General features: G+C 66.2%; 48 protein-coding genes and 3 riboswitches (1 of these 51 running past the window's edge). Of the genes, 32 read left to right on the top strand and 16 right to left on the bottom strand.

Annotated features, from left to right (window positions below):
• From eccE to BST27_RS07220, 13 genes are all read left to right on the top strand, one after another.
• On the top strand, positions 1-994 hold the 3' portion of the coding sequence (eccE, locus tag BST27_RS07285) for a type VII secretion protein EccE (protein WP_069418422.1). The gene continues 218 nt to the left of window position 1, outside the view; 994 of the gene's 1,212 nt are visible here — the last part of the coding sequence; its start codon lies off the left edge, out of view; the stop codon is at positions 992-994.
• Positions 991-2,823 (top strand): type VII secretion AAA-ATPase EccA, encoded by a 1,833-nt coding sequence (gene eccA, locus BST27_RS07280; protein WP_069418421.1) that lies wholly within the window; start codon positions 991-993, stop codon positions 2,821-2,823. The genes eccE and eccA overlap by 4 nt, the downstream gene beginning before the upstream one ends.
• Positions 2,824-3,557: 734 nt before the next feature.
• Entirely contained in the window at positions 3,558-4,832 is a 1,275-nt protein-coding gene (locus tag BST27_RS07275) for a PPE family protein (RefSeq protein ID WP_069418468.1), read from the top strand.
• A 108-nt stretch (positions 4,833-4,940) separates the two neighbouring features.
• Positions 4,941-6,146 (top strand): PPE family protein, encoded by a 1,206-nt coding sequence (locus BST27_RS07270; protein ID WP_069418420.1) that lies wholly within the window; start codon positions 4,941-4,943, stop codon positions 6,144-6,146.
• Positions 6,147-6,269: 123 nt separating this feature from the next.
• Positions 6,270-6,440: riboswitch (M-box (ykoK) riboswitch) on the top strand.
• A 306-nt stretch (positions 6,441-6,746) separates the two neighbouring features.
• Positions 6,747-7,046 (top strand): PE family protein, encoded by a 300-nt coding sequence (locus BST27_RS07260; protein WP_069418419.1) that lies wholly within the window; start codon positions 6,747-6,749, stop codon positions 7,044-7,046.
• 16 nt (positions 7,047-7,062) lie between these two features.
• Positions 7,063-8,268 carry a PPE family protein gene (locus BST27_RS07255; RefSeq protein ID WP_069418467.1) on the top strand — a complete coding sequence of 402 codons (1,206 nt, stop codon included), beginning with the start codon at positions 7,063-7,065 and terminating at the stop codon, positions 8,266-8,268.
• 694 nt (positions 8,269-8,962) lie between these two features.
• Positions 8,963-10,267, top strand: coding sequence for a PPE family protein (locus BST27_RS07250; RefSeq protein WP_069418418.1), 1,305 nt, complete (start codon positions 8,963-8,965; stop codon positions 10,265-10,267).
• Positions 10,268-10,313: 46 nt separating this feature from the next.
• Positions 10,314-11,717 (top strand): PPE family protein, encoded by a 1,404-nt coding sequence (locus BST27_RS07245; RefSeq protein ID WP_069418417.1) that lies wholly within the window; start codon positions 10,314-10,316, stop codon positions 11,715-11,717.
• Between the two features lie 83 nt (positions 11,718-11,800).
• A complete protein-coding gene (locus BST27_RS07240; RefSeq protein WP_069418416.1) occupies positions 11,801-12,124 on the top strand; it encodes a DUF732 domain-containing protein in 324 nt (107 codons plus the stop codon).
• 458 nt (positions 12,125-12,582) lie between these two features.
• Entirely contained in the window at positions 12,583-13,833 is a 1,251-nt protein-coding gene (locus BST27_RS07235) for a PPE family protein (RefSeq protein WP_069418466.1), read from the top strand.
• Positions 13,834-13,874: 41 nt separating this feature from the next.
• Entirely contained in the window at positions 13,875-15,302 is a 1,428-nt protein-coding gene (locus BST27_RS07230) for a PPE family protein (RefSeq protein ID WP_069418415.1), read from the top strand.
• The gene (locus BST27_RS07225) at positions 15,299-15,622 is read left to right on the top strand and encodes a DUF732 domain-containing protein (protein ID WP_069418414.1); all 324 of its coding nucleotides are present in this window, start codon (positions 15,299-15,301) and stop codon (positions 15,620-15,622) included. The genes BST27_RS07230 and BST27_RS07225 overlap by 4 nt, the downstream gene beginning before the upstream one ends.
• 89 nt (positions 15,623-15,711) lie before the next feature.
• On the top strand, positions 15,712-16,422 hold the full coding sequence (locus BST27_RS07220) for an MgtC/SapB family protein (protein ID WP_069418413.1): 711 nt from the start codon (positions 15,712-15,714) through the stop codon (positions 16,420-16,422).
• Between the two features lie 12 nt (positions 16,423-16,434).
• Here the strand turns inward: BST27_RS07220 and BST27_RS07215 are convergent, their stop codons facing one another.
• Both BST27_RS07215 and BST27_RS07210 read right to left on the bottom strand, forming a co-directional pair.
• Positions 16,435-17,613, bottom strand: coding sequence for an NAD(P)/FAD-dependent oxidoreductase (locus BST27_RS07215; RefSeq protein ID WP_069418412.1), 1,179 nt, complete (start codon positions 17,611-17,613; stop codon positions 16,435-16,437).
• The gene (locus BST27_RS07210; protein ID WP_079219868.1) at positions 17,610-18,518 is read right to left on the bottom strand and encodes an alpha/beta hydrolase fold domain-containing protein; all 909 of its coding nucleotides are present in this window, start codon (positions 18,516-18,518) and stop codon (positions 17,610-17,612) included. Before BST27_RS07210 ends, BST27_RS07215 begins: the two co-directional genes overlap by 4 nt.
• Before the next feature lie 84 nt (positions 18,519-18,602).
• Here BST27_RS07210 and BST27_RS07205 point away from each other — a divergent pair, with 84 nt between their 5' ends.
• Both BST27_RS07205 and BST27_RS07200 read left to right on the top strand, forming a co-directional pair.
• Complete coding sequence (locus BST27_RS07205) at positions 18,603-19,550, top strand: sterol desaturase family protein (protein WP_232007228.1); 948 nt, start codon at positions 18,603-18,605, stop codon at positions 19,548-19,550.
• Positions 19,551-19,625: 75 nt separating this feature from the next.
• Positions 19,626-20,294 (top strand): Rv1815 family serine proteinase, encoded by a 669-nt coding sequence (locus BST27_RS07200; protein WP_069418410.1) that lies wholly within the window; start codon positions 19,626-19,628, stop codon positions 20,292-20,294.
• Between the two features lie 6 nt (positions 20,295-20,300).
• Here BST27_RS07200 and BST27_RS07195 read toward each other — a convergent pair whose 3' ends face one another.
• A complete protein-coding gene (locus BST27_RS07195) occupies positions 20,301-20,771 on the bottom strand; it encodes a PNPOx family protein (RefSeq protein WP_069418409.1) in 471 nt (156 codons plus the stop codon).
• A 116-nt stretch (positions 20,772-20,887) separates the two neighbouring features.
• Here BST27_RS07195 and BST27_RS07190 point away from each other — a divergent pair, with 116 nt between their 5' ends.
• The 3 genes from BST27_RS07190 (at position 20,888) to BST27_RS07180 (ending at position 23,678) form a co-directional block, all read left to right on the top strand.
• Positions 20,888-21,574: a TetR/AcrR family transcriptional regulator gene (locus BST27_RS07190; protein ID WP_069418408.1), complete on the top strand. Its 687-nt coding sequence runs from the start codon at positions 20,888-20,890 to the stop codon at positions 21,572-21,574.
• Positions 21,575-21,681: 107 nt separating this feature from the next.
• A complete protein-coding gene (locus BST27_RS07185) occupies positions 21,682-22,182 on the top strand; it encodes a VOC family protein (RefSeq protein ID WP_069418407.1) in 501 nt (166 codons plus the stop codon).
• The gene (locus BST27_RS07180; protein ID WP_069418406.1) at positions 22,179-23,678 is read left to right on the top strand and encodes an FAD-binding protein; all 1,500 of its coding nucleotides are present in this window, start codon (positions 22,179-22,181) and stop codon (positions 23,676-23,678) included. Before BST27_RS07185 ends, BST27_RS07180 begins: the two co-directional genes overlap by 4 nt.
• Here BST27_RS07180 and BST27_RS07175 read toward each other — a convergent pair.
• Entirely contained in the window at positions 23,675-25,600 is a 1,926-nt protein-coding gene (locus BST27_RS07175; RefSeq protein WP_170062279.1) for an ABC transporter ATP-binding protein/permease, read from the bottom strand. The two genes, BST27_RS07180 and BST27_RS07175, sit on opposite strands and share 4 nt — an antisense overlap.
• 188 nt (positions 25,601-25,788) lie before the next feature.
• On the opposite strand from BST27_RS07175, the gene BST27_RS07170 reads away from it, so the two are divergent.
• The 12 genes from BST27_RS07170 (at position 25,789) to gcvP (ending at position 39,315) form a co-directional block, all read left to right on the top strand.
• Positions 25,789-27,426, top strand: coding sequence for an acetolactate synthase (locus BST27_RS07170; RefSeq protein ID WP_069418405.1), 1,638 nt, complete (start codon positions 25,789-25,791; stop codon positions 27,424-27,426).
• Positions 27,427-27,538: 112 nt separating this feature from the next.
• Positions 27,539-29,887: an accessory Sec system translocase SecA2 gene (gene secA2 / locus BST27_RS07165; RefSeq protein WP_069418404.1), complete on the top strand. Its 2,349-nt coding sequence runs from the start codon at positions 27,539-27,541 to the stop codon at positions 29,885-29,887.
• Positions 29,888-29,939: 52 nt separating this feature from the next.
• Positions 29,940-30,575: a CDP-alcohol phosphatidyltransferase family protein gene (locus BST27_RS07160; protein WP_069418403.1), complete on the top strand. Its 636-nt coding sequence runs from the start codon at positions 29,940-29,942 to the stop codon at positions 30,573-30,575.
• Positions 30,568-31,491 carry a DUF881 domain-containing protein gene (locus BST27_RS07155; protein WP_069418402.1) on the top strand — a complete coding sequence of 308 codons (924 nt, stop codon included), beginning with the start codon at positions 30,568-30,570 and terminating at the stop codon, positions 31,489-31,491. The genes BST27_RS07160 and BST27_RS07155 overlap by 8 nt, the downstream gene beginning before the upstream one ends.
• Positions 31,492-31,525: 34 nt before the next feature.
• Positions 31,526-31,858, top strand: coding sequence for a small basic family protein (locus tag BST27_RS07150; protein WP_069418401.1), 333 nt, complete (start codon positions 31,526-31,528; stop codon positions 31,856-31,858).
• Positions 31,859-32,002: 144 nt separating this feature from the next.
• Positions 32,003-32,812: a DUF881 domain-containing protein gene (locus BST27_RS07145; protein WP_079220078.1), complete on the top strand. Its 810-nt coding sequence runs from the start codon at positions 32,003-32,005 to the stop codon at positions 32,810-32,812.
• A gap of 22 nt (positions 32,813-32,834) precedes the next feature.
• Positions 32,835-33,239 (top strand): glycine cleavage system protein GcvH, encoded by a 405-nt coding sequence (gene gcvH / locus BST27_RS07140; RefSeq protein WP_069418399.1) that lies wholly within the window; start codon positions 32,835-32,837, stop codon positions 33,237-33,239.
• A gap of 212 nt (positions 33,240-33,451) precedes the next feature.
• Positions 33,452-33,919, top strand: coding sequence for a glycogen accumulation regulator GarA (garA, locus tag BST27_RS07135; RefSeq protein WP_069418398.1), 468 nt, complete (start codon positions 33,452-33,454; stop codon positions 33,917-33,919).
• On the top strand, positions 33,916-34,653 hold the full coding sequence (gene ftsR / locus BST27_RS07130; RefSeq protein WP_069418397.1) for a transcriptional regulator FtsR: 738 nt from the start codon (positions 33,916-33,918) through the stop codon (positions 34,651-34,653). The genes garA and ftsR overlap by 4 nt, the downstream gene beginning before the upstream one ends.
• 117 nt (positions 34,654-34,770) lie before the next feature.
• Positions 34,771-35,265, top strand: coding sequence for a bifunctional nuclease family protein (locus BST27_RS07125; RefSeq protein ID WP_069418396.1), 495 nt, complete (start codon positions 34,771-34,773; stop codon positions 35,263-35,265).
• A 284-nt stretch (positions 35,266-35,549) separates the two neighbouring features.
• Positions 35,550-36,185, top strand: coding sequence for a MerR family transcriptional regulator (locus BST27_RS07120; RefSeq protein ID WP_069418395.1), 636 nt, complete (start codon positions 35,550-35,552; stop codon positions 36,183-36,185).
• Positions 36,186-36,240: 55 nt separating this feature from the next.
• A riboswitch (glycine riboswitch) is annotated at positions 36,241-36,338 on the top strand.
• 2 nt (positions 36,339-36,340) lie between these two features.
• Positions 36,341-36,461: riboswitch (glycine riboswitch) on the top strand.
• Positions 36,462-36,495: 34 nt separating this feature from the next.
• Positions 36,496-39,315, top strand: a complete 2,820-nt coding sequence (gcvP, locus tag BST27_RS07115; protein WP_069418394.1) for an aminomethyl-transferring glycine dehydrogenase — start codon at positions 36,496-36,498, stop codon at positions 39,313-39,315.
• Between the two features lie 26 nt (positions 39,316-39,341).
• Here gcvP and BST27_RS07110 read toward each other — a convergent pair whose 3' ends face one another.
• The 9 genes from BST27_RS07110 to BST27_RS07070 form a co-directional block, all read right to left on the bottom strand.
• The gene (locus BST27_RS07110) at positions 39,342-41,183 is read right to left on the bottom strand and encodes a CocE/NonD family hydrolase (RefSeq protein WP_069418393.1); all 1,842 of its coding nucleotides are present in this window, start codon (positions 41,181-41,183) and stop codon (positions 39,342-39,344) included.
• 13 nt (positions 41,184-41,196) lie between these two features.
• Positions 41,197-43,335, bottom strand: a complete 2,139-nt coding sequence (locus BST27_RS07105) for a substrate-binding domain-containing protein (RefSeq protein WP_069418392.1) — start codon at positions 43,333-43,335, stop codon at positions 41,197-41,199.
• A 59-nt stretch (positions 43,336-43,394) separates the two neighbouring features.
• A complete protein-coding gene (locus BST27_RS07100) occupies positions 43,395-45,605 on the bottom strand; it encodes a malate synthase G (protein WP_069418391.1) in 2,211 nt (736 codons plus the stop codon).
• 240 nt (positions 45,606-45,845) lie between these two features.
• Positions 45,846-46,979, bottom strand: coding sequence for a hemolysin family protein (locus BST27_RS07095; protein WP_069418390.1), 1,134 nt, complete (start codon positions 46,977-46,979; stop codon positions 45,846-45,848).
• Positions 46,979-48,355 carry a hemolysin family protein gene (locus tag BST27_RS07090; RefSeq protein WP_069418389.1) on the bottom strand — a complete coding sequence of 459 codons (1,377 nt, stop codon included), beginning with the start codon at positions 48,353-48,355 and terminating at the stop codon, positions 46,979-46,981. The genes BST27_RS07095 and BST27_RS07090 overlap by 1 nt, the downstream gene beginning before the upstream one ends.
• 190 nt (positions 48,356-48,545) lie before the next feature.
• On the bottom strand, positions 48,546-49,982 hold the full coding sequence (locus tag BST27_RS07085) for a GuaB1 family IMP dehydrogenase-related protein (RefSeq protein ID WP_069418388.1): 1,437 nt from the start codon (positions 49,980-49,982) through the stop codon (positions 48,546-48,548).
• 63 nt (positions 49,983-50,045) lie between these two features.
• Positions 50,046-51,497, bottom strand: a complete 1,452-nt coding sequence (gene gndA, locus BST27_RS07080; protein ID WP_069418387.1) for an NADP-dependent phosphogluconate dehydrogenase — start codon at positions 51,495-51,497, stop codon at positions 50,046-50,048.
• Positions 51,498-51,619: 122 nt separating this feature from the next.
• Positions 51,620-52,570, bottom strand: coding sequence for a M56 family metallopeptidase (locus BST27_RS07075; RefSeq protein WP_069418386.1), 951 nt, complete (start codon positions 52,568-52,570; stop codon positions 51,620-51,622).
• A gap of 15 nt (positions 52,571-52,585) precedes the next feature.
• The gene (locus tag BST27_RS07070) at positions 52,586-53,002 is read right to left on the bottom strand and encodes a BlaI/MecI/CopY family transcriptional regulator (RefSeq protein WP_069418385.1); all 417 of its coding nucleotides are present in this window, start codon (positions 53,000-53,002) and stop codon (positions 52,586-52,588) included.
• 351 nt (positions 53,003-53,353) lie between these two features.
• Between BST27_RS07070 and BST27_RS07065 the strand changes: the two genes are divergently transcribed.
• Complete coding sequence (locus BST27_RS07065) at positions 53,354-53,785, top strand: PaaI family thioesterase (protein WP_069418384.1); 432 nt, start codon at positions 53,354-53,356, stop codon at positions 53,783-53,785.
• Here BST27_RS07065 and BST27_RS07060 read toward each other — a convergent pair.
• The 3 genes from BST27_RS07060 to BST27_RS07050 form a co-directional block, all read right to left on the bottom strand.
• A complete protein-coding gene (locus BST27_RS07060; RefSeq protein WP_069418383.1) occupies positions 53,782-55,173 on the bottom strand; it encodes an NAD(P)/FAD-dependent oxidoreductase in 1,392 nt (463 codons plus the stop codon). The genes BST27_RS07065 and BST27_RS07060 overlap by 4 nt on opposite strands.
• A gap of 141 nt (positions 55,174-55,314) precedes the next feature.
• Positions 55,315-56,238, bottom strand: a complete 924-nt coding sequence (locus BST27_RS07055; RefSeq protein ID WP_069418382.1) for an LLM class F420-dependent oxidoreductase — start codon at positions 56,236-56,238, stop codon at positions 55,315-55,317.
• A 54-nt stretch (positions 56,239-56,292) separates the two neighbouring features.
• Positions 56,293-56,970, bottom strand: coding sequence for an SDR family oxidoreductase (locus BST27_RS07050; RefSeq protein ID WP_069418464.1), 678 nt, complete (start codon positions 56,968-56,970; stop codon positions 56,293-56,295).
• 307 nt (positions 56,971-57,277) lie between these two features.
• On the opposite strand from BST27_RS07050, the gene BST27_RS07045 reads away from it, so the two are divergent.
• Positions 57,278-57,671, top strand: a 394-nt coding sequence (locus BST27_RS07045; protein ID WP_139805048.1) for a PE family protein, incomplete at its 3' end; no start/stop codon positions are given.

Raw genomic sequence — 57,671 nt, 5'->3', positions numbered from 1 at the left:
CTCCTGGCTGTGGGATTGGTCCGCTGACCCGGGCACTGCCCTGGGCGCAGGGTGCACACCGGCGGTCGACCACAAGCGCAAGTTCGGACGCGACAGCATCGGGGTGCGCGAATACCGCGGCCAGCTGGTTTCGGTCATCGAGGTGGACGGTGGCGAGGGCGACCCGACGGGCAGACATCGTCATTGGACCCCGGCGACGGCCGGAGTGCCGCTGACCGCCGTGGCGGATGGCCTTCGCCAATTCGACATCCACCTCGACGGCATCGACATCGTGTCCGTCCAGCTGCACGGCGGCGTCGATGCGGCCAAAGCCTCAGCCTCGCTCGGTGAGTGGGGACCGGAGGAGTGGGACCGGGTGGGCGGCCAAGGCGTCGCCAACCGGCGCCGCACCTGGTTGGTGTTGCGAATGAACCCGCAGCGCAACGTGGAGGCGGTGGTCTGCCGCGATTCGTTGGCGGCGACGCTGGTGGCAGCGACCGAGCGGTTGGTCCAAGACCTCGACGGGCAAAGTTGCGCGGCGCGGGCGTTGACCGCCGACGAGTTGGGCGAAGTCGACAGCGCCGTATTGGCGGACTTGGAACCGACCTGGAGCCGTCCGGGCTGGCGCCACCTCAAGCACTTCAACGGCTTCGCCACGAGTTTCTGGGTGTCGCCGGCCGACATCGGTCCTGAGCTGCTGAATCAGGTGTGGCTTGCCGAGCATCCAGAGGTTGGCGCTACGGTGCTTACCGTGAGATTGACGACGCGTTCAGGACGGCCACAGGTGTCTGCATGGGTTCGTTATCACAGCGATGCCCGTTTGCCCAGAGAAATTACGTCTGGGCTGAACCGGCTCACGGGTCGCCAGCTGGCCGCGGTCCGCGCCAGCCTGCCCGCTCCTTCGACGCGGCCGCAGCTGGTCCTGCCCAGCCGTGACCTTCGCGACCACGATGAGCTCGTGTTGCCCGTGGGCAGCGAGCCGGAGCACGCAACGAGTTCAGCAACAACCCAATGACGCGCGCGCAGTCTGCTGCCGAAGACGCCCGCAACGCGATGGTCGCCGGTCTGCTGGCTTCCGGCATTTCGGTCAATGGGCTGCAACCCAGCCATAACCCGCAGGTTGCCGCGCAAATGTTCGCGACGGCGACAACGCGCGATCCGGGGATGTGCGATGCCTGGTTGGCTCGGATACTGGCGGGCGATCAGAGCATCGAGGTGCTTGCCGGTGCATGGGCCGCGGTCCGCACGTTCGGTTGGGAAACCCGCCGGCTCGGCGTAACCGATCTGCAGTTCCGTCCCGAGGTTTCCGACGGGTTGTTTCTTCGCCTGGCCGTTACCAGTGTTGATTCGCTCGCTTGCGCCTATGCAGCGGTCTTGGCCGAAGCCAAGCGCTACGCGGAAGCGGCCGAATTGCTGGACAAGACCGACCCGCGGCATCCTTTCGACGCGGAGCTGGTCCGGTATGTCCGTGGGGTCCTGTACTTCCGCACCAAGCGCTGGCCAGATGTGCTGAACCAATTCCCTGAGGCGACCACCTGGCGTCACCCCGAGCTCAAGGCCGCCGGAGCGGCCATGGCGACCACGGCACTGGCCTCCCTCGGGGTCTTCGAGGAGGCCTACCGGCGCGGGCAGGAGGCGATCGAGGGGGACCGGGTACCCGGTGCAGCGAATATCGCCCTGTACACGCAGGGCATGTGCCTGCGGCACGTCGGGCGCGAAGAGGAAGCGGTCGAATTGCTGCGCCGCGTCTATTCGCGCGATGCGAAGTTCACCCCGGCGCGAGAAGCCCTCGACAACCCGAACTTCCGGCTGGTGGTCACCGACCCGGAGACCATTGAGGCGCGGACAGACCCGTGGGATCCGGACAGTGCGCCTACCCGCGCGCAGACCGAAGCGGCCCGCCACGCCGAGATGGCGGCCAAGTACCTGGCCGAGGGCGATGCCGAGCTCAACGCGATGCTCGGCATGGAGCGCGCCAAGAAAGAAATCAAGCTCATCAAAGCGACGACCAAGGTGAACTTGGCCCGAGCCAAGATGGGCCTGCCGGTTCCGGTGACGTCGCGCCACACCCTGCTGCTGGGACCGCCTGGGACAGGAAAGACGTCGGTCGCACGGGCCTTCACCAAGCAGCTGTGCGGACTCACCGTCCTGCGTAAGCCGCAGGTGGTCGAGACCAGCCGCACCAAGCTGCTGGGCCGGTACATGGCCGATGCGGAGAAGAACACCGAGGAGATGCTCGAGGGCGCACTCGGCGGTGCGGTCTTCTTCGACGAGATGCACACCCTGCACGAGAAGGGTTACTCCCAAGGTGACCCGTACGGCAACGCGATCATCAATACGCTGCTGCTGTACATGGAGAACCATCGTGACGAGCTCGTCGTGTTCGGCGCGGGCTACGCCAAAGCGATGGAAAAAATGCTCGAAGTGAATCAGGGTCTGCGACGGCGCTTCTCGACCGTGATCGAGTTTTTCAGTTACACCCCCGATGAGCTGATCGCGCTGACGTTGTTGATGAGTCAGGAAAACGAGGACATCCTCACCGAGGAAACCGCGCAAATATTGTTGCCGTCCTACACGAAGTTCTACAACGACGAGACCTACTCCGAGGACGGGGACCTGATCCGCGGTATCGACGTGCTCGGTAATGCCGGGTTCGTGCGCAACGTGGTGGAGAAGGCCCGCGACCACCGCAGCTTCCGCCTCGACGACGACATCCTCGACGAAGTGCTGGCGAGTGACACCGTCGAGTTCACCGAGGCCCAACTTCGTCGGTTCAAGGAGTTGACCAGCGAAGATCTCGCCGAGGGTCTGCGCGCCGCCGTTGCGGACGTGAAGGCAACGTAAGCGCCATCCAGCTAATCTCAACGGGTGACCCGTCGACTTGGCTGGCAACTTTTTTGATCCACCTGCGGCCACCTGTGTTCGCTGAGGTCGGATCGCCCGTTATGCCCGCCTCGAGTGTTCGTGCACCGGACGGGAACGAAACGCTAAGAACCCTCCGGTGAGCCCGTGACGTGCGCTTACCCGTCGAAAGCTGCGCTGCGATGGGTGGCCGCCGACACAAGTTCGCCACTGGGCCCGACACGCTGGAGAGGCGGGTTACGGCTAACTAGCCTTCCTGCTCGGTCTTTGGCGGATACGCTGTTTGCAGTCGATTTTCGGAGCTGCGGGTAACAGCGCCTGGCAAAGTTGGCTGGGTCATTGCGACCCGCTTTGCGCAAACCGCGGCGTGCCCATGTGCCCGGACCGTGACGGGAGGTGGGACTCGGACCAACTCAGCCAACGAACCACCATGCACAATCGATGACCGTTTATTTCCGGCCCGGTCACGGCGCTCTCCCGCCGTCTGAACCGGTCGATGCGAGTACCCGATGAGCGCTGCGCCATCAAGCGCGGAAGCTGGCGGCAGTATCCCCGAGACCATCACAGCGGCCAGGCGGCGGCGGAGTCCCTGGCGGGGTTGGACCAATCCGTAAGGAAGTCCAATGTCTTCAGATTCTTTGCCTTTCTTTGCCACCGGGGTATTGGCCTCCGGCGGAACACAATTCGCGATTGCAGCCGGATAGGGGGTGGTGACCATGGACTACGGTGCCCTGCCCCCCGAGATCAATTCACTGCGCATGTATGCCGGACCCGGCTCCTCTTCGATGCTGGCGGCCGTGACCGCCTGGGACGGGCTCGCCGCGGAGTTGCGGTCGACCGCAGCCCTGTACGACACCGTTATCTCGATCTTGACCGGCGACGAATGGTTGGGGCCCGCGTCGGCATCGATGTTGGCTGCGGTCACGCCGTACCTGACGTGGATGAACCTCACCGGGATGCAGGCTGAGCAGACGGCCCGGCAAGTGGCGGCCGCAGCGGCAGCGTTCGAGGCCGCACACGCGGCTACCGTGCCACCGCCGGTGATCGCCGCCAACCGCGCCCAGCTGCAGGTGTTGGTCGCCACCAACATGTTCGGCCAGAACACCCCGGCGATCGCGGCCACCGAGGCCGCTTATGGCGAGATGTGGGCGCAAGACGCCGCGGCCATGTACGGCTATGCCCTCAGCTCCGCCGCTGCCGCAACGCTGGCACCGTTCACCCAACCGGCGCCGACTACGAATCTGGCCGGGCAGTCCGAACAGGCCGAAGCCGTCACGCAAGCTGCCGCCAGCGCCGCGGCCACCCTCACCCAGACCGAGTTGCCGCAGCTGATGTCATCAGTGCCGAGTTCGCTGCAAGGGCTCGCCTCGCCGGCGGCGGCTTCGGACATCCTCGCAAACCTGGACCCGGGGGGGTTGCTCGCCGGCATCCTGAACTTCCTCGACGGCAACGATGGAAACCCGTACGGCGTCTTCCTGAACTCCACGTTGGTCAACGGGTTCGTTTCCGCTGGCTACGTCAGTCCCGCCGTCATCGGTCCGGCCGTCTGGGCGGCGATGGCCGACATCAACGCGGTCGCGCTCGGCGCACAGCAGGGCGCCGGCCTTCCGCCGATGGGTTCCGGATCCGGCAATCCGAGCTGGATTCCGGGCTCGCCGGCCAACCCCGCCAGCCCCGAGAGCCTGCCGCCGCTGGGCGAGTTCACCGCCGCCCGCGGGGTGTCTGCCGGTCTGAACCAGGCGGCGGTGGTCGGGCGTTTGTCGGTGCCGCAGACCTGGACCGCTGCCACCGCGGTGGCGAATTACGCCGGAACGGCGGCACCAGGCGGCGGTTGGACCAGCACCGCCGTCGTCCCGGAGGCTGCCGCTGCGGGGATGCCGGGCGTACCGGGCATGCCGGGCGCAGGCATTTTCGGTAACGGCTACGCGAACAACGCGCCGCGTTATGGATTTCGCCCGACCATCATGGGACGCCCGCCGGCCGCTGGCTGACAGGGGATATTCCCGCGACATTGGCTGACGCTGCGTTGCTGAAGCGCGGCCGGCGAAGCCAGTAGCCCGACGTGTTCGGTCGAAGGTCGATTAGAGGAGGTGCAGGCAATGGATTTCGGGGCGCTCCCGCCTGAAATCAACTCCCTGCGCATGTATTCGGGCCCAGGGTCGGCGCCGATGCTGGCGGCGATGACGGCCTGGGATGAAGTTGCTGCCGAAATGCACTTGGCCGCAACGGCATACGACTCGATTATTTCGACCTTGATCAGCGACGGGTGGCTGGGGTCGGCATCGACCGCGATGGCGGCCTCCGTGGCCCCGTACGTGACCTGGATGAGCCTCACCAGCATGCAGGCCGCCCAGACCGCACATCAGGCCGCCGCGTCCGCTGCGGCGTTCGAGGCCGCCTTCGCCATGACGGTGCCGCCTGCGGTAATTGCGGCCAACCGCGCGCGCTTGATGGTGCTGGTGGCAACCAACTTCTTCGGCATCAACACCCCGGCCATCGCGGCCACCGAAGCCGAATACCTCGAAATGTGGGCTCAGGATGCGACGGCAATGTACGCGTATGCGGCCGTTGCCGCGGAGGCCGCATCCCTCATGCCGTTCACTGAACCCGCACAGACCACCAACCCGTCCGGGCAGAGCGGCCAAGCCGCAGCGGTCACCCAGGCGGTCAACACGGCGGCGGGCAACGTCACCCAAACACAGCTGCCGCACTTGATGTCCGCGGTGCCCGCCGCCCTGCAAGAACTGGCGTCACCGGCCGAGGCATTCCCCGGCGAAGGACTGCTGGTCGAGATCCTGGATTTCCTGGACGGCAGCTTCGGAAACGCCTACGGGGTCTTTCTCAACTCCAATCTTGTGAACGGTTTCACTTCGGCGGGCTACGTGGCTCCGGCCCTGATCTCACCCGCCGTCACCGATGCAATCGCCGACATCGCCGGCATCGCCCAGGACGCACAGGTGGTCAACGACATACCCGTCCTCGGCCCGGACCGTGGTGATGTTGCCTGGACCCCGGCAATAGTCGCGCGCTCGGGACTCGGGGGAGTCGCCGGCTCCATGAACCAGGCCACGTTAGTGGGACGGTTGTCCGTTCCGCCCAGTTGGGCCGCAGCCGTCGACGTCGTCAAGCCTGGTGCGAGCGCACTTCCGGCCGCCGGCATTGCCGATGCCGCCGCCGAGGCGGGCGCCGGGGTTCCTGGCGTTCCCGGTATGCCGGGGCCCGGGATGTATGCCCGCCACTACGGCAACGGACCGAAATACGGATTCCAGCCCAGGATCATGGGCCGCCCACCGGCCGCCGGCTGAGCAGCCACGAGTCCCGAAATGCAACGTGGCAAAGGGGTTTTCGTGTCTGCTCGCCGAGACTGGGGTGGGACACGGGGGTAGGGAAGTTGACGCCGGTCGTAACGAGTGCCACTATGGCCTTTGCATGCACCTCGCTAGGTGAGGCGTCTGCACGGACATAGGCCACTGACCTCGAACGTCGAAAGACGCCCAGGGTCAGGACAGCTCTTCCCGGCTTAAGGGTTGAGCCCAAGTGGCTTCCGGCAAGGCCGGATACGCCGTGTGGTGCCAAAGCTCTGACGAGAGGGGTGCCGCACCCGGTGTTTCCGCCGGGTCCTCATCCCTTGTGCTGCGTGTACTGTGGCATCCCCGTGTGCCCTGGCCCTGAGGAGGTGAGAGCGAGATGAGTACCGACGATAGTCCATATCCCAAATCGACGATCATTTCGTTCCGATCCGACCTCGGCGCCGTCTTCGCAATCTAAAGCGGCTTAACGCGATTCGCCGATCCCCGCGCGCTCGCTGTCGTGCGGCCGCGTAGTTCGCATGCGCGAAAACGCCTCAGATCCAGCGATATTGGCCCGAGCTCGGTCTTCCATGCAATACACCAGGGGGAAGTCCGATGTCGTACGTAACCACTCATCCAGAAGCCTTGGCGCTGGCCGCCGGTCAGCTGCACAGCGTCGGGTCGGCCATGGCCGCGCAGGACGCTGCGGCCGCTCCGATGACGACGAGCCTCGCCCCAGCTGCCACTGATCCGGTATCCACCTTGACCGCAGCACAATTCAGTGCCCACGCCGCGTTGTACCAGGCGGTGAGCGCCCAAGCGGCGGCAATCCACGAAATGTTCGTCGCGACACTCGACGCGGCCGCTGGCTCGTATGCGGCCACCGAAGCCGCCAACGCCATCACGACCAGGTAAGCAAGGGGGACCAATGATGATCGCCACATTGGACTTTGCCGCACTGCCGCCCGAAATCAACTCCGCGCGCATGTATTCCGGAGCCGGATCGGCGCCGATGTTGGCCGCAGCCTCGGCCTGGAAGGGTCTGGCCGCCGAATTGCGCTCCACCGCATTGTCTTACGAATCAGTGCTGTCAGGGCTCGCCAACGAAGAATGGCACGGCCCGGCGGCTGCATCGATGGCTTCCGCAGCGGCGCCCTACGTCGCCTGGATGAACGCGACGGCCGCCCAGGCCGAACAGACCGCGATGCAGGCTGAGGCCGCCGCGGGCGCCTTCGAGGCCGCGTTCGCGGCGACCGTTCCGCCAGCCCTGATCGCGGCCAATCGCGCCCAGCTGGCGGCGCTGATCGCCACCAACATCCTGGGTCAAAACACCCCGGCCATCGCCGCGACGGAGGCCGAGTACTGCGAGATGTGGGCGCAGGACGCCGCGGCCATGTACGGGTACGCCGGTTCTTCAGCCGCGGCCGCCGAGCTGAGCCCGTTCGTCCAGCCACATGACATGACGACCGCCAGCGGTTTGGCGACCCAGGCGGCCGCGGTCAGCCAGGCTACCGGCAGTTCGGCCGCCAGCCAGCAGGGCACCCTGGCGGAGTTGATGGCTGCGGTTCCCGGCGCTCTGCAGGGACTCGCGGGATCCGGCAGCGCGACCTCGTTGCCGGACATTGCGAATCTGCTGCTCACGGGATCGGGTCCGTCGTGGTTGTCCGGCTTCTGGGCTCAGTGGGGGCCCAACGCCAATGTCTGGAACACCATCACGTCAACCGGGGCTCTGACCCCCGGCGCCACGGTCGGGACCCTGTCGAGTTTGTTCGGGACGTCCGCGATCGGTGGCGTGGCGGAGGCCGCGGAAGCGGCGACTCTTCCCGGCGGTCTCGGTACCGCCGCGGCCAGCCAGCTGGGACCCGCGGGCGGCCTCGGGTCCGTCGTCGCTGGGGCGGGGAACGCTGGCAGCGTCGGCAAGTTGGCCGTGCCGCCGAGTTGGACGGCTGCGGCGCCGCTGGCCAGCCCTCATGCCGCGGTGCTGGGCGGCACGCCGATGGTTGCGCCGCCCCCGGTGGGTACACCCGGCATGCCGGGAGTGCCGCTGGGCAATGTCGCCGGCGAACCCTACGGCCGCGCGGTCCCGCAGTACGGGTTCCGCCCCCTCGTCGTCGCACGACCGCCCGCCGCGGGGTAGCGCGGGGCTGATGGCCCGCCCCAGGAATCTCTTTCAGCAAGCTCCCAGTTACTGAGCAGGCGCACGACAGCGGATTCGGCCGACGGTCTTCTAACGTTTTACTTACGTTGTCGCTGACGTTAGGAGATTCCCGCGATGAGGGTCAGCCACCAAGACGGCGAGGCCGGTTCCCTCGACGCCCGTGTGCTGCCGCTCGTGCCACGGCTTTCGTTCGCCGACTCCTCGTGAGTTGCGCGCAGGCGTCACCGGGCACACCCGTGACCTGATTTTGGTATTCAGTCCGCAATTGGCTCTATCTAAATTATCGATGGCCGAAGCTTCGAATTGCTGTTTCGATTTGCAACCGAGGCCGTTCATTCGATGACTAATGAAATTTTAAACAGGTTCTGACCACTATGTTTGATTTTGATAGATGTTAGCTGTCAGCAGATCTCACCGGCATCGCAGAAGCGCAGACATTTCTTGTTTACATCGGCATTACTTAACGGGAACTCCCGCAAAATAATCGTCCCGGAACCTAATAGAAGATCAGACAGGGGGGTCTGAAACAGGCAAACAGCCCGGGGTCATCGAGCCGGCGCATTACCCCGATACATCTCAATACCAGATGCATCGAGAAGTTCCATTCCAGCTTGTCGTCGAGGGTTCGCAGCGACCCGCCACGACGACCATCGACGGATCAAGAGGTACACAGATGGATTACGGAGCGCTGCCGCCCGAAATCAATTCCGGGCGCATGTATACGGGTCCGGGCGCGGGGCCGATGCTTGCGGCCGCGGCGGCTTGGGACGAGTTGGGCGCCGAATTGCATTCCACCGCAGTGGCTTACGCCTCAGTCATCGAGAGCCTAACGGCCGGAACCTGGTTGGGCCCGACGTCGATCAGCATGGCGGCCGCCGCGGGGCCCTTCGTGTCGTGGCTCTCGGCCACCGCTGCCCGCGCCGATCAGGCTGCGGCACAGGCGAATACGGCTGCGGCAGCGTACGAGGCCGCCTTTATGGCGACCGTTCCTCCGCCTGTCATCGAAGCCAATCGCGCCCTGCTGCTCACGCTGATCGCCACCAACATTTTCGGCCAGAACACCCCCGCGATCGCGGCGACCGAGGCCCAGTACATGGAGATGTGGGCACAGGACGCCACGGCGATGTACGCGTACGCGGGCTCGTCGGCCGCCGCGTCGCAGCTGACGCGGTTTTCCGAGCCGCCGCAGACCACCAACGCGGCGGGCCAAGCGGCTCAGGCCGCGGCGGTATCGCAGGCTTCGGGCGCCGCCGGCTCCGACGTAACCACGCAGCTGTCCCAGTTCATCAATTCGTTGCCCACCGCCTTACAGGGGCTGGCCAGCACCATCGGGTCATCGCCGACGGCGGGATCGACCTCGTTCCTTCCCGGACTTGCCCTGCCGCAACTCGCAAATGCGACACTGCCGCCGGGCATCGCGGGCGACCTGGCGAATTTCAACACGATCTTCTCGACCCTGACCGGGCCGTTCTCCCTGCAGGGCTTCTCGTCCATCCCTGGCGGCCCCTTCCTGTCGTTCGGGCAGGTATACAGCTACGCGCAGAACGGGCAGGCGCTGCAGTCCTTTTTCACTCCTGCGGCGCCCATCAAAGGGACGCTGGCGCCGATCGCCGAGGGGATCGCGGCCAATCTGTCTTCTGCGAGTTCGGCTGGCGGAATCTCGGGGGCCATGGGCCACGCGGTACAGGTGGGCAGCATGTCGGTGCCCCAGGGCTGGACCACCGCGGCCCCGGCCCTGCGGTCGGTCGCCTCGACACTGTCGGCAAATCTGGCGGCGGCAGCTCCGGCGGCCTCCACCACAGGAGAGGCCGGCGTTTTCAGCGAGATGGCGATGTCAGCCCTGGCGGGACGTGCGCTCGGTGCCACCGCGGTGGGCTCCGGAAGCAGCGGTGCGGCCATGAAGGTGCTGGGCGGAGTCGTCGCGGAAGCCGACCCGGCCGCAGCCATGATCTTCGTCCTGCCGCCGATGGAGGACTGACCGTGCCGACCATTCAGACGCGCACTCCGGCAGGGGGTAGATAAGGATGTTTTACGCAGCGTTTCCGCCCGAGATCAACTCGGGCCGCATGTACACCGGCCCGGGAGCGGGGCCGATGCTGGCCGCCGCGGCCGCATGGGACGCACTGGCGGCCGAGTTGCAGGCCACCGCCGCGTCCTATTCCTCGGTGATCACCGGCCTGACCAGTGGGCCGTGGGTAGGCCCGTCGTCAATGGCCATGGCGGCCGCGGCAATGCCGTACGTGACCTGGATGAGCGGCACGGCGGCACAGGCAGCACAGGCTGCCGGCCAGGCCAATGCGGCTGTGGCAGCGTACGAGACGGCCTTCAGCGCCCACGTCCCGCCGCCTGAGATCGCGGCCAACCGCAGCCAGTTGGCTGTGCTGGTGGCAACCAACCTCTTCGGGCAGAACACCGCGGCCATTGCCGCAACCGAGGCCCAGTACAGCGAAATGTGGGCACAAGACGCTGTCGCGATGGACGACTACGCCGCCTCGTCGGCGGCCGCGAGTGAGATCACGCCGTTCACCGAACCGCCCGAAATCGTCAACGCGGGCGGACTTGCCAGCCAAGCCCTCGCCGCGGGTCAGTCGGCCGGCAGCGCGGCGGGCAACGTTGCCCAGTCGCTCCTCTCGGCGAGCAACCCGGTTTCGCAGTTGCTGCAAACGCTCGCCAACCTCAGCACCGACTACACCGCCACCATCAACGGCCTGCTCAACGGCCTCTTCGGCTCCGCCGGGGCGTCGACCTTCACGACCTTGTACAACGCGGTGAAGGTGCCTCTCGGCTTTACCACCCAGTTCAACGACATCGGGTTGCTGATCAACTTCCCGGCATCCCAGTTCCTGAAGTTCGCTTCGAAGTCCGCGGTATTGGGCGAGCTGCCCAAGGACGCGCTGGAGGGCGGGCTAGTGCCGCATTGGGGCCGCGGTTGGCTTACCAGTGCGTTGTCACCAAGTCCCGCAGCTCATTTCGGTCGTGGCACCTTGGTGGGATCCTTGACAGTGCCGCCGAGCTGGACCGCGAACACTCCGGCCATCCGGACGGTCGCCGCTGCATTGTCGGCTGCTGGGCCGGAGGCCATCCCCGCGGCCGAACTGGGCCAGGGCAGCCTGCTGAGTTCGATGTCCTTGGCGGGCATGGCCGGAAGTGCCTTCGGTGCCGGGGCGCCCGGTGCGCTGGCCGGCAGCGGCGCCCGGAAAAGTCTCGCGCCGGTCAAAGACCTCAAAGACCTCAAATCGCCGGAAATGCTCAAGCGCATGGTCGCTCAGATATCGGAGCGGCCCGACAGCGTCCAGCACCACACCGTGGACCCGGAGGGCCTGGACAGCCTCCTCGAACAACTGGCGAAGAAGCCCGGAATTCACGCCGTGCACCTAGGCAAGAGCGGTAAGTCCAGTGTTGTTCCGCCGGACGCGCAATTGGGTTGAGCGGTGACTGGTACCGAATGTTGGTTCGATACAACACCTTTGACCTGTCAACGACGTTGCCATTGAGAACGAGAGGTGAATCAATGAAAGGGTTGATAGCACTCATCGGCATCTGTGCCGCGATCGGCCTCGCAGCGCCGGCATATGCGGATCCTGATGATGGCTCGGGCGGCGACGACGGGGCCTTCCTCGCCGCACTGCAGCACGCCGATATCGGCTACCGCAACCCGGCGCAGGCCATCGGGTCGGCGAAAGCGGTGTGCACCTGCTTGAACGGCGGCGAATCCGGGTTGGAGTTGGTCCACGACGTGCAGACTCACAACCCGGCCTTCACTATGGACGCCGCGGCCCAGTTCGCCGTCATTTCGTCGAAATACTACTGCCCGCAACATCTTTCGAAGAACTGACGCCAGCGCCCACGCTGGCACGACGGCTCGGTCTTTCGAAGGCTGCCCGTTAAACCTCGAGGCGCGCCCGGCGACATAATCGAATTCCCAACCTCCGCCACATATATGTGTCGCCGGTGACCGCACTCACTGATGAGGTTTTGGCAATTTGCTGCGTGTGTTCCCGTGAGGCATTACCTCGCGTGCCCCCTCGTGCTCTAGCAGCTCCCGTGTGACGCCGCTGGGTCACCACTCGATGAGCCACAATACGAGCAATTCCGACCCACCATTTCTGCCCGGCAGTCCGGCGAGTATTCGCAGAGCCGGAAAGCGCGGAACCGGTTGCGCAGAATACGTGGAGCGATGCGGAGAACCATTGGCAGACCTCGTGAGTTTTATATGAGGTCGGTCAGATCTGCGGCTAGATGGGTAAACGCCTCGCTACCATGGCTGGCACCAAGGGGACCGGAGGGTATCGGATGGACTTCGGGGCGTTACCGCCCGAAATAAATTCTGGGCGGATGTATACGGGGGCGGGATCCGGCCCGATGTTGGCGGCAGCAGCCGCCTGGGACGCGTTGGCCGCTGAACTGCACTCGAACGCGGCGTCGTATGGCGCGACGATTCAGGGCGTTACCGTCGGCACGTGGCACGGCCCAGCGGCGACCGCGATGGCGACCGCTGCCGCGCCGTATGTGGCGTGGATGACCGAGACCGCGGCTAGGGCGGAGCAGGCCGCCACCCAGGCCAAACTCGCCGCCGCCGCGTACGAGACCGCATTCGCGGCGACGGTTCCGCCGCCGGCTGTTGCGGCCAACCGCGCCCTGCTCATGGCGCTCATTGCCACCAATATTTTCGGCCAGAACACCGCGGCGATCGCGGCCACCGAAGCGGAGTACGCGGAAATGTGGGCCCAAGACGCCGCGGCGATGTACGCCTACGCCGGCTCGTCCGCGGCGGCGACGGAGCTGACGCCGTTTGCAGAGCCCCCGGAGACCACGGACCCGAGCGGGGTGGCCAGGCAGTCCGCCACGGTCACCGAGGCCGTCGGCGCCTCGGAGATCCAGTCGCAGCTCAGCCAGATGATGACCGCCATCCCTAATGCGCTGGCAAATGTGGGGCCCGCGGCGGCGGCACCGGCGGCGACGACGCCGGTCGGCGATGTTATCGAGGCCCTCAACCCATATATCGTCGGCATTCGGCCCTTGTTCGCGGCCATCACCGGCGCCTACAGCCCCATCGTCCCGTTCGTTCTTGCCGGCGGCTGGTGGCTGTTCGCCCTACAGATCCTCGGCCTGTCACAGAACGCGCCGGGGGTGGCTACCTTGCTCAGCACCGGCGGAAAGCCCGTCGCCGGTCTGGCGCCGCTGCGCGGGGGTTACGTGGCATCGCTGACGCCCGGGGGCGTCGGTGCCGCCGGGGCCATGGGGAATTCCACGCTGGTCGGATCGTTGTCAGTGCCACAGGGCTGGGTGCAGGCCGCTCCGGTGCTAAGGACGATGACGTCCGTGCTGCCGGGCGCGACCCCGGAGGCACTCGCGGCCATGCCCGCGGCAGCCGAGGGCGGCCTGTTCGGCGAAATGGCCATGGCGAGCCTCGCGGGACAAACGCTGGCCGGGGCCAGCGTGCGCACGGTCAGCAACGGGACGGCAGGCGGCGTCGGGGGAGGCGCGGCGGCGGCTGGCGAGGAGGCCGCGACGGCAACCATCATCGTGATACCGGCGGACTGACCGGTGGCCTATATAGCAAAAGCGGCAGGAAGGCCGAAATTATGATTTTTGCTTTGCGGCCCCCGGAGATCACCTCTGGGCTGATGTACATGGGGCCCGGCGCGGGGCCGATGATCGCGGCGGCGACGGCTTGGGACGCCCTGGCCGCCGAACTGCAATCGACCGCCGCCTCGTACGGGCTGATCGTCGACGGATTGGCCAATGAAGAGTGGATAGGCCCTTCGTCGGCGGCGATGGCGGCCTCCGTAGCACCGTACGTGACCTGGATGTCCGCGACAGCGGCGCAGGCTAAGGCGGCAGCAGAGCAGGCTCAGGCCGCGGTGAGCGCCTACGAGGCCGCCTTCGCCGCGGTGGTGCCGCCGCAGGCAATCGCGATCAATCGCAGTCAATTGGCGTCGCTGGTGGCGACGAACCTGTTCGGCCAGAACACCGCCGCGATCGCCGCCCTTGAGGCGCAGTACGGCGAAATGTGGGCCCAGGACACTTCGGCGATGATCACTTACGCCGGTTCGTCGGGCGCCGCGGCCAGGCTGACGCCGTACACGGACCCGCCGCAGATCACGAACGAGGCCGGAGTTGCCGCCCAGCAGGCCGCGATCGGGCAGGCCAGTGGCCTGGCCGCCGGTACCGCGGCCGGGACTGCGGCCGCGGCTGCCGCGGCCGCACCGACGGCGGCACCGGTGTTCCCATTCGACATTGTGTTGCAGGTGTTCCAGGCGCTCGGCAGTGGCGGCACCGCCTACATGCAAGCCATGGGCCAGCTGCTCAATGCACTGACCGGGACGCCGTTGGCGGGTACGACGTGGGAGAACGCTTTCGGGATCCTCGCCGACATCGGCCGGTTCAGCACCGTGGCGAACGACGCCATGAGCGGGCCCAACCTCGGCATGACCGAATTCAAGATGTTCTGGAAGCCGCCGCTCGAGGACATCCCGAAGTCGGCGCTGGGCGCAGGGCTGGGGATGGCGTCGTCGGGGCACGGCCTGACCGGCGCGACACCGGCGGCATCGGCGAGCGTGGGTGCGGCCAACGTGGTCGGGAAGTTGTCCGTGCCGCCTAGCTGGGCAACGGCCACGCCCGCGATCAGGATGGCCTCCACCGCGCTACCTGCCACCAGTCTGGCCGCGGCGCCCTCGGCGGGCGTCCCCGCCGACCTGGTCAACCAGATGGCGCTGGGCAGCATGACTGGCGGCGCCCTGGGTGGAGCCGGCGCGCAAATACTCAGCGGCAGCGGTGCCCGCGCCCGGGCCAACGGCGGGAAAGGCCCCGTCGAACCGGTCAAGCTGGACGAAGTCATCGCAAAGCTGCAGAAGGAACCCGACTCGGTCAAACACTGGAACGTCGACAAGGCGGGTCTGGACGCACTGCTCGAAAAATTGTCCAAGGAGCCGGGTATTCACGCCGTGCACGTATCCAACAAGGACAAGCCCAAGGTGACCTTGCCCGATGCGCAGTTGGGCGGGAAATGAGACTGCCGCTTGCCCTTGCTGCCGTCGCCGCGATGATCGGCTTTGCGGCGCCGGTGCACGCCCACACCGACCAGGACGCGGTGTTCCTCAACGCGCTCGCCAACGCGGGAATTGCGGTTCCCGACCCGGCGGCAGCCATCGCCTCCGCTCAAGCGGTCTGCGGGTTGATGCGCAACGGTGAAACCGGCTTGCAGGTGCTTACCGACGTGAAGAAGCAGAATCCCGCCCTGACGCTTGACGGCGCGGCGCTGTTCACCGCCATCGCGTCGAACAGCTACTGTCCCGAGCACCTGGGCCACTCTGAGGGCGGTTATTTCTAGCGGATCTCGGTTGCCTACGCGCTATCCGGTGTTAATCCTGATCTGATTGGCTGACGTGTTGGTTTTGCGATGGGGAGAAGGGCGGGCCGATGTCTACGCTCAGTGTTGCCGATTTCGCGCTCCGACTGGGCGTCGGCGTGGGCTGCGGCGCGCTCATCGGCATCGAGCGGCAATGGCGCGCCCGGATGGCCGGGCTCCGCACCAACGCCCTGGTCGCCGCCGGCGCGACGTTGTTCGTGCTCTACGCGGTGTCCACCGAGGACAGTAGCCCAACCAGGGTCGCGTCGTATGTGGTGTCCGGGGTCGGCTTCCTAGGTGGCGGGGTAATCCTGCGGGAGGGCGCGAACGTCCGGGGCCTCAACACCGCCGCCACTCTGTGGTGTTCGGCGGCGGTAGGTGTGTTGGCGGCATCGGGGCATTTGGTGTTCACCGCGATCGGCACCGTCGTCGTCGTGATCATCCACCTGTTCGGGCGACCGTTGGGCCGGCTCATCGATCGCGATAACAGCGCCGACGAAGACGAAGGGTTGCAGCCCTATCGCGTTCAGGTGGTGTGCCGCCGAAAGTCGGCGAAATATGCACGGGCGCAAGTCGTTCAGCACACCAGCAACAACGACATCATCCTGCGTGGCATACATACCAGTCGAGATGACGAGGGTGACGAGGTCACGTTGACCGCGCACCTGCTCATGGACGGCCACACACCGGCCAAACTGGAGCGGCTGGTCGCCGAATTATCCTTGCAGCCCGGGATTTTCGCGGTCCACTGGTACGCGGGTGAACAGGCGCAAGTGGAGTGACGGCAGTCGGGCTCAAGGCCGGTCTTGCAGGTCGGGGGCGGCCGCGGCCAGTAGATCCGCGCGGTCTTTGGTCAGCGGCGGGTAGATCCGCGCAGTGTTGATGGCCCGCTTGGTGGCCTTCGCCGCCGCGCCACGCGACACGACCGTTCGGTCCCACCCTTCGGTGTACACCGCACCGGCTGGCCCCAGATCGAGAACCGTTACATACCAAGGGATCCGAAGCGACAGCAGCGGCTTGCCGAACAGGTCGCTGATGACGTTGTAGCCGGCGTAGCGACCCATCGGCCTGCCGTGCTGACACGACATCACCGAAAGGTGTTCGTCGTCCATGCGGGCGGCTGCCACGTCCCCGGCCGCGAACATCGCGGGCACACCGACAACGCGCAACTCGTCGTCGACCGCAACCCGGCCCAATCGGTCGCGGGCCACCGGCAGTTGCCCGGTCAAGGGGCTGGCCCGCATGCCCGCACACCACACCACGGTGGCCGCCTCGAGTTGGTCGCCCGACGACAGCGTCACGACCTCGCGTCCCACCTCGGTAACACTCACACCGGTCCTGACTTCAACACCGTTGCCGGACAACGCTTCTTCGATGACGGGCCGGGCTGACGGGCCCATGTCCGAGCCCACGAAGGGATGGTGGTCGACCAGCACCACTCGTGGAGAGAGCCCCAACCCACGCAATCGATCCGGCAGCTCGCAGGCCGTCTCGATTCCGGTCAGACCCGCGCCCACCACCACCACGGTGGCCACCGACGCCCCCTGGGCCAAACCCTGCAGATGCTGGAGCAATCGCTCGGCACCCTCGTAGGTGTCGACGTCGAAGCCGAACTCCCGCAGGCCAGGCAGGTCGGGTTTGACCACTCGGCTGCCCGAGGCGAGCACAAGCCGGTCGTAGCCATATGTCGCACCGCTGCGGGTGGCAACGCGTCGACCATCAGGGTCGATGGCAGTCACCTCCGCGGTCACGTGTTGCACGCCGACGGGGTCGAGCAAGTCGGACAGCGGGATGCGGCATGCGCTCAAGTCGGCTTCGTAGTTGCGAACGCGGATGTCGTGGAACGGATTCGGGCTCAGCACCGTGATATCGACCGTCCCCGCCGGCACCGCCAGCTCGTCGAGCCGTCGCGCAGCGCCGAGAGCCGCCCACAGTCCCGCGAAACCGGAACCGATGACCAGCACCTGGGTCAACGCAAGACCTCGCGAATCTGCGTGAGGGCCACACCGGCGCTGCGCGTAGGCAGGTACATCCACACATGCAAGGCGCCTTCCCGCTCGTACCAGCCGACGTCGAGTCCCTCGGCCAGCGCCCTCTTGCGGAACGCACGGGTGTCGGGGTTGAGCACGTCATGGGTGCCGGTGAATATCGTCAGTCGTGGCAGACCTTCGAGCGGTCCCATGCTCGGGCTGACCAACGGGGTGTCAAGGGGGTCGCCGCCCGCGTAGCGCAAGCCTGCCGCCCGCAGGTCGTCGAGGTTGAGGAATGGATCGATCTTGGCGACGGCGGGCACGCCCGGATCGGGCAGGCCGACGTGCATCCAGGGCGAGAGCAGCACAGCGTCGGTCGGTTGCGGCAGGCCAGCGTCTCGCAGCGCGTGGCAAAGCGCAAAGGCCATCCCACCCCCAGCCGAGTCACCGATGACGGCGATGGACTCCGGGTCGTGCGCGTCGAGCAGCTCTCGGTACACCTGCAGCAGGAACGGGAACACTTCGCGATACGTGTGTTCGGGGGCGATGGGATAAATCGGCACGGTCATCGTGCGGCCGGTGATGATGGCCAGCTTGGCGATGGCCGGCCAATGGAAGTGCGGCATCAGATCCAGCACATAGGCCCCGCCGTGCAAATAGAGCAGGTGTCCGTTGGGCCGGTCGCCGTTGAGCAGACGGGGCCGCACCTGATAAACCGGACGGCCGTTGACGTCGGCACGGGTTACCTCGATCTTCTTCCGGACCCGCGCTGACGGCTGTCCCGAATAGGGCAATCGCGGTTGTGCGGCCCACAGGTCCAGCTTGGCGGCCGGGAACAGCCGCTTGCGCATACCGGTCGAGCGCAGGAGTTTATGGCTGACACCGAGGCGGAACATTCTGCGGTCCATAGCGCTCCTCAGTGTGTACTCCCTGGACCCCTGAATGCGACCGACGGTCACTGCACGGGGACGGCGAGTCGTAATCTGTCTGGTGTGGATGTCGTATACCCAGGCTTCTTAGCCATCCTGCCCGGGCCCATGCGGGACCCGGTGTTCTTCGCCATCCCGTTTTTCCTGCTGCTGCTCACCCTCGAATGGGTAGCGGCACGCAAGCTCGAAAGCATCGAAGAAACAGAGACCGGCAAATCCCGCCCAGCCTCTGGGGCGCACTTTGCCCGTGACTCCGTCACGAGCGTCTCGATGGGGCTCGTTTCGATTTTCACCACCGCTTTCTGGAAGACGTTGGCCCTGCTCGGCTACGCCGCGTTGTATGTCTATGTCGCACCATGGCATCTCTCGGCCGGCCAGTGGTACACGTGGGTCATCGCGATCTTGGGTGTCGACTTGATCTATTACGCCTACCACCGTGGTGCCCACCGCATTCGGTTGCTGTGGGCCACCCACCAGGCGCACCACTCGAGCCAGTACTACAACCTCGCCACCGCACTCCGGCAGAAGTGGAATGACAGCGTCAAGATCCTGATGTGGCTTCCGCTGCCGCTCTTGGGCATACCGCCGTGGCTGGTTTTCTTCAGCTGGTCGCTGAACCTGATCTATCAGTTCTGGATCCACACTGAGCGGATCGACAAGCTGCCGCGCTGGTTCGAATTCGTTTTCAACACGCCGTCCCACCACCGGGTCCACCACGGGATGGACAAGATTTACCTGGACAAGAACTACGGCGGCATCGTGATCATCTGGGACAGGTTGTTCGGCAGCTTCCAGCCGGAGGTGTTCCGGCCGCACTACGGACTGACCAAGCAGGTCGACACCTACAACATCTGGAAGCTGCAGACGTACGAATACGTGGCGATTGCACGCGACTTCCGGCGTGCGAAGCGGTTGCGGGATCGGCTGGGCTACGTCTTTGGGCCGCCGGGCTGGCAACCGCGCGTCACCGCCGCATCCGACCAGACGACGCCTCTGGTCACGTCGGGGTAACGTCAAGCGTTCTCGGCGCGAAAAACCAAGACGTGTGGTCGGCGCCGAACCGGCCTCGACGGATCGGAGTTCAGAGTGCGCCGCTTGGCATTGCGCGCAGGTGCCGCCGCGATTGGCACCGCGGCACTGTTAGCCGGAGTTTCCCCGACGATCGCCCGTGCCGATGCCACGCTGGTGTTCCCGGGTATGGAGATCCACCAGGACACCCACGTCTGCACGTTGGCCTACGTGGACCCCGGGCTGCGGATGGCGTTCACCGCGGGGCATTGTCGGGGCAACGGACCCGTCACCGACCGGGACGGGAACGTCATAGGGCGCCTGGCGGCTTTCCGGGATAGCACGCCCAGCGGCTCGACCGTGGCGACCGACGAAGCCATCGACGACTACGAGGCGATCGCGTTGGCGGACAACGTGGCCGTGAACAACGTCCTGCCGGGTGGCCGCCCATTGGTATCGAGGCCGGGCTTGGCGCCGGCGCCCGGTCAGCCGGTTTGCCATTTCGGCATCAGCACCGGCGAAACCTGCGGAACGGTTGTGAGCGCCAACAACGGGTGGTTCACCATGACCGGCGGCGTGGCGAGTCAGAAGGGCGACTCCGGCGGGCCGGTGTACCTCGCGGGCGGAGGTCCGGCGGAGCTGGTCGGGATCTTCAACAGCGTCTGGGGTGACCTGCCCGCAGCGGTGTCGTGGCAGGCCGCTTCCGAGCAGATGCGCGAGGATCTCGGAGTTTCCGTCCGGGGCTAGCCGGGGCTAGCCCACCAGCGCAAAAACCGGGATCAGCGGCGCTGCGGCGCGCAACTCGTCATCGGTGGACTCCGGTGTCAAACCCAGGACGTAGCCCTTGACCTGCCAATACCACCTGGCCAGATAGCGCCTCAGCAGTTCGGGTTTGTCGTCGTCGGCGACCTCGCGGACGGCAGTGGGCACGGCGGGCGCAGCGGACACGCCGCTTCGGAATGCGGGCCGGCGTGGGCCCAACTCGACGACACCGGCGGCCCTGACGTTACGGGCCCACTGAGTTTCACCCCGCGGCGAGACGACGTAGTCCACGCCGTCGACGGTCAACAGGTTGATCACCACCGCGCGCATCTTGCCCGTCTTGCGGCCCCGCACCCGCAGCGCCCGCGTGCCCGCCACGCTGATCCCGCGTTCGGCCAGGTAGCGGATAACCGAGTTTGCTGCCCGTGCCATCCCGTTCGGCTTTTCGTAGCGCGCGGCCATCGGCGTCCTCATCTCGGTATCGGTTTAGAGAGCACTGCTCTCATTTCTACAAACACGGTCCCACGGAGATGGCCGATAGTCAAGAGCACCGTTCTCGGTTGTGCCAGACTTCCGGGATGGGCAAGCGCCAGGACTCGCGGGAGCACGTCGAGGCGAGAATCATCGAACTCGGTCGACAGCAGCTGGTCGAGCACGGCGCGGCCGGGCTGTCGTTGCGGGCGATCGCCCGCGATCTGGGCATGGTGTCATCGGCGGTGTACCGCTACGTGTCCAGTAGGGACGAGTTGCTGACCTTGCTGCTGGTGGACGCCTACTCGGAGTTGGCCGATGCAGTGGACCGCGCCCGCGACGCCACGGCCGTGGGCTGGTGGGGCGACGACGTCCTCGCGATCGCACACGCGGTCCGCCAATGGGCGGTCGCGCACCCGGCCCGGTGGGCTCTGCTGTACGGCAGCCCGGTGCCCGGATATCACGCTCCGCCGGAGCGCACCGTCGGCGTCGGCACTCGCGTCGTGGCAGCGCTTCTCGACGCGGTCGCGGCCGGGATTACCACCGGAGAGATCATGTTGACCGATGACATTGCGCCGCAACCGATGTCGTCGGACTTCGAACGGATTCGCAAAGAGTTCGGATTTCCCGGCGACGACCGGGTGATGGCCAAGTGCTTCACGCTCTGGGCGGGTGTGCTGGGCGCGGTCAGCCTGGAGGTGTTCGGGCAATACGGCGCCGACACCCTCACCAACCCAGCCGCCGTGTTCGATACCCAAGTTCGGTTCCTGGTCGACATGCTCGGGGAGCGCTGACGCTTCCGGCGCCGTCGCAGAGCAAATTAGAACGTGTTCAGCTTGGGATTTCGCGGTGCCGACGGTCCCTGGCGGCAAAGTTCCACGCTCGGCTATTCTGCGAGACGATGAACCTCCCCGTTCAGTCGCCAACCCAGATCGCCTGGGTGACGACCGACATCGACGCCACCGAAAAGGCACTTACCGCCCTGCTAGGGGTCCGGAAATGGGTGCGGATACCCGATGTGCACTTCGCTCCAGACACCTGTAGCTACCACGGCCAGCCGGCAGATTTCTTTGCCCACATCTCGCTGAGCTACCTCGGGGACACGCAGCTGGAGCTCATCGAGCCGGTCCGCGGCGAGAATATCTATAGTGACTTTCTGCGCCACCACGGGACCGGTCTGCACCACATCTGCGTGGAGGCGGACAGCCTCGACGGCTTCGCCGCCGCCCTGGCCGACGCGGCCGAGCGCGGCACCCCCGTCGTCCAGCAGGGCGTGATGCCGGGCGGGATGCACTTCGGCTACGTCGCCGCCCCAGAGGCGGGGGTGCCGTATCTCGAATTCGCATACGTGTCACCACAAATGCGGACCTTCTACGACTACATCAAACAGGAGCAGCGGTGAGCACCGAGATCCCAGCCACAGTCCATGCAGACACGGTGACGTCCTGGTCGGACGAGGTGGATGTGCTGGTGGTGGGATTCGGCATCGGCGGCGGCTGCGCCGCGGTCAGCGCCGCCGCGGCCGGCGCGCGGGTGCTGGTCCTCGAGCGCGCCGGTGCGGCGGGTGGCACGACTTCGCTTGCCGGAGGGCACTTTTACCTGGGTGGCGGAACCGCGGTCCAGCAGGCGACCGGTCATGACGACACGCCGGAAGAGATGTACAAGTACCTCGTCGCGGTTTCCCGACAACCGGACCACGCCAAGATCCGCGCCTACTGTGAGGGCAGCGTCGAGCATTTCAATTGGCTTGAGGGGCTGGGCTTTCAGTTCGAGCGCAGCTTCTACCCGGGCAAAGTGGTCGTCCCGCCTGGCACCGAGGGGTTGAGCTACACCGGCAACGAAAAGGTGTGGCCTTTCTGCGAGGAGGCAAAGCCGGCTCCCCGAGGGCATTCGGTTCCGGTGCCTGGCGAGTTGGGCGGAGCGGCGATGGTTATCGACCTGCTGGTCAAGCGCGCCGACGAACTCGGCGTCGAGATCCGCTACGAGACCGGGGTGACCAACCTCGTCCTGGACGACGCCGGAGCGGTCGTCGGCGCGTCGTGGAAGCACTTCTCCGAGACCGGCGCGGTCAAGGCGAAGTCGGTCGTGATTGCCGCCGGGGGGTTCGCGATGAACCCCGACATGGTCGCCGAGCACACCCCCGCGTTGGGTCAACCGCGACGCACCAAACACCACGGCCTGGTGGCGCCCTACATCCTGGGGAACCCCAACGACGACGGGCTGGGCATCCGGCTGGGGATCTCGGCGGGCGGCGCCACCGAGAACATGGACGAGTTGTTCATCACGGCGGCGGCCTATCCACCAGAAATCCTGCTGACCGGGGTGATCGTCAACAAGGAGGGCAAGCGCTTCGTCGCCGAAGACTCCTACCATTCGCGCACTTCGGCTTTCGTGTTGGAGCAGCCGGACCAAACGGCCTACCTGATCGTCGACGAAGCGCACATGCAGATGCCGGAGATGCCACTGATCCGCTTCCTCGACGGCTACGAGACGATCGCGGAATTGGAAGCCGCACTGGGCATTCCGGCCGGAAACGTCGCGACGACCTTGGACCGCTACAACGAGTTCGCCACCAAAGGCGAGGACCCCGACTTTCACAAACAGCCGGAATACGTTGCACCACAAGGCAAAAGCCCTTGGGCGGTGTTCGATCTGTCGTTGGGGCGGGCAATGTACTCCGGATTCACCCTTGGTGGCCTGAGGGTGTCGCTGGATGGCGAAGTGCTGCGCGAGGACGGGTCGACGGTGCCGGGCCTGTACGCCGCGGGCGCATGCGCTTCCAACCTCGCTCAGGACGGCAAGGGCTACGCCAGCGGCACGCAGTTGGGGGAGGGGTCGTTCTTCGGCCGCCGCGCCGGATCGCACGCGGCGGCCAAGGCTGCGGCCAACGCGACCTAGACCTGCGCGGGTTCTTTCTCGAGCCTGCCCAGCCGCCACTCGCCGTCTCCGAGCAGGTGGAGTTCGTGAGTGTGGTGCTGCTCGACGGTGCTGCGGTGGCTCACACTGACCAGGATGGTGTCCGGCAGCTCCGTGCGGACGAGTGAATAAAGCATGAACTCGAGACCCTCGTCGAGCGCGGAGGTCGACTCGTCGAAGAAGATGACCTTGGGGCGCGTTAAGAGTATGCGCGCGAACGCGATCCGCTGTTGCTCGCCGGGGGAGAGGACCTTCGCCCAGTCGAGCACATCGTCCAACCGGTCGACCAGATGGGGGAGCGCGACCTTTCGCAGTGTGCTTCTCAAGGTGTCGTCGTCGATCGTGTTTTCTTTCGCCGGGTACGACACCACCGCACGCAGATCGCCGAGCGGCACATACGGCATCTGGGAGAGGAACATCGTCTCGTTGGGGCCGCACGGGCGGGTCAGCGTCCCGGAGCAGAACGGCCACAGCTCGGCCAGGCTGCGCAGCAGGGTGGTCTTGCCGCTACCGGACGGGCCGGTGACCACCAGGGTGTCACCGACCTCGAGGCGCATGTCCAGCGGTCTGATGAGCTGCCGTCCGTCCGGGGTGCGGACCTCGACATCGTCGAGCACGACAGCTCCATCGATACCCGGGTTCGTGGTGACTTCGGGCAGCGCTCTGCCTTCTTCGTTGGCGACGACGAGGCCGTGCAGACGGATGATTGCGGCCCGGTAGCCGGCGAACGAGTCGTAGGCGTTCCGGAAGAACGACAGCCCGGCCTGGATACTGCCGAACGCCGACGCGGACTGCGACATGGCGCCAAGTTTGATCTCGCCGGCCAGAAACCGCGGGAACTGGAGGATGAACGGCACCACCGTGATGATCTGGCTCACCGAGACGTTCCAGCCGTAGAACCCGATCATCCGGTTGATGTAGCGCTTGTAGTTGGAAACGACCGGCTCGAACAGCCGCCGCAACCCGGTGCGCTCAGCCAGTTCGCCGCGGTAGAACGCGACGGCCTCTGAGGCATCACGCAGCCGCACCAGCGCATACCGGAATGCGGCGTTGAATTTTTCGTTGTTGAAGGCCAGCCAGATGATTGGTCGGCCGATCCAGAACGCAAAAATGGTGGCGAGCAGCACGTAGGTCAACAAGATCCAGAACATTGCCCGCGGTAGTGAGAGGCCGATGACGGGCAGGGTGAGCGTGCCGGATAGGCCCCACAGAATCCCGGTAAACGAAATCATCGAGGTGATGGCTTCGATCCCGCCGAACAGCAGTGTGGTCTTGGTGTAGTTGCCCGGGGTATTCGGCAATGGACCGACGCCGGTGGTGAAGATGTCGACGTCGGTCTGGATGCGCTGGTCAGGGTTGTCGATCGTGTCGTCGATGAAGCGGGCCCGGTAGTAAGCCTTGCCGTCGAGCCAGTCGTCGGTGAGCCGATCGGTCAACCAGGCGCGCCACCTCAGCATGAACCGCTGCATCAGGAACAGATCGAGCATGATGCGTGCGACGTGGATGGCGGCCAGGATGCTGAAAATGCCGATGGAGAACCAGAAGCCGGTTTTCCCGGAATTTCGGACGGCCTCGTCGTGGTTGCCCAGGCCCGCTGCAACCGCTTGAAAGCTGTTCATCATGTCGCGGCCCTGGTAGGAGAGCAGCACATCGATGCGAACTCCCGCGACCACCGACAGCAGCAGCACCCCGAGCCAGATCCAGACCGGAATGCTCTCGCGGCCCAGGAAGTAGCCACTGGTAACACGCCAGAACTGTTTGCCCCAAGTGGTGAATCGGTGGATCAGCACCAGGATGGCCATGGTGCTCACCGCCGCGATAGCCCACGCCTGAGCGAGCCACTCCAGCGAATTCCAGAGTTCGCTGCCCCAGTCCCGCGTGGAGATGAACATGTCCGGATTCATTCCGGCAAGGTACCCCGCGCATCGGCCGCAAGCGTGGCTAAGGGTCCAACTCTGTGTCGCGAGCAACCGCGGATAGCTCAGCTGATCGGGTTAACCCTCTGCAGCGCAACGCAATTCGCTGAAGGGCGCGGTGGGGTCAGCGGCTCGGCGGTGCGGCGGGCAACGGCGGTGTGATTAAGCTGCCCACCATGAGCATCGACGCTCCGACGACCATCCACGCCGGCCGGCTCATCGCCCGTCGGCTCAAGGCGAGCGGCATCGACACGGTTTTCACGCTTTCGGGCGGGCATTTGTTCTCCCTGTACGACGGCTGCCGGGAGGAAAACATCAGGCTGATCGACACCCGTCACGAACAGACCGCGGCCTTCGCCGCCGAGGGCTGGTCGAAGGTGACCAGGGTACCGGGGGTGGCCGCCCTGACCGCGGGACCGGGCGTCACCAACGGGATGAGCGCGATGGCCGCGGCGCAACAGAACCAGTCGCCGCTGGTGGTCCTCGGCGGCCGGGCACCCGCACAGCGCTGGGGGATGGGCTCGTTGCAGGAGATCGACCACGTGCCGTTCGTGGCGCCGCTGGCGCGGTTTGCCGCTACCGCGCAATCGGCCGAGGACGCCGGCCGGCTCGTCGACGAGGCATTGCGGGCGGCGGTGGGAGCGCCCTCGGGGGTCGCTTTTGTCGACTTCCCGATGGACCACGTGTTCTCCCTGGCGGACGATGACGGCCGCACCGGCGCTCTGAGCGATGCGCCCGCGTCACCGACACCGGACGGCGCCGCGCTGGACCGGGCCATCGCACTGCTGGCGTCGGCGAGGCGGCCGGTGATCATGGCGGGCACCAACGTCTGGTGGGGACACGGCGAGGCCGCGCTGCTGCGGCTCGCCGAGGAACTTCGGATCCCGGTGCTGATGAACGGCATGGCGCGCGGCGTCGTCGCCGCCGACCACCCGCTGGCGTTTTCGCGGGCGCGGTCCAAGGCCTTGAAGGAAGCCGATGTTGCGCTGATCGTCGGTGTGCCAATGGATTTCCGCCTCGGCTTCGGTGGGGTGTTCGGGCAGCAGACCCAGCTGGTGGTGGCGGACCGCATCCAACCCGAGCGCCAACATCCGCGCCCGATAGCGGCGGGCCTCTACGGGGATCTGACCGCCGTGCTGTCGGCTTTGGCCGGCGCCCGCCGCACCGACCATGAGAACTGGATCACGGAGCTTCGGACGGCCGAACGCGCGGCGCGCAACCAGGAGAAGGCCGAGCTCGCCGAGGATCGGATCCCGCTGCACCCGATGCGCGTGTACGCCGAACTGGCGCCGATGCTGGACCGCGACGCGGTGGTAGTCATCGACGCGGGAGATTTCGGCTCCTACGCCGGCCGGGTCATCGACAGCTATCAGCCGGGCTGCTGGCTGGACAGCGGGCCGTTCGGCTGCCTCGGCTCCGGCCCCGGCTACGCCCTGGCCGCCAAGCTGGCGCGACCGGATCGCCAGGTGGTGTTGCTGCAGGGCGACGGCGCCTTCGGATTCAGCGGCATGGAGTGGGACACCCTGGTTCGGCACGAGGTCCCCGTCGTGTCGGTGATCGGCAACAACGGCATCTGGGGCTTGGAGAAACATCCCATGGAGGCGCTGTACGGCTACTCGGTGGTGGCCGAACTGCGCCCGGGGACCCGCTACGACGAAGTGGTGCGCGCCCTGGGTGGGCACGGCGAGCTGGTATCGGCACCGGCAGAGCTGCGGCCGGCGCTGGAACGCGCCTTCGCCAGCGGGATTCCGTCGGTTGTCAACGTGCTCACCGATCCCAGCGTCGCCTATCCGCGCCGATCCAACCTGGCCTGAGCCTCTGGCCCGCGACCGTGCGTGTTGGTACGCCGCCGCTCGGCGTGTCGCGGACAAACCCGCACGCTCGCGCCCCGCAAGGAGGTCACGCGGGTTCGCGTACCTTTGAGCTGTGCCCAAGACGACTCGCGCTCAACCCGGCCGCCTGAGCAGTCGGTTCTGGAGACTGCTCGGCGCCAGCACAGAAAAGAACCGCAACCGCTCGATGGCCGAGGTCACCGCCTCGGCCGAGTACGACAAAGAGGCCGCCGACCTCAGCGACGAAAAGCTGCGCAAGGCGGCGGGACTGCTCAACCTGGACGACCTCGCGAACTCCTCCGACATACCCCAGTTCCTCGCCATCGCCCGAGAGGCGGCCGAGCGGACGACCGGGCTGCGGCCGTTCGACGTGCAGCTACTCGGTGCCCTGCGGATGCTGGCCGGTGACGTCATCGAGATGGCCACCGGTGAGGGCAAGACCCTGGCCGGGGCGATCGCGGCAGCGGGCTACGCGTTGGCTGGTCGGCACGTGCACGTCGTCACCATCAACGACTACCTGGCCCGTCGGGACGCGGAATGGATGGGCCCGCTGATCGAGGCGCTGGGCCTGACCGTCGGCTGGATCACCGCGGAGTCGACGAGCGAGGACCGCAGGGCGGCGTACAACTGCAACGTCACCTACGCCTCGGTGAACGAGATCGGGTTCGACGTCCTGCGTGATCAGCTGGTCACGGACGTCGACGACCTGGTATCACCCAAACCGGATGTCGCCCTCATCGACGAAGCGGACTCCGTGCTGGTCGACGAGGCGCTGGTGCCGCTGGTGCTGGCCGGAACCACGCACCGGGAGACCCCGCGGCTCGAGATCATCACGCTGGTCGGCCAGTTGACCCCGGGGGAGGATTTCGACACCGACGCCGACAACCGCAATGTCCACCTGACCGAAGCCGGCGCCCACAAGGTCGAAAAGGCGCTGGGTGGCATCGACCTCTACTCCGAGGAACACGTCGGGACCACGTTGACGGAGGTCAATGTCGCGTTGCATGCCCATGTGCTGCTGCAGCGCGACGTGCACTACATCGTCCGCGACGGTGCGGTGCACCTGATCAACTCCTCGCGAGGCCGCATCGCCCAGCTGCAGCGCTGGCCCGATGGTTTGCAGGCCGCGGTCGAAGCGAAGGAGGGCATCGAAACCACCGAAACCGGCGAGGTGCTCGACACGATCACGGTGCAGGCCCTGATCAACCGGTACGCGACGGTGTGCGGCATGACCGGCACCGCCTTGGCCGCCGGTGAACAGCTACGCCAGTTCTACAAGCTGGGTGTCTCGCCGATACCGCCGAACACCCCCAACATCCGCGAAGACGAGTCCGACCGGGTCTACATCACCGCGGCAGCCAAGAACGATGCGATCGTGGAACACATCGTCGAGGTCCACGAGACCGGGCAACCGGTGCTGGTCGGCACCCGCGACGTCGCCGAATCCGAAGAGCTGCACGAGCGGTTGGTCAAACGCGGGGTACCGGCGGTGGTGCTGAACGCAAAGAACGACGCCGAAGAGGCGCAGGTGATCGCCGAGGCCGGCAAGTACGGGGCGGTCACGGTGTCGACGCAGATGGCAGGTCGAGGTACCGACATCCGGCTGGGCGGGTCCGACGAGGCCGATCACGACCGGGTCGCCGAACTAGGTGGATTGCATGTGGTGGGCACCGGTCGGCATCACACCGAGCGGCTGGACAACCAGCTGCGTGGTCGGGCCGGACGCCAGGGGGACCCCGGATCAACGGTCTTCTTCTCGAGTTGGGAAGACGACGTGGTCGCGGCCAACCTCGACCCCAATAAGCTGCCCACCGAAACCGATGACGACGGGCGGATCATCAGCCCCAAGACCAACGGACTGCTCGACCATGCGCAGCGCGTCGCCGAGGGCCGGCTGCTGGACGTGCACGCCAACACCTGGCGCTACAACCAGTTGATCGCCCAGCAGCGCGCCATCATCGTCGATCGGCGAAACACGTTGCTGCGCACGGCAACCGCGCGCGAAGAGCTCGAAGAGCTGGCGCCGAAGCGGTACCAGAAGCTCCTCGAGGTGTTGTCGACGGAGGAAGACGAGGCCGCAGCCGAGAAGCGTCTAGAGAAGATCTGCCGGCTGATCATGCTGTACCACCTCGACCGGGGCTGGGCGGACCACTTGGCGTACCTGGCCGACATCCGCGAGAGCATCCATCTGCGTGCGTTGGGTCGGCAGAACCCGCTCGACGAATTCCACCGGTTGGCGGTCGACGCGTTCGCGTCGCTGGCCGCGGACGCCATCGAGGCGGCTCAACAAACCTTCGAAACGGCCAACATCCTCGAAGAGGAGCCCGGCCTGGATCTTTCGAAGCTCGCACGGCCGACCTCGACGTGGACCTACATGGTCAACGACAACCCGTTGTCCGACGACACGCTTTCGACGCTGAGCCTGCCCGGCGTATTCCGCTGAGCGCTCGGTCCGCTGTGCGGACCGCATCGTCGTCGGGCTAATGTCACCGCTCATGGAGCCTGTGCTCGCACAGAACCGGGTGCTGACGGTGCCCAATGTGCTGAGCATCGCGCGCCTGGTGCTGATCCCGGTGTTCATCTACCTGATGCTCGCCGAGCATGCCACGGGTTGGGCGGTGGCGATCCTGATGTTCAGCGGGGTCTCGGATTGGGCGGACGGCAAGATCGCCAGGCTGCTGGACCAGTCGTCAAAGTTGGGCACGCTGCTTGATCCGGCGGTCGACCGCCTGTACATGGTCACCGTCCCCATCGTGTTCGGGCTCAGCGGCATCGCGCCCTGGTGGTTCATCATCGCCCTGCTGGCCCGCGACGGATTGCTGGCCCTCACACTCCCGCTGCTGTGGACCCGCGGGCTGACCGCACTTCCCGTCACCTACATCGGCAAGGCCGCTACGTTCGCCCTCATGGCCGGCTTTCCGCTGGTGCTGTTGGGGCAAGGGGACGCGCTGTGGAGCCGCATAGTGGGGTGGTTCGGCTGGGCATTCCTGATCTGGGGCCTCTACATGTACCTGTGGGCGTTCGTCCTCTACCTAGTGCAGATGGCGCTGGTGCTGCGCGAGATGCCCAACGTCAAGCGGACAAAACCGCCGAGCCCGCCCGCGGCACCCACCGCAGGTGAGCATGCCTGAACCGGATCGGCTGCTCGGCGGCTACGACCCCAACGCCGGCTACAGCGCCCACGTCACGGCCAGGCCGAAGCACATCCCAGTGCCGTCGCTGCTACGCGCCCTGCTGTCCGAGCACCTCGATCCCGGGTACGCCGCGGCAGCCGCCAAACGGCAGGACTCGGAGACGCCGCAGGCGCCGCGCAGCCGCGTGATCGGCTGGCTGTGGCAGGCGCTGGCCGCGACCTTGGTCGCCGCGGTTTTCGCCGCGGCGGTGGCGCAAGCCCGCTCGGTTGCCCCCGGCGTGCGCAATGCCCAGCACTTGCTGGCGGCCAGCGTGCGCTCGACCAATGCCGCCGCCGCCAAGCTGGCCCAACAACGCAGCGTCCTCTCGGCGAAAGTCGACAACGTGCAGCGACTCGCGCTGGCCGACGACATCGAGGGCCAGCGGCTGCTCAATCAGCTGGACGCGGTGAGTCGAGCCGCGGCCAGCAGCCGCATCATCGGCCCCGGTCTGACGGTGACCGTGACCGATCCGGGCGTCGGCCCCAATCTCTCCGACGCATCCAAACAGCGGGTGAGCGGCAGCCGTCAAATCATCCTCGATCGCGACTTGCAACTGGTCGTCAATTCGTTGTGGGCCAGCGGGGCGGAGGCGATTGCGCTCGATGGTGCCCGAATCGGGCCGAACGTGACGATTCGGCAGGCCGGGGGATCGATCCTGGTGGACAACAATCCGGCCAGCAGCCCGTACACCATCGTGGCCATCGGTCCGCCGAATGCGATGAAGAATGTTTTCGAGGAAAGCCCAGGATTGCGGCGACTGCAGCTGCTGGAGGTTTCCTACGGCGTCGGGGTCAGCGTGACGACCAGTGATGCACTGACGCTGCCGGCCGCAACGGTGCGGGATGTCAAGTTCGCGAAGAAGATTGGGTCCTAGTGGAGGAAACCCTGGTGAGAGAGATCCGACCGGCATGATCGGAATCGCGGCACTTGCCATTGGCATCGTGCTGGGTCTGGTGTTCCACCCCAGCGTGCCGGAGATGATCCAGCCCTACCTGCCGATCGCGGTGGTCGCCGCGCTCGACGCGGTGTTCGGCGGATTGCGGGCGTACTTGGAGAAGATCTTCGACCCCAAGGTGTTCGTGGTCTCGTTCGTTTTCAACGTCTTCGTGGCCGCGCTGATCGTCTACGTCGGCGACCAACTGGGGGTCGGCACCCAGTTGTCCACCGCGATCGTCGTCGTGTTGGGCATCCGCATCTTCGGCAATGCCGCTGCGCTGCGGCGCCGGTTGTTCGGGGCGTGACGCAGTGAGGACGATGAAGGGTAGGGGCGCTCTTTCACCCGTAAGGGAGGTGAGACCAGCGTGAGCCAGGATGCTGACGGGCCAAGCGGCGCCGACGATCCCGATCGCACCGCGGCGCCGCAAAACCAGCCGACAGCCGAGCCGGTGGCTCACCGAAGCGGACGCCACGGCCGTCACGAACTGCCCGCCGACCGGGCTCGTCCCAGAATCGGTGGGTTCCGCCGCACCAAAGGCACCCGAGGGCCAGAGACGCCACGGGGTGGTCGCTCGCGTCTGGTGTTCGGGGCGTTGGCCGTATTGCTGTGCCTGGTGTTGGGCGTCGCGATCGTCACCCAGGTCCGTCAAACCGACTCCGGAGACTCGCTGGAGACGGCCCGCCCCGCAGATCTGTTGGTGCTGCTGGATTCATTGCGGCAGCGCGAAGCGACGTTGAATGCGGAAGTGGCCGACCTGCAAAACACCCTGAACGAGCTGCAGGCGTCCGGCAACAACGACCAAGCCGCAATCGAGCGGGCGCAGGCCAAACTCGCGGCTCTGTCCATTCTGGTGGGTGCAGTGGGTGCCACTGGGCCGGGCGTCACGATGAAGATCGACGATCCCGGCCCGGGGGTGTCGGCCGAAGCGATGCTGGACGTGATCAACGAACTGCGCGCCGCCGGCGCCGAAGCGATCGAAATCAACGACGGACAGCAATCGGTGCGGGTGGGAGTCGACACGTGGGTCGCCGGTTCGCCGGGCGCACTGATCATCGACTCCAAATCGCTGTCCCCGCCGTATTCGATTCTGGCCATTGGGGATCCACCGACCCTGGCCGCGGCAATGCACATACCCGGCGGCGCCGAGGACAGCATCAAACGCGTCGGCGGGCGGATGTCGGTGCAGCAAGCCGACCGCGTCGACGTCACCACCTTGCGGCAACCAAAACCGCACCAATACGCTCAGCCCGTCAAGTGAACCGATCAGACCGAGGAGCACCGTGACCAATATCCCGCCGGACCTGCACTACACCGCCGAACACGAGTGGGTTCAGCGCAGCTCAGAGGACACGGTGCGGATAGGCATCACTGATTTCGCGCAGTCGGCCCTGGGCGACGTGGTGTTCGTGCAGTTGCCCGACGTGGGCACCAAGGTGACGGCCGGGGAAGCCTTTGGTGAGGTGGAGTCGACCAAATCAGTGTCGGATCTTTTTGCTCCCGTATCGGGAACGATCGTCGCGGTCAACGGCGACCTGGAAGGTGACCCGCAACTGGTGAACTCCGACCCGTACGGCGCCGGCTGGTTGGTAGACGTCCAGGTTGACGGCTCGGAAGTCGCCGGGCTGGAGTCCGCCATCGCGGAGCTGCTCGACGCGGAGGCCTACCGCGGAACGCTGACCGAATGATGATTGCTAAGGTCCGAAGTATCGCGAAGCACCAGAGGAAGCGCGGGTAGGAGAAGCTAGGGTATCGGGCTTACGATCCTGCAGTGGTGAGCACGTCGCAGGCTGTGCCCGGTACGGTCTAGGCGTCACAAGCACGTGGAAGTACGAAAAGTCAGCAAGTCGGCCGAATGGCCCGGTGAGCGAATGCCACAGCGGCCAGTGAGGAGCAGCGGGTGACAGACAACGACCAGACCTCTGACGAAGTCACTGTGGAGACGACGTCCGTCTTCCGTGCCGACTTCCTCAATGAACTGGACGCTCCTGCGCAGACGGGTACCGAGAGCGCCGTTTCGGGAGTGGAAGGACTTCCCGCGGGCTCGGCCCTGTTGGTCGTCAAACGCGGGCCGAACGCCGGGTCCCGGTTCCTGCTCGACCAGGCCGTCACCTCGGCGGGCCGCCATCCGGACAGCGACATCTTCCTCGACGATGTCACCGTGAGCCGTCGGCACGCCGAATTCCGTTTGGAGAGCGGCGAATTCAGCGTCGTCGACGTCGGCAGCCTGAACGGCACCTACGTCAACCGCGAGCCGGTGGATTCGGCCGTGCTGGCCAACGGCGACGAGGTCCAGATCGGCAAATTCCGCCTCGTGTTCCTGACCGGTCCCAAGGGTGACGACGACGGGGGCACCGCAGGCCAGTGAGCGCACCCGATAGTCCCGCAGTCGCCGGGATGTCGATCGGGGCGGTCTTGGAACTGCTGCGACCGGATTTTCCCGACGTCACAATCTCCAAGATTCGATTCTTGGAGGCTGAGGGGCTGGTCACGCCACAGCGTGCCGCATCGGGCTACCGCCGGTTCACCGCATACGACTGCGCCCGGCTGCGTTTCATTCTCACCGCACAGCGGGATCATTACCTGCCGCTCAAGGTGATCCGGGCCCAACTCGACGCCCAGCCGGACGGCGAGCTGCCACCGTCCGCGTCTCCTTACGGCGTACCGCGATTGGTGTCGATCACCGACAACGCAGACCCCGAGTCCGAGGCGGGTGCGGTCTCGTCCACTGCCATCCGCCTCAGCCGCGAAGACCTGCTGGAACGTGCCCAGGTGGACGAGGAACTGCTGACGGCGTTGCTCAGAGCCGGGGTGATCACCACGGGGCCGGGCGGCTTCTTCGACGAACACGCGGTGGTGATCCTCCAATGTGCCCGCGCACTCTCCGAATACGGTGTCGAGCCCAGGCATCTGCGTGCCTTCCGCTCGGCGGCCGACCGACAGTCCGACCTGATCGCCCAAATCGCCGGCCCGATGGTCAAGGCCGACAAGGCCGGTGCGCGCGACCGCGCCGACGATCTGGCTCGCGAAGTTGCCGCGCTCGCTATCACATTGCACACTTCCTTGATCAAATCGGCCGTTCGCGACCTTCTGCAGCGCTGAGGACTAGACTTCGGTCGACAGCTTGGTGTCGGCGGCATGGTGACGACATGGGGTACACCGCGTCGCCGCGCTGAGTGAAAAATCGGACATGGCGGCATGTGCGGAGGGCAGGCGCAGATGGGCGAAGTACGTGTTGTCGGCATTCGTGTCGAGCAGCCCCAGAACCAGCCGGTGCTGTTGCTGCGCGAGACAAACGGTGACCGGTACCTACCGATCTGGATCGGGCAGTCGGAGGCCGCAGCGATCGCTCTGGAGCAGCAGGGCGTAGAGCCACCCCGACCACTGACGCATGACCTGATCAGGGATGTCATTGCAGCCCTAGGGCATTCGCTCAAGGAGGTGCGCATCGTGGACCTGCAGGAGGGCACCTTCTACGCTGATCTGATCTTCGACCGCGACATCAAGGTGTCCGCGCGTCCGTCCGACTCCGTGGCGATCGCGCTGCGCGTGGGGGTTCCGATCTACGTCGAGGAAAACGTCCTGGCCCAGGCCGGTCTGCTGATCCCCGACGAGGCCGACGAACAAGAGAGCAGCGCCGTGCGGGAGGACGAGGTGGAGAAATTCAAGGAGTTTCTCGACAGCGTCTCGCCCGACGACTTCAAGGCCACCTAGTCACCGGGCAAGGTCACCGGGCAAGCAGAACGGCGCTGCGGTGGTTCCGTGGGACGTTAAGTTACGGATTAGTCTCAACTCACAGGCTCGACCCTCGACACGCCTCGCGCTTAGCGCCCGCTTTCCACCCCGGCAGCCATACTTTGATGACGGTTGGATGATCACCGGGATTACGGCGGCAACCTAACGGCGTATGCTCTCAAGCACTCGGGCCTGAGAAGCTAGGCCGTCGGGACGGCCAGTGACGCAGCTAGACGAGAGCGCGATCGGCGAGAGGAAGCACCGTGAGCGAGCAGCCACGTCAAGGAGAGCTTGACCTTGCTGACGACGCGGCCGCCGCCCCCGGTGGTGGCCGCGGCACGCCCAGCAAGGCGACCGATGCAGTGCAGCCCGGGCTGTTCCCAGACGATTCCGTGCCCGACGAGTTGGTGGGCTACCGCGGCCCGAGCGCGTGCCAGATCGCCGGGATCACCTACCGCCAGTTGGATTACTGGGCGCGGACTTCGCTGGTTGTCCCGTCGATTCGCAGTGCGGCCGGTTCCGGCAGCCAACGCCTTTACTCGTTCAAGGACATCCTGGTGCTCAAGATCGTCAAGCGGTTGCTGGACACCGGGATCTCGTTGCACAACATCCGGGTCGCGGTCGACCACCTGCGCCAGCGAGGCGTGCAGGACCTGGCCAACATCACCTTGTTCTCCGACGGCACCAGCGTGTACGAGTGCACCTCCGCCGAAGAGGTCGTCGACCTGTTGCAGGGCGGCCAGGGCGTGTTCGGCATTGCCCTCTCGGGCGCGATGCGCGAGTTGACCGGCGTGATCGCCGACTTCCCCGGTGAGCGGGCCGACGGCGGCGAGTCCATCGCCACCCCGGAAGACGAACTCGCGTCGCGTCGCAAGCATCGCGACCGCAAGATCGGCTAGTACGCACGCACACGCGCGGCGAAAAACTCCCGGCCGAGTAAACTAGACAACGCATCGCTCTCGCGCGGGAGAGTTTCGTGGCCGCCAGCCACGGACGCCGAAGGAGCAATACCTCTCCGTCAACCTCTCAGGCACCCGGACCGCGCTGGACAACGATGCCTCTGGAAAGCGGCGGCGACCCGACGGGTCCCGCCCGCCGATGGGGAAAGGCACCCGAGTTACGGGCGGCCGAATCTCTCAGGCGCCCGGTGCTCGGGTGAAGACAGAGGGGGAGGGCCGCTGATCCCTCTTCCTGTGTCAGGAGTGCACGTTGTCGAAACAATTCGCGGAGCGCCACATCGGCCTGGACAGCCAGGCGATCGAAACCATGCTTGCCGTCATCGGTGTTGACTCGCTCGACGCTCTGGCCGCCAAGGCGGTCCCCACGGGCATCCTCGACAAGCTCACCGACACCGGAGCCGCGCCCGGTCTGGACCGGCTGCCGCCGGCCGCCAGCGAGGCCGAAGCGCTGGCCGAGTTGCGGGCCTTGGCCGAGTCCAACACCGTGGCCGTGTCGATGATCGGCCAGGGCTACTACGACACGCTCACCCCACCCGTGCTGGTGCGCAACATCATGGAGAATCCGGCCTGGTACACCGCCTACACCCCGTACCAGCCCGAAATCAGCCAAGGCCGGCTGGAAGCGCTGCTGAACTTCCAGACCATGATCACCGACCTCACCGGCCTCGAGATCGCCAACGCGTCGATGCTGGACGAGGGCACCGCAGCCGCCGAGGCCATGACCCTGATGCACCGCGCGGTTCGCAGCTCGACACGCCGACTGGCCGTGGATGTCGACGTATTCACCCAGACCGCCGCGATCTTGGAGACTCGGGCCAAGCCGCTGGGCATCGAGATCGTCACCGCCGACCTTCGCGACGGCCTGCCCGACGGGGACTTCTTCGGCGTGATCGCCCAGCTGCCCGGCGCCAGCGGCCGGATCACCGACTGGTCGGCCCTGGTGCAGCAGGCCCACGACCGCGGTGCCCTGGTGGCCATCGGCGCCGACCTGTTGGCGCTGACGCTGGTTACACCGCCGGGCGAGATCGGCGCCGGCGTCGCGTTTGGCACCACGCAACGATTCGGCGTGCCAATGGGTTTCGGAGGTCCGCATGCCGGATACCTGGCCGTGCACGCCAAGCACGCCCGTCAGCTGCCGGGTCGGCTGGTCGGCGTTTCGCTGGACGCCGACGGGACACCGGCGTATCGGCTGGCGCTGCAGACCCGGGAACAGCACATCCGTCGGGACAAGGCGACCAGCAACATCTGCACCGCACAGGTCTTGCTGGCGGTCATGGCGGCGATGTACGCCAGCTATCACGGCGCCGACGGCCTGAAGGCCATCGCGCGTCGGGTGCACTCCCATGCCGAAACCATTGCCGGGGCACTGGGTGATGCTGTGGTGCACGACAGGTACTTCGACACCGTGCTGGCCCGGGTGCCCGGCCGTGCCGACGAGGTGTTGGCCGCCGCCAAGGCGCGCGGCATCAACCTGTGGCGCGTCGACGCCGATCACGTGTCGGTGGCCTGTGACGAAGCCACCACCGATGCCCATGTGGCGGCGGTTCTGGACGCGTTCGGCGTCACCGCCACCGACCGCACACCCGTCGACATCCAGACGCGGACGTCGGAATTCCTGACCCATCCCGCGTTCACTCGATACCGCAGTGAGACGTCGATGATGCGGTATCTGCGCGAGTTGTCCGACAAGGACATCGCGTTGGACCGCAGCATGATCCCGCTGGGCTCGTGCACCATGAAGCTCAACGCCGCCGCCGAGATGGAGGCCATCACCTGGCCGGAGTTCGGGCGGCAGCATCCGTTCGCACCGGCCGCGGATACGCCCGGTTTGCGCCGTCTGATTGCCGATTTGGAGTCCTGGCTGGTGCACATCACCGGCTACGACGCCGTTTCGCTGCAGCCCAACGCCGGCTCGCAGGGGGAGTACGCGGGCTTGTTGGCCATCCACGAGTACCACGCCAGCCGCGGGGAGCCGCACCGCGACATCTGCCTGATCCCCTCGAGTGCGCACGGGACCAACGCCGCCTCTGCCGCGCTGGCCGGGATGCGGGTTGTTGTCGTGGCCTGCCACGACAACGGCGACGTCAACCTTGACGATCTTCGCGCAAAGGTCAGCGAACACGCAGAACGGCTGGCGGCCCTGATGATCACCTACCCGTCCACCCACGGCGTGTACGAGCACGACATCGCCGACATCTGCGCGGCCGTGCACGACGCCGGCGGGCAGGTCTACGTCGACGGCGCCAACCTCAACGCGCTGGTCGGGCTGGCCCGGCCGGGTAAGTTCGGCGGCGACGTGAGCCACCTGAACCTGCACAAGACGTTCTGCATCCCGCACGGCGGTGGTGGCCCCGGCGTCGGGCCGGTCGCGGTGCGTTCGCATCTGGCCCCGTTCCTGCCGGGTCACCCGCACGCTCCGGAACTGCCGCACGGGCGTCCGGTGTCGTCGGCGCCGTACGGCTCGGCGTCAATCCTGCCGATCAGCTGGGCCTACATCAGGATGATGGGCGGTGACGGCCTGCGGGCGGCCTCTCTGACCGCGATCGCGTCGGCCAACTACATCGCGCGCCGCCTCGACGAGTACTTCCCGGTGCTCTACACCGGCGAGAACGGGATGGTGGCCCACGAGTGCATCCTGGACCTGCGCGGCATCACCAAGGCGACCGGCGTGACCGTCGATGACGTCGCAAAGAGGTTGGCGGACTACGGCTTTCACGCGCCGACCATGAGCTTCCCGGTGGCCGGCACGCTGATGGTGGAGCCGACCGAAAGCGAAAGCCTGGCCGAGGTTGACGCGTTCTGCGAAGCGATGATCGGCATTCGCGCCGAAATCGACAAGGTTGGGGCCGGGGTCTGGCCTGCCGACGACAATCCGCTGCGCAACGCACCCCACACGGCGGAGTGCCTGCTGGTGTCCGAGTGGAACCACCCTTACACGCGGGAAGAGGCCGCCTACCCGCTCGGCAAGTCGTTCCGGCCCAAGGTCTGGCCCCCGGTGCGGCGCATCGACGGGGCTTACGGCGACCGCAACCTGGTGTGCTCGTGCCCGCCGGTGGAGGCCTTCGCCTGACCCGGCCGAGACGGGTCCGACGCGCCTCAGGCCTCGATGACCGGCAGATTGATGCGGGAGGCATGCAGCCCGGCGCGGTAGACACGCACGGTCGGCGGTCCACCGGGCAGGATCGCGAAATGGTGTGCGTCGGTGCCGGCGATCGCGACACGGATTCGGTGGCCCGCCCGGAATAGGTACGACGTCGGCAACAGGTCGAACGTCAGCTCGGCGATCTCGCCGTTGACGAGCGGCCGCGCGTCGCCGCGAGTGAATGTTCGGTACGGGACCGGCTGGCGGTACGGCGGCGGTGCGTCGCTGATCCGACGATGCAGCGCACGCAGCTGCCCTTCGGTGACGTACGTGACCCGGCCGCGCGCATCGACGTCTTCCAGGTAGACGAAGAACGTGCCGTCGCTGGCCGTCGACGTCACGAACAGGGTGATCAGTGGATGCCCGGTCACTTCGAGGGGACCGTGGAGCGGCGCGGAGGTGTAGGTCAGCAGCTTGGCGTCCTGGGCCTCGCGATCGGGGTAGCGAACGTGTCCACCGATGCCCACTTGCGATTGCCAGCGGGAGTGCTCGCCGGTGGAGGCGGTCGGATCCACCGAGTATTCGTCGGCGTCTTCGGCGGCGTCGTCGGCTTCGGAGGTGGGCGGTTCCAGGACGAGCCGCCGCCCCTCGGCCAGGTAGTAGGTCCTCGTGGTGGCCGGCGGTGGCCAGGTGTCCGCCGACTTCCATCGGTCCTCGACCATGGTGAAGTAATGCACCGGCGGTTCGGAGCCAATGCCGGTATCGACGCCCTTGAGGTGGTGGTCGAAGAACCGCAGGAGTTCGCCGTCGTGATCGAACGCGGGCTTGCGCAGCCCGCGTACGGGGTCGACACGCCAGCCGGCGGTGTGGTTCCACGGCCCCAGGATTAGGCGGCTGCCCGGGGTGCGGACGGTGAGAAACCGTTTGATGGCGGCGTGCCCGTACCCGCCGTCGAACCAGCCGCTGTAGTTGTAGATGGGTGCGCCCGTCGCCGCGATATCGCGCCAATAGTGGTGCGGACTGAGCAGGTCGATGGTGCGCCCCGTGGCGGCGACGTCGTCACGGAAGGTGAGCGACGTCGCGAACTTGTGGACGTCGTAGTTGTCTCGATGAGCGGCGATGGCTTGCGCCCGCAACGCGCGGTCACGATCGTCTTGCACCGGCTGGACGCCGGTCACCGGGATTTTCGCCCACCACCCGACCACCTCGTGCAGGGCGTTGCGGTCCATGGCCTCGTTGTAGCGTCCCCACGTTTCGGTGAACCAGGTGGCGTGAATGCCGCCAGGAAACGCGATGTCGGTGTAGACGTCGAAGAGCGCGAAACAGGGGGCGATCACCTTTACCGCGGGATGCTGGTTGACCAGGAGGAACTCCGCTGCCGTGCCGTCGTAGGAGTTCCCCAACCCAGCGACCTTGCCGTTGCACCATGGCTGGCGCACGATCCAGTCGACGATTTCGGCGCCGTCCCGAATTTCGTCGGGCGACCATTCGGACTCCCGCGCCCCGAATGACGCACCCGACCCGCGCACGTCCACATCGACCCAGGCGTAGCCAGCGGCCACGAATCGCCTCCGGCGCCTCCTGTCCGCGGTGATGTGTTGAAGTGGCTTGCCTCCGAATAGCTTTCGCATGGGCTGGCGCCACTGCATGGACCGGTAGTAGCGGGTCTGGTGCAGGATCACCGGCAGCCGCTGTCCGCTTGCCAGATCGGCGGGCAGGTAGAGATCGATGGCGATCCGGACCCCGTCGCGCATCGTCACGTAGCACGACGAATATCGCATGCCACGACGTCGCAAAGATGGGCGTCCGGAGTCCGACGCGGCGTACCAGGCCGCATCCGAACCGCTGTTTGCCATCGGAGCCAGACGATCAGCTCAAGAAGCTGCTGACCGCCGTGGCGAGCTCAGGGGACGCCGACGTCGCCAGGTTCTGGTACCTGCCGCCGCTGAGCTTGGCCACCGCCTCCCAGGTCGCGCGGTCCGGATCGCCGCCGAAGTCGATCACATTGACCGCGACCGGCTTAGCCGGGTCCTGGCTGCTGCGGATGAACTCCTGCAATCCGGGCCCGTCCAGGGTCTGATCGGTGTGCGGCCCGGAAGTGATCACCAGGATCGAATTGTCTTTTCCGGCACGGTAATTGGCCAGCATTTCCTGGTAGATCAGCCGCAGCGTGGTGAACGACACCGCGCCCCCGTTGGACGAATACTGTTTGTCCAGTGCCGCGAGCAGGGCCACCGACCGCGGCTGGCCGTTGACCTGGTCCGGCAGCGGCCCGGCCGCGACTTCGGACCGCCCCTCATGGCCGTCGAACGTCCACAACCCGATGATCGCATCGGGCGGCGCCGCCTTGATCTGATTGGCAAGCGCCGCAATGACATTGGCCAGCCTGCTCTTGCCGCCTTCTTCGGCGGGCATCGACTGATCGAGCATGATGGTGGCGGCCACTCCCTTTGACGGCGTGGCCATGGTGTCGGCGAGGGTGGCGCGGGTTTCGTCGTCACCGACCGACAGCGTGTTGGGCAGGTCCGGGAAATTGACAACCGGGCTGCTCGGCGGCTTCACCCCGCCCACCCGGAAACCGGCCTTGGCCAGGTTCGCGAGCTGATCGGGCTTGCGCAAGTACCTCGAGAACGCGCTGGCCGCCGTCGCTTGCTCCTGGGACAACCACGGGCCGCTGAGCAGCACCGTCGGATAGTCGGCCAGCGCGACCGGGCCCGGCGGAAGCCACGACGCCAGCTTGGTCTTGGCGTCCGGCACCGACTGGCCGCGCTTGAAGATCTGCTGCTCAGTGGTGATTACCGCGTGCACCGGCCCCGCCGCGGCATCGTCTTTGGAACCCGGTTTGAGCAGCGCGTTCATCGCTTCGTCGAGGGAGTCGTCGGCAAGCTTGGGTTGCCCGCTCAGCAGGCTGCGCACCGCGCCGCTGCCCGCCGTCGGAGGCGCGCCGGCCGGCGCCGAGGCGGCGGCGATCGCCTCGCCGGCCAGGAACGTGGCGTCGCCGTTGCCGCTGAGCGGCAGCGCCAGTCGCAACGACCCCCACGGGGCCATGTTCAAACCGGCCAACGAATCCGGCTTGGTTTGCAGGCCAGGCAGCGCGGCCCAGTTCTGGTTGGACAAGGCCTGCTGCAACTCCGGGCGTATCGCCAGCACCACCGGCGACGTCACCAGGGAACGGCTGTCGCTGATGGTTTTCTGGCCCGCCGCCGCGCTGAGTCGTGCGGCGGAGACCGAGCTGCCCGGGATCCACAATCCGGGTTGGTTGCCGAGCTCGGAGGGCCACTGCCCGGCGAAGCCGCTCAGCACGGCGTCGGAGCCGGCCGACTTGACCGTCACCGACACACATTTGTCGCCGACCGGGCCCGCCGTGGCGTTGTAGCCGTCGGCGAGATTCCTCACCTGCTCGACGATGGACGGGTCGGCGATCACAGCCACGCTGTCCTTGCCGCCCACGCAGTGCGCCGCTGGGTTGCTGGACCGATGAGACAAGGCGTCACCGACGAATCGCCACACGATCACCGTGCCCACCACCACCACGACCAGGACGAGGGCGACGATGACGCCGATGCTCACCCCCCGTCGTCCGCCGGCACTGCGGTGACCGCCCCGCCAGCCGCCGGGTTCGCGTTGGCCGGCGGCAGGGAACAGCGGCGGGGGAGGTGATGGCGGCTCCGCGCCCGTCCCCTCCGGGCTCTCCGACTGCGTTCCAAAGTCGGGGTAGTCGTCGGTGTCGGGAGTCGAGTACGGCGGCGCGTCGCTCGCGTCGTCGCTGGAATAGTCGTCGGAGTAGTCGCGGTATTCGTCGTGCTCGTAATCGCTCGACGCTTCGTCCGAGCGAGCGGACGGGGCCGATGGGGACAAAAATTCCCAGCGGTAGCCGCCGTCCCCGTCGCCAGTCTCGTGCCTGCCCCCGCCCGGTTCGTCGGCTATTTCGGAGCCCGCGTCCGCAGGTTCCGCGAGATATTCGTCAACCGGATCGTCGTCAGGGTCGGGCTTGCTGTGCCTACCCATACCGGTGGATGCGTCCTCTCCTCGGGATCCTGTCGGGGCTGCCGCCCGTCAAGGGCAGATCACGCACTGGCGCGTGCCTTGAATTCGCGACGGCGGCGGTGCAGGATCGGCTCGGTGTACCCGTTGGGCTGCTGGCCGCCGGAGAGGATCAGTTCCTGGGCGGCCAGGAAGGCGACGCTGTCGTCGAAATTGGGTGCCATCGGCCGGTAGTTCGGGTCACCCTCGTTCTGCTTGTCCACCAGCGGCGCCATCCGCTCGAGGCTGGCCCGGACATCCTCGCTGGTGATCACGCCGTGCCGCAGCCAGTTGGCCAGCAGCTGGCTGGAGATGCGCAGGGTGGCGCGGTCCTCCATGAGCGCGACATTGTGGATGTCGGGCACCTTCGAACAGCCGATGCCCTGTTCAACCCAGCGCACCACGTAGCCCAAGATCGACTGACAATTGTTGTCGACCTCTTCGCGAATCTCTTCGGGCGCCCAGGCCAACTCCTTGGCCAGCGGGATCGTCAGCAATTCGTCGATGGTGGTGCGCTTCTTGCCTTCGAGTTCCTTCTGCACGGCGAACACGTCGACCTGGTGGTAGTGCATCGCGTGCAAGGTGGCCGCCGTCGGCGACGGCACCCACGCCGTGGTGGCGCCGGCCTTGGGCTGGCCGATCTTCTGCTCGACCATGTCGGCCATCAGTTCCGTCATGGCCCACATGCCCTTGCCGATCTGCGCCTTGCCGGAGAAACCGGCGGCCAGCCCGACGTCGACGTTGGCGTCCTCGTACGCCTTGATCCAGGTGGTGTTCTTCATCGCACCCTTGCGGATCATCGGGCCGGCTTCCATCGAGGTGTGAATCTCGTCTCCGGTGCGGTCCAGGAATCCGGTGTTGATGAACACGACGCGGTCCGCGGCGGCCTTGATACAGGCCTTCAGGTTGACCGTGGTGCGGCGCTCCTCGTCCATGATCCCGACCTTGAGGGTGCCCTGGGGCAACCCGAGGACGTCTTCGACCCGGCTGAACAGCTCGCAGGTGAAGGCCACCTCGGCGGGCCCGTGCATCTTGGGCTTGACGATGTAGATGGAGCCGGTGCGGCTGTTGACGTAGGGCCCGTTGGCGCCGTTGTTGTCCGATCCGCCACGCAGGCCGTGGATGGCGATCAGGCTGGTGAACAGGGCATCCATGATGCCTTCAAACACCTCTGTCTCTTCGCCGTCGCCGCCGGCCAACACGATTGCGTCGTTCGTCATCAGGTGACCGACGTTGCGGACGAACAACAGGCTGCGGCCGGGCAGGGTCAACTTGCCGCCGTCCGGCGTGGTGTAGGTGCGGTCGGCGTTGAGCACCCGGATGAACGTCTTGCCGTTCTTGAGGACTTCCTCGGACAGGTCGCCCTTGTTGAGTCCGAGCCAGTTGCGGTAGCCGAGAACCTTGTCGTCGGCGTCGACCGCGGTCACCGAGTCCTCGAAGTCCATGATCGTGGTGATCGCCGATTCCAGGACCACGTCCTTGATGCCGGCGCGGTCGGTGGCACCAACCTCGGACTGGGGGTCGATGAGGATCTCAATGTGCAGTCCGTGGTTGACCAGCAACACCGACCAGGAGGAGGCGCCGAGCTCGCCGGTGTAACCGACGAACTTCTCCGGACTGGCCAGGCCGGTGGATTCATCGCCGAGCGCGATCTGCAGTTGACCGTCGGCGATGCTCAGGCCCGTCGCGTCCGCCCAGGAGCCGGATGCCAATGGCACGCTCTGGTCGAGGAAGTTGCGGGCGTAGGCGATCACCTTGTCGCCGCGGACCTTGTTGTAGCTCGAGCCCTTTTCGGCGCCGTCGTCCTCGGGGATGACGTCGGTGCCGTAGAGGGCGTCGTAGAGAGAGCCCCAGCGTGCGTTGGCCGCGTTCAGCGCGAAGCGTGCGTTGAGTATCGGCACCACCAGCTGGGGACCCGCGGTCGTGGTGATTTCGTCGTCGACCCCGGACGTGGTGATGGTGAAGTCTTCGGGCTCGGGCTGCAAGTAGCCGATGTCGGTGAGGAATTGACGGTAGGCGTCCGGGTCGAACGTGTCGAGCACATGGTGGCGGTGCCACTTGTCGATCTGGGCCTGAAGTTCGTCGCGGGTGTTCAGCAGCGCCTGGTTCTGCGGGGTCAGGTCGGTGACGACCTTGTCGACGCCGGCCCAGAAGCTGTCCGGGTCGATGTCGGTGCCCGGCAGCGCCTCGTTGTTGACGAAGTCGTACAGCACCCGCGCGACGCGCAAGTTGCCCGCCGCAACCCGTTCAGTCATGGTTCTCCTCCGTGTATGGCCTGGTACGGCCTCCGCCGCTACCGACTGGCTACGACTTCAGCCTACCGACGGCAGCCTGCCGAGCCTATCCGGCCGACCTGCAGCAGCAGGTCACGGCGCGCCCAGGGGGTCGCCGCGACGCGGCTGGGGACAACGCCGTAAGGCCGCTGGCAACGAGTGGCGATGCCAGGGGGCTGTCGGCCTTGAAAAACGGCCCAGAAGATCATACGGGCTACTGACCTAGTCTTGGGACGCCCCGTCGCGCATGGCCCCGACCAGGTCCTCTACCAGGTCCTCCAACGCCACCATGGCCACGACGTTTTCCGAGGTTGCCCAGGGGGAGGTGCCCCCAGGTTCGGCCGGCCCCTCCGCAAGGACCGGACCGCCGCTGGCGCCACGGCCGGGACTGTCGGCGGTCACCAAGGCCAGGTGGCTATTGCTGCGGCGCATCCGCGACAGGGCATCGGCCAGGCTCAGCGATGTCGGTATCCGCGGCAGCGGTCGCACCATGGAGAGGTCGATGACGGCATCCGGATCGTCACCGAGTGTCAGCACATCCTTGATGTGCAGATAGCCGAGGTAGGTGCCGTCGACGTCCACCACCGGGAACCGGGAATAGCCGGTTTCGGCCAAGGCCTTCTCGAAGGCGCCGATCGTCGGGCCGACCCCGGGTGCGGCCACCGGCACCGCCCGGATCTGCGACAACGGAACGGCCACATCGGCGATCACGCGGGTGCTGAGTCGCAACGCTCTCGTCAGCCTGCTGTGCTCCTCGGGGTCGAGCAGGCCCTCGGACACCGATTCGGCGATCATCTCCGACAGCTCAACCCTGGAGACCGTCGCTTCCAGCTCGTCCTTCGGTTCCACCCCGAAAGCCCGCAGTATCCCGTTGGCGCACAGGTTGTACAGCGCGATCACCGGACGCGCGGCCCGCACATAGGGCAGGTACAGCGGGACCAGCAACATTGCCGTGCGCTCCGGACCGGCCAGCGCGATGTTCTTCGGGACCATTTCCCCGAGCAGCACGTGCAATGTCACCACGATCGCCAGCGCGACAGCCAGTGAGAGCGTGTGAAGCAGGGCCGGGGGCACCCGCGTCAGCACGAACAGTTTCGCCAGCACCTGGGCGACGGCGGGCTCGGCGATGCGTCCCAGCAGGATCGAGGACACCGTCACGCCAAGTTGAGCGCCGGCCAGCATCGCCGGCAGCTGTTCGCCGGCGTGGATTACGGTGACCGCGCTTCTCCTGCCCTGTTCGGCCAGCGCTTCGAGTCGGTCGCGGCGGGCCGAGATCAGCGCGAATTCCGCTCCGACGAAGTAGGCGTTGAGGGCGATCAGCAGGATCGCCGCCAGCACCGCCAGTACGGCGTTCATCAGGCACCCCGCTCCGCGCCGGATGCGGCATCGATCGGCCTTGCGCCCAGGTTGGTCAGCTCGACCAGGTCGATCCGGTGTCCATCCATTTTGACCACAGTGGCTTGCCAGAAGACCGACTCGTCCGGCTGGCTGTCTAGGTCCAGTGCCGGCAGCATGACCTTTTCGCCGACCACCGGGAGATGGCCGAGTTCGCGCAGCACCAACCCGCCGATCGTCTCGTAGGGGCCCTCGGGGGCGCGGTACCCGGTGGCGTTGGCTACCTCGTCGATGCGCAGCAGCCCCGAAACTCGCCAACCGTTGCCCGCGGCCACCACGTCCGGCGTCGCATCGTCGTGCTCATCGCGAACGTCGCCAACAATCTCCTCGATCAGGTCCTCGACGGTGACCATGCCCGCGGTACCGCCGTATTCGTCCACCACCATCGCGGTGTGCAGGGAATTCGCCCGCATCTCGGCCATCACCGCGTCGCCGTCCAGCGTGGACGGGACCACCGTGACCGGTTTGGCGACGGTGGTCAGCAGGGTGTGTGGCCGGTCGGCGGGCGGGATTTCGAAGACCTGCTTGACGTGCACGATTCCGATCGTGTCGTCGAGATCGCCGCGAACGACCGGGAATCGGGAGAAGCCGGTTTCTGCGACCGCAGCGACCAGGTCTGCGACGGTGTCGTCGGCTTGTAGCGCCACGATCTTCGATCGCGGCGTCATCAATTCCTCGGCCGTGAGGGTGCCGAACTGCAGCGAGCGATGCATCAGCGAGGCGGTGGCGTCGTCGAGTGAACCGCTGCGCGCCGAGCTGCGCACCAACGACACCAGTTCCTGGGGGCTGCGCGCCGAGCGCAGCTCCTCGGCCGGTTCGATGCCCAACCGGCGCACGATCCAGTTCGCGGCGCCGTTCGTCAACCGGATGACCGGGGTGAACAGCGTCGAAAAGAACCACTGGGGGAGGACCACCGCCCGGGCAGTGCCCAGCGGGCGTGCAACCGCGAGGTACTTGGGCACCAACTCCCCGAACACCATCGAGAGCGAAGTGACGACCACCAACGCCACAAAGACCGTGATGGCGTCGGACATTCGGTCTGATACCCCGATCGAGGTCAGCCCGGGGTGCGGCAATTCCGAAACCAGCGGCTCGGTCAGGTAACCGGTGGCCAGCGTGGTGATGGAGATGCCCAACTGCGCACCCGAGAGCTGAAACGACAGCCGGTGCTGCGCCCGCTGGATGAAGCGGTCCCGCCCGCCTCCTCGACGGGCGTTGGCGTCGACCGTGCTGCGGTCCAAGGCGGTCAGCGAAAACTCGGCCGCGACGAACACCGCGGTGCCAATGGTGAGGGCCAGAATGGCCAGCACGCTGACCACGGTGCTGGTGTGGTTCATTCGAACGGATATCGCGATCTGTGGGGTGCGGGGGACGGCTCGCCCGAAAAGTCCGCCCGGGAAGCCCCCCGGCAACTCAGGGCCTCGAGCGGTGCCTGCGGCACGTCATCCCTTTCTGTGCTAGCCCGCGCAGTCCGTTGCTGCGGGATTGTGAGGGTTCATGCTACCGAAGACGTTTGCGACGAGTTCTTCACCAGCCAGCGGGCAGGGGATGACCCTCGGCGAACCCGGCCGTGGTCTGCACCCCGACCACGGCCCGCTCGTGCAACTCCGTCAGATTCGAGGCGCCGACGTAGGTGCAGGTGCTCCGCACGCCCGAGCAGATGTGGTCGATCAGGTCCTCGACGCCCCCGCGGTCGGGGTCGAGGTCCATGCGCGAGCTGGAAATGCCTTCCTCGAACAGTGCCTTGCGGGCGCGGTCAAAGGGGCTGTCGGCGGTGGTCCGCGCCACCACGGCACGCTTGGAGGCCATGCCGTAGCTCTCCTTGAACGGCTGGTCGTTGCGGTCGCGCATGAGGTCGCCAGGGGATTCGTAGGTGCCGGCGAACCAAGAGCCGATCATCACGTTCGACGCGCCCGCCGCCAGCGCCAGAGCGACGTCGCGGGGATGCCGGATGCCGCCGTCCGCCCACACGTGGCCACCGAGTTCGCGTGCGGCCGAAGCACATTCGAGTACCGAGGAGAACTGGGGCCGGCCTACGCCGGTCATCATCCGGGTCGTGCACATGGCGCCGGGACCCACGCCGACCTTCACGATGTTCGCCCCGGCCTCGATGAGGTCCCTCGTCCCTTCGGCCGACACCACATTGCCCGCGGCCAGCGGCACCCCCAGGCCGAGCGATGCGACGGTCTTGATGGCCTCCAGCGTTCGCACCTGGTGTCCGTGCGCGGTGTCGATTACCAGCACGTCGACCCCGGCTTCGACCAGCGCCTGCGCCTTGGCACCCACGTCGCCGGTGATTCCGACGGCCGCACCGATCCGCAGCCGACCCTTGCTGTCGGTGGCCGGCGTGTATATGCCGGTACGAACCGCCCCGGTCCGGGTGAGCACCCCGGCCAGTGTGCCGTCGGCGGCGGTGACCACCGCGACATCGATGGGCGCATGCTCGAGCAGGTCGAAGATTTTGCGGGGCTCGGTGCCCACCGGTGCGGTCACGAAGTCCGTAATGGCGATGTCGCGCACCCGGCTGAACCGGTCCACCCCGACACAGGCCGATTCCCGCACCAGCCCGATCGGGCGGCCCTCGAACACCACCACCGCGGCGCCGTGGGCCCGCTTGTGGATCAGTGCGATCGCGTCGGACACCGAGTCGTCGGGGGCGAGCATTACCGGGGTGTCGAGAACCAGGTCGCGGCTCTTGACGAACTCCACGGTCTGCCGCACCGCTGGGATGGGCAGATCCTGCGGCAGGATCACGATGCCGCCGCGGCGCGCAACCGTCTCGGCCATTCGCCGCCCGGCCACCGCGGTCATGTTCGCGACTACCACCGGAATGGTGGTGCCCGACCCGTCGGTGGTGGACAGGTCGACATCGAAGCGTGACGCAACATCGGATCGGTTCGGCACGATGAACACGTCGTTGTAGGTCAGGTCGAACCCGGGCCGATGCCCGTCCAGAAACCTCATCGGTGATGCACGCTCACACTGTTGTCGGGTTTGTCGGTTGTCTGCCACCCATTGTCAGGCTTGTCAGGCCGGAACCTCGCTTCGGTCTCCGCTCCACAGCGTGTGGAACTTGCCCGGTTCATCGATCCGCCCGTAGGTGTGCGCACCGAAGAAATCACGCTGGGCCTGGGTGAGGGCCGCCGGCAACCGTTCGGTTCGCAACGCGTCGTAGTAGGACAGAGCCGAAGAGAATCCAGGGGTGGGGATACCCAGTTGAGCGCCCGTGGACACCACGCGGCGCCAACTGTCGATGGCCGCTTCGACGGCGCTGCGGAAGTAGGGCGCCGCCAGCAGGCTGGCCAAGTCGGGCTCAGCGTCGAATGCTTCTTTGATGCGGTTGAGGAACTTGGCCCGGATGATGCACCCGCCACGCCAGATGGTCGCGAGATCGCCCGGGGTGATGTTCCAGTTGAATTCGGCGCTGCCCGCCTGAATGTGGTTGAAGCCCTGCGCGTAAGCGACGATCTTGGAGGCGTACAGCGCCTGGCGGATGTCCTCGGTAAACGTCTCGCGGTCGGTCGGTTTGTCGCCCAGCTTGCCCGACGCCAGGCCGCTGGTCGCCTTGCGCTGCGCGACCGAGCCGGACAACGCCCGCGCAAACACGGCCTCGGCGATACCGGTGATGGGCACACCCAGATCGAGGGCAGACTTGACGGTCCAACGGCCGGTTCCCTTTTGCTCGGCCTCGTCGAGGATGAGGTCGACCAGAGGCTTGCCGGTCTTGGCGTCGGTCTGGCGCAGCACTTCGGCGGTGATTTCGACCAGATAACTGTCCAGGTCGCCCTTGTTCCATTCGGCGAAAACGTCGGCGATTTCTGGTGCGCTCAGGCCCAGGCCGTCGCGCAGCAGCTGGTACGCCTCACCGATGAGCTGCATGTCGGAGTACTCGATGCCGTTGTGGACCATCTTCACGAAGTGGCCCGAGCCGTCCGGCCCGATGTGCGTGCAGCAGGGAACGCCGTCAACGTGGGCCGAGATCTCCTCCAGGAGCGGGCCGAGCGACTCATAGGACTCGGGCGGTCCGCCCGGCATGATCGATGGGCCGTTGAGGGCACCTTCCTCACCGCCGGAAATGCCGGCGCCGACGAAGTGCAGGCCGCGCTCGCGCATCGCCTTCTCGCGCCGGATGGTGTCGGTGTAGAGGGCGTTGCCGCCGTCGATGATGATGTCGCCTTCCTCCATGGCGTCGGCGAGCTCGTTGATGACGGCGTCGGTGGGTTCACCGGCCTTGACCATGATGATGACCCGGCGCGGCTTTTCCAGTGCCGCAAGGAATTCCGGAATCGTCTCGCTGCGCACGAAATTGCCCTCCGAGCCGTGCTCGTTGAGCAGCGCGTCGGTTCTGGCGACGGACCGGTTGTGCAGTGCGACGGTGTAGCCGTGCCGGGCGAAGTTTCGGGCGAGGTTGGAACCCATCACGGCCAGGCCGGTGACGCCGATCTGGGCGGTCGCAGTCTTCGAATCCGACGAACTCATGTCCTGCCTCTCAGTTGGCCATCTCAACGGGGACTTCAACAGTGGGGTCAACGTCGTCTACGGGGACAACCAGAACACTGTGGCACAGCGCGCGCGGGTGCTCCACCGGTGCTGCTTCTTGATCAGAGGCCGAACAGCCGCTGCAGTTCCGTCAGCCACGGTACGGCCAACGCGATCGTAGGCACGATCAGTACCGCGGCAGCGGCCAGATACGCCGCCGCGGACAGCAGCAGGCTGTTGCCCTTGCCGGACAGTCGCCGCACCCGCAGCAGGGTACTTGGTCCGCTCGCGGCCAGGGCGCCCGACGGCGCCCGGCCGGATGCGCAGGCGACCAGTGCGCGGGCCAGGGGAGTGCGCCCGGTCGCACGCACGGCGGCGTCGTCGGCCAGAAGTTCGACGAGTAGTTGTACCGCACCCAGCGCATTGGCACTGCGCACCAGGCGTGGGAAGGCGGCATGCAGCGCGGTGAAAGCCTCCAAGACGAGGTCGTGGCGGGCGCGTAGGTGTGCGCGCTCGTGGGTGAGGATGGCCGCGACCTCGGCGTCGGAAAGTGTGTTCAGGGTGCCTTCGCTGACCACCACCCGGCTGCGAACCCCGGGCAGACAGTAGGCAAGGGGTTGGGGAACCTCAAGCACACGCAGGTCGCGGCTTTTGGCGCAGTGGTGCGGCAGCGCGACGTCGTGCCCGACGCCGACGAGGTCGACCACCATGCGGTGATGGGCGCGGCGTCGCCGGGTGGCGATGGCGACCCGCATCAGCGCCACCGCCAGTCGAACACCGACCAGCACCGTGAGCGCGAAAACCCCGATGTAGGCGATCCACAGCGGCCAGCCGAGCCGTGCCGCATCACCGATGAATCCGGCGGTGTGGTGACCGTCTGGACCAGGCATGAGCAGTCGGCTGGCCAACGCGATGCCGGCGCTGAATGTTGAGAGTGCGGCGGCCAGGGCGATGGCCTGCCACAGCACCATCGCGGCCCGCGGGGCGCGCAGCGGCCACGTCGCTCGTGCCAACAAGGCCGGAGCCGGACCGGCCAGCAGCACCGCGAGGATGGTGAAGGCCAGCGCGGACACGCTGCTTAGTCTCCCTTAGTCCTCCGCTGGAGGTCCAGCAGATGATGAATTGCGGTTGGTTGCTTCTAATTCGGCAAGTGCTCGTCTTAGCGCATCCGCCTCGTCGGCGCCAACTCGCTCGACAAAATGCACCAAGGCGGCCTGTCTGCCGCCGGGGTCCTCGGCCTGCGCCAGCGCGTCGACCATCAGGCCGGCGACCAGCTCGTCGCGCCCGTGCACGGGGGCGTAGCGGTGGGCCCGGTCGTCGCGGATTTGGGAGACCAGATTCTTCTTGGCCAACCGCTGCAGGACGGTCATCACAGTTGTGTACGCGAGGTCGCGTTGCGCCGACAGCGCTTCGTGTACCTGGCGGACGGTCTGAGGTTCCGGGGTGGACCACAGGTGATCCATCACGGCGCGTTCAAGATCCCCCAGGCGCGTCAGTTTGGCCATAGCTCTTTCAACTCCATCTGCTCAAATAGCATTGAGTCCAGCGTACTCCCGCTTACTACTTACTGTCGTAAGCAAGGACGGCCCAGTTCCCTAAATGCAGGTAAGCGCGTTGCGAGGCGGTCTTGTGGCGGTCGTCATGGCGATGTCCCCCCGGTGCCGATAGGCCTGACAGGAGACAACCCTACCCCTACAGACCCTTGCGAAATTAGGGCAGCCTTGCCTATGCTGAATTCGGTCGAGCGAACATGACCGCCGGAGCGTCCTGAGGGCTGCAGTGACCCCCGGTCTACTCGATCGGCGAGCCCCGTGCAGTGTGCGCGGGGCTCGCCTGTTTGGTGTAGACAAAAGGGCGTGTCACAGCCGCCCGAGTCACCCCAGCCAATCGACCCGGCATTCGTCGCGTCGTTCGATTCGCTCATTGGTTTGCGGTTCACCGAGCTCAGCCCCGACTCCGCGCGAGCGGAACTCGAGGTCACGCCGCGACTGCACCAACCAATGGGCCTGCTGCACGGCGGGGTCTACTGCTCGATGATCGAAAGCATGGCCAGTGTGGCCGCCTTTACCTGGTACAACGCCACCTACGGCGCGGGTGACGTGGTCGGCGTCAACAACAACACCGACTTCTTACGGTCCGTCCGGTCCGGCATGATCTACGGCAAAGCCGAGCCGCTACACCGTGGTCGACGTCAACAGCTCTGGCTGGTCACGATCACCGACGACAACGACAGGCTGGTCGCGCGGGGCCAGGTCAGGCTGCAGAACCTTGAGCCGCGGTCGGGCTAACTGGCCACTTTTTCGACCGCGGCCCGGCCGCGCGCCTCGGCGGCCATTTCAGCCAGCTGTTCTAGTCGCGTTCGAGCGAACGCCTGCTGATCGGTGATGGTCAGCTGCCCCCGCCTGGTGCTCAGGAAGGTGACGGTCCACGACAGCAGCGTGGTGATCTTCGTCTTGAACCCGATCAAATAAACGAGGTGCAGCACCAGCCAGATCAGCCAGGCGATGAAACCGCTGAACTCGAGCGGACCGATCTTGGCGACGGCGGAGAACCGCGACACCGTGGCCATCGAGCCCTTGTCGAAGTACTGGAACGGCTCGCGTTCGGCCGGGTCGGCGCCGGCGAGTTCGGCCTTGATGTTGCTGGCGACGTACTTGGCGCCCTGGATGGCCCCCTGCGCCACACCGGGCACACCGTCGACGGCGGCCATGTCGCCGATCACGTACACGTTCGGATGACCCGGCAGGGACAGGTCGGGCAACACCCGAACCCGACCCGCGCGGTCGAGTTCGACGTCGCACTGCTCGGCCAGGTCCTGACCCAATCGGCTGGCCTGGACCCCCGCGGACCAGACTTTGCAGGCCGACTCGATACGACGGATGGTGCCGTCGGGGTCCTTGACGGTGATGCCGTTTCGGTCCACGTCGACGACCATCGCGTTGAGCTGGATCTCCACGCCCAGCTTCTTCAGCCGTGCGGCGGCGCGCTCGCCGAGCTTCTCACCCATCGGCGGCAGCACGGCGGGAGCAGCGTCGAGCAGGATCACCCGAGCCTTCGTCGAGTCGATGTGCCGGAAGGCGCCCTTCAATGTGTGTTCGGCCAATTCCGCGATCTGCCCGGCCATTTCGACACCGGTGGGGCCGGCTCCGACCACGGTGAAGGTCAACAGTTTGGCGCGCCGCTCGGGGTCGCTGGACCTTTCGGCCTGCTCGAAAGCGCTCAGAATCCGTCCCCGCAGTTCCAGCGCGTCGTCAATGGACTTCATGCCCGGCGCGAACTCGGCGAAATGGTCGTTGCCGAAGTAGGACTGCCCGGCTCCGGCCGCGACGATCAGCGTGTCGTAGGGCGTTTCGTAGGAGTGGCCGAGCAACTCCGACGCGACGGTCTTGTTGGCCAGATCGATGTGCGTGACGTTGCCCAACAGGACCTGAACGTTGCGTTGCTTGCGTAGGACGACGCGGGTGGGCGGGGCGATCTCGCCTTCCGAGATGATGCCGGTCGCTACCTGGTACAAGAGCGGTTGAAACAGGTGATGGGTGGTGCGGGCGATCAACTTGATGTCGACGTCGGCCCGCTTCAGTTTCTTTGCCGCGTTCAGTCCGCCGAAGCCCGAGCCGATGATGACAACTTGATGCCGGCGACGCGGTTCAGCTGTGTTTTCTGGCTGCGGGTTCATGGGTTGGCTACTCCTGACGGGGTCTCCTCGAAGCCTGACTGGTGTTAGCTATAACGCTAGTCAGCGCAACTGGACAAACCCAGCTCACGGCGTGTGTATTCAGCCACACCCGCGGCGTTTTCCCTGGTGGGCAGATGTGATCTACGCCGCTAGTAGCGGCCGCAGCGCTTCGGCGGCGGTTTTGATCAGCCCGGGAGCGAAGCCGTGCGGCGACAGGTTGAGAATCACGCCGTCCACACCGACGTCGAGAATCTTCGCCTTGACCTGATCGGCCACCCGTTCCGGACTACCCGCCACCATGCGGCCGCTCACCCGCTCGGGCAGGTGGTCCGGATTGAGCTTTTCGTCGATCATCACCGTCAGCATCAGGCTGGTCTCCAACGTCGAGCGATCGCGACCGGCCTCGTCCAGGCGGGCCGCCAGTGCATCCACCTTGCGCGGCAATTCGTCTAGCGCCGCAACGATGTTGAGATGGTCGGCCCAGCGAGCGGCGATCGCGAACGTCTTCTTCTCGCCGCCGCCGCCGATCAAGAGCGGGATGTGGTCGCGGTAGCGCGGCTCGGCCATGGCCGACTCGGTGGTGTACCAGTCGCCGGAGAAGGTGACACGCTCACCCTTGGTCATGGGCTGCAAGATCTGCAACGCCTCCTCTAGCCGGTTGAACCGATCGGTGAAAGTCCCGAATTCGAAGCCCAATTGGCGATGTTCGAGCTCGTACCACCCCGCCCCGATGCCCAGGATCGCCCGGCCGGCACTGACCACATCAAGGGTGGTGATGATCTTTGCCAGCAGGGCCGGGTTTCGGTAGGTATTGCCGGTCACCAACGTGCCCAACTGCAGCCGCTCTGTGGCGGTGGCCAATGCACCGAGGGCGGTGTAGGCCTCCAGCATCGGGTCTTCCGGTAGACCCAGCATCGGCAGTTGGTAGAAGTGGTCCATCACGAAAAGCGCGTCGTACCCGGCCTCTTCGGCCTCTTTCGCCTGCGCGATGACCGACGGGAACAGCTTTTCCACGCCGGTGCCGTGGGAGAACTTGGGAATCTGGAATCCGAGCTTGATGGCCACGGATCCACCGTAACGGTGGCCCTGCAGCGGGCTATCCCCGACTCCCCTAGCGGATCAGGCGAATTGGGCGAGCGCGCCGTGACTGACGTGCATCGTCTGCCCGGTGATGTGGCGAGCCGCGGAGGTGGTCAGGAACAGCGACAGCCGCGCGATCTCCGCCGCAACGGAAGCCGGTGTGCGGGAAAGGCCTTCGTAACCGGGTTGCGCGCTGCGCCCGCAGGCGACGGCGTTCACCGTGATGCCGCGAGTGCCGTAGACCTCGGCCTGCCCGCCGATCCAGTTGGAAAGGGCCGCCTTGACGGCGGCATCCGCGCCGCCCGGGGCCGGGTTCTCCGGCACCACGGTGATGATGGAGCCGCCGGAGCGCAGGTGGTCACCGACGGTTTGCACCGTCAGGACCGCCGACAGCAGCGTGGTGTCCAGCGCGTGACGCCACGCCTTCGCCGTGTCGGCGAGGGAATGGGTGCGCGGGTCGCCGGCGTCCCACACCGGCGCCGGCACGTGGACGATGGTGTCCAGGTGGTGGGGGAACAGACCGCGGACCTCTTTGAGGCTGGCAGGGTCGGTGGTGTCGCAGACGATCGCGTCCACGTCGAGCTCTTTGGCGACGATCTCGAGGTCGCCACGACGTGCACCCACGAGGGTCACCTTGTGACCGGCGTCGCGGAAGCCCTCGGCGACAGTGCGGCCCAGATCCGTCTCCGCACCGGTGACCAGCACCTCCATGGACATGCCCTCCTCGGTTTCGACGTTGAACCCAGACCGTCGTTCACCACTGCTCACGTGGTATGGGCGTCACTCGCGGTACATGTTACTGGACAGTAGCTAGACAATGAAACTCCCGTGCGTCACGACGCGCGGACGAATTGGGTAACTAATTCCGACTGTCGAACGAGAAGCTGGTACCGCAGTCTGCAAACACGTGGAAATTCCCGTGGCCGGCGATACAATTCGCTTCTGCCCAAGGGTCGCTAGTGACTCGGGGCATCTCTCCCGGGTCGTCCTGGCTCTTCGGTCATGACCCGATGGGAGGTGTCCGGTGTCCTTTGTAATCACGGTCCCGGATCTGGTGGGGGCTGCTGCCCAGGATTTGGCGGGCATCGGTTCGACGATCAGCGCCGCCAACGCCGCGGCGGCTACCAACACCGAGGCGGTGTTCGCCGCGGGCGCCGATGAGGTGTCGGCGGCAGTGGCGGCGGTCTTCAGTTCCTACGCCCGCTCCTATCAAGCGCTGAGTGCACAGGCGGCGGCGTTTCATGAGCAGTTCGTGCAGGTCCTGGCGGCGGGCGCGGGATCTTATTCGGCCGCCGACGCCGCCAGCGCCGCGTCCATTGCCAGTCCGCTACTCAACGCGATCAACGCGCCCTTCTTGGCGGCTACTGGGCGCCCGCTGATCGGTAACGGCGCCAACGCGACCACGCCGGGTGGCAACG

It is taken from the genome of Mycobacterium intermedium, assembly GCF_002086275.1.
GTDB classification, from domain to species: domain Bacteria; phylum Actinomycetota; class Actinomycetes; order Mycobacteriales; family Mycobacteriaceae; genus Mycobacterium; species Mycobacterium intermedium.
Note: the sequence above shows the minus strand (reverse complement) of the source record. Positions and strands in the feature narration are given on the sequence as shown.

Coding starts and splice junctions, on each gene's coding strand:
- BST27_RS07060 (WP_069418383.1), bottom strand. CDS start 55,173: ATGAACCCGCAGCCAGAAAACACAGCTGAACCGCGTCGCCGGCATCAA.
- BST27_RS07230 (WP_069418415.1), top strand. CDS start 13,875: ATGATTTTTGCTTTGCGGCCCCCGGAGATCACCTCTGGGCTGATGTAC.
- BST27_RS07110 (WP_069418393.1), bottom strand. CDS start 41,183: ATGGCAAACAGCGGTTCGGATGCGGCCTGGTACGCCGCGTCGGACTCC.
- eccA (WP_069418421.1), top strand. CDS start 991: ATGACGCGCGCGCAGTCTGCTGCCGAAGACGCCCGCAACGCGATGGTC.
- BST27_RS07250 (WP_069418418.1), top strand. CDS start 8,963: ATGGATTACGGAGCGCTGCCGCCCGAAATCAATTCCGGGCGCATGTAT.
- BST27_RS07160 (WP_069418403.1), top strand. CDS start 29,940: ATGGAGCCTGTGCTCGCACAGAACCGGGTGCTGACGGTGCCCAATGTG.
- BST27_RS07220 (WP_069418413.1), top strand. CDS start 15,712: ATGTCTACGCTCAGTGTTGCCGATTTCGCGCTCCGACTGGGCGTCGGC.
- BST27_RS07240 (WP_069418416.1), top strand. CDS start 11,801: ATGAAAGGGTTGATAGCACTCATCGGCATCTGTGCCGCGATCGGCCTC.
- BST27_RS07210 (WP_079219868.1), bottom strand. CDS start 18,518: ATGGACCGCAGAATGTTCCGCCTCGGTGTCAGCCATAAACTCCTGCGC.
- BST27_RS07185 (WP_069418407.1), top strand. CDS start 21,682: ATGAACCTCCCCGTTCAGTCGCCAACCCAGATCGCCTGGGTGACGACC.
- BST27_RS07085 (WP_069418388.1), bottom strand. CDS start 49,982: ATGAGGTTTCTGGACGGGCATCGGCCCGGGTTCGACCTGACCTACAAC.
- BST27_RS07155 (WP_069418402.1), top strand. CDS start 30,568: ATGCCTGAACCGGATCGGCTGCTCGGCGGCTACGACCCCAACGCCGGC.
- BST27_RS07150 (WP_069418401.1), top strand. CDS start 31,526: ATGATCGGAATCGCGGCACTTGCCATTGGCATCGTGCTGGGTCTGGTG.
- BST27_RS07170 (WP_069418405.1), top strand. CDS start 25,789: ATGAGCATCGACGCTCCGACGACCATCCACGCCGGCCGGCTCATCGCC.
- BST27_RS07100 (WP_069418391.1), bottom strand. CDS start 45,605: ATGACTGAACGGGTTGCGGCGGGCAACTTGCGCGTCGCGCGGGTGCTG.
- BST27_RS07245 (WP_069418417.1), top strand. CDS start 10,314: ATGTTTTACGCAGCGTTTCCGCCCGAGATCAACTCGGGCCGCATGTAC.
- BST27_RS07070 (WP_069418385.1), bottom strand. CDS start 53,002: ATGGCCAAACTGACGCGCCTGGGGGATCTTGAACGCGCCGTGATGGAT.
- BST27_RS07090 (WP_069418389.1), bottom strand. CDS start 48,355: ATGAACCACACCAGCACCGTGGTCAGCGTGCTGGCCATTCTGGCCCTC.
- gndA (WP_069418387.1), bottom strand. CDS start 51,497: ATGAGTTCGTCGGATTCGAAGACTGCGACCGCCCAGATCGGCGTCACC.
- BST27_RS07270 (WP_069418420.1), top strand. CDS start 4,941: ATGGATTTCGGGGCGCTCCCGCCTGAAATCAACTCCCTGCGCATGTAT.
- BST27_RS07195 (WP_069418409.1), bottom strand. CDS start 20,771: ATGGCCGCGCGCTACGAAAAGCCGAACGGGATGGCACGGGCAGCAAAC.
- BST27_RS07050 (WP_069418464.1), bottom strand. CDS start 56,970: ATGTCCATGGAGGTGCTGGTCACCGGTGCGGAGACGGATCTGGGCCGC.
- BST27_RS07190 (WP_069418408.1), top strand. CDS start 20,888: ATGGGCAAGCGCCAGGACTCGCGGGAGCACGTCGAGGCGAGAATCATC.
- BST27_RS07225 (WP_069418414.1), top strand. CDS start 15,299: ATGAGACTGCCGCTTGCCCTTGCTGCCGTCGCCGCGATGATCGGCTTT.
- BST27_RS07095 (WP_069418390.1), bottom strand. CDS start 46,979: ATGAACGCCGTACTGGCGGTGCTGGCGGCGATCCTGCTGATCGCCCTC.
- BST27_RS07255 (WP_069418467.1), top strand. CDS start 7,063: ATGATCGCCACATTGGACTTTGCCGCACTGCCGCCCGAAATCAACTCC.
- BST27_RS07235 (WP_069418466.1), top strand. CDS start 12,583: ATGGACTTCGGGGCGTTACCGCCCGAAATAAATTCTGGGCGGATGTAT.
- BST27_RS07275 (WP_069418468.1), top strand. CDS start 3,558: ATGGACTACGGTGCCCTGCCCCCCGAGATCAATTCACTGCGCATGTAT.
- BST27_RS07105 (WP_069418392.1), bottom strand. CDS start 43,335: ATGGGTAGGCACAGCAAGCCCGACCCTGACGACGATCCGGTTGACGAA.
- BST27_RS07125 (WP_069418396.1), top strand. CDS start 34,771: ATGGGCGAAGTACGTGTTGTCGGCATTCGTGTCGAGCAGCCCCAGAAC.
- BST27_RS07260 (WP_069418419.1), top strand. CDS start 6,747: ATGTCGTACGTAACCACTCATCCAGAAGCCTTGGCGCTGGCCGCCGGT.
- BST27_RS07175 (WP_170062279.1), bottom strand. CDS start 25,600: ATGAATCCGGACATGTTCATCTCCACGCGGGACTGGGGCAGCGAACTC.